The sequence below is a fragment of the Phocaeicola faecicola genome, assembly GCF_013618865.1.
GTDB lineage: Bacteria > Bacteroidota > Bacteroidia > Bacteroidales > Bacteroidaceae > Phocaeicola > Phocaeicola faecicola.
Genome location: NZ_JABSOE010000004.1, coordinates 1 through 57,671, shown reverse-complemented (window position 1 = coordinate 57,671; position 57,671 = coordinate 1). Strand labels below are relative to the sequence as shown.

Below are 57,671 nucleotides of genomic sequence, written 5' to 3'. Positions count from 1 at the left end.
TGTGTCGGGGAGGTGGAACCGGAGATTAAGGCACTTTTGAAAACGACAAAGGAGGCTTTGTATAAAGGGATTGAAAACGCTGTTCACGGAAAGCGTATCGGTGATATCGGATTTGCTATCGAGCAGCATTGTGAATCGCATTCCTACGGAGTAGTCCGGGAGTTTGTCGGTCATGGAATCGGAAAAGATATGCATGAAGATCCGCAAGTTCCCAACTATGGTAGAAGAGGCACTGGAGTGCTGTTGAAAAAAGGAATGTGTATCGCGATAGAACCTATGATTACGTTAGGCAACCGGCAGATTGTAATGGAGAGTGACAATTGGACAATCCGGACAAGAGACCGGAAATGTGCGGCTCACTTCGAACACACAGTCGCAATCGGTTTGGATAAGGCAGATATTTTATCATCGTTTGAATTTATAGAACAAGTTTTAGGAGATAAAGCAATTTAATATGGCGAAGCAATCAGCAATAGAGCAAGATGGAGTAATTGTAGAAGCATTGTCAAACGCAATGTTTCGTGTAGAGCTGGAAAACGGACATGAGATTACCGCTCATATTTCCGGCAAGATGAGAATGCATTACATTAAAATATTACCGGGTGATAAGGTTAGGGTAGAGATGTCACCTTATGACTTGTCCAAAGGAAGAATCGTTTTTAGATACAAATAAAAAGAAATAAGATATGAAAGTAAGAGCATCATTAAAGAAACGTACGCCGGAATGTAAGATCGTAAGACGTAATGGCCGTTTGTATGTTATTAACAAGAAAAATCCTAAGTATAAACAACGTCAAGGATAATTTATTATTTTTGCAAAAAAAATAATTTAGTATATGGCTATAAGAATAGTTGGTGTAGATTTGCCTCAGAACAAGAGAGGTGAGATTGCGTTGACATACGTATATGGTATCGGACGCAGTAGTTCAGCAAAAATTTTGGACAAAGCGGGTGTAGACCGTGATTTGAAAGTAAAGGATTGGACTGATGATCAGGCTGCTAAGATCCGTGAGATTATTGGTGCTGAATATAAAGTAGAAGGTGATCTTCGTTCAGAAATCCAATTGAACATTAAGCGATTAATGGATATTGGTTGCTATCGTGGTGTTCGTCACCGTTTGGGTCTGCCCGTAAGAGGTCAGAGCACAAAGAACAATGCTCGTACACGTAAGGGAAGAAAGAAAACAGTTGCAAATAAGAAAAAAGCTACTAAATAATAATTGTTAATATGGCAAAAAAAACAGTCGCAGCTAAAAAAAGAAATGTAAAGGTTGATGCTAATGGACAGTTGCATGTTCATTCTTCATTCAATAACATTATCGTTTCTTTGGCAAACAGCGAAGGCCAGATTATTTCTTGGTCTTCTGCAGGTAAGATGGGATTTAGAGGTTCTAAGAAGAACACTCCTTATGCAGCTCAGATGGCTGCCCAGGATTGCGCTAAAGTAGCGTACGACCTTGGCCTGAGAAAGGTGAAAGCTTACGTGAAAGGTCCAGGTAACGGACGTGAGTCTGCTATCAGAACAGTACACGGAGCAGGAATTGAAGTTACTGAAATCATCGACGTAACTCCATTGCCTCACAACGGTTGTCGTCCTCCGAAAAGAAGAAGAGTATAATAAAGATAACCTATTTAGATGTAACTTGAATTTGTTAATAAATGGATTGCAATTCCTTTCTGTAATCGCGGCTGCAACAAATTGAGTTCATTAATAACAATTAAATTAGAAAAGAAAATGGCTAGATATACTGGACCAAAAACTAGAATTGCACGTAAATTCGGTGAAGCAATCTTTGGAGCAGATAAAGTTTTGTCTAAGAAAAACTATCCTCCTGGACAGCATGGAAATACTCGTCGCAGAAAAACATCTGAGTACGGTGTCATGCTGGCTGAAAAGCAGAAAGCAAAATATACTTACGGAGTTTTGGAAAAACAGTTCCGTAACTTGTTTGAAAAGGCTGCAAGCATGAACGGTATTACCGGTGAAATCTTGTTGCAGAGCCTTGAATGTCGTCTTGACAACGTAGTGTTCCGTTTGGGTATCGCTCCTACTCGTGCCGCTGCTCGTCAGTTGGTAGGCCACAAACATATTACTGTTGACGGTGAAGTGGTAAACATCCCTTCATACTCAGTAAAGCCGGGTCAGTTGGTAGGTGTTCGTGAAAGATCTAAGTCTTTGGAAGTTGTTGCTAACTCTTTGGCTGGATTCAATCACAGCAAATATCCTTGGTTGGAATGGGATGAAAACTCTAAGACAGGTAAACTGTTGCACAAGCCAGAAAGAGCAGACATTCCTGAAAACATTAAAGAACACTTGATCGTTGAATTGTACTCTAAATAATAATTAATTTCATGGCGATATTAGCATTTCAAAAACCTGATAAAGTATTAATGTTGGAAGCGGATTCCAAATTCGGAAAATTCGAATTCCGTCCGCTTGAACCCGGTTTCGGTATTACCGTAGGTAATGCTTTACGCCGTATTCTTCTCTCTTCTCTGGAAGGCTATGCTATCAATACACTTCATATCGAAGGCGTTGAGCATGAATTTGCAACTGTACCAGGTGTAAAGGAAGATGTCACTAACATTATCTTGAATCTGAAGCAAGTTCGGTTCAAGCAAATAGTTGAGGAATTCGAAAATGAAAAGGTAAGCATTACCGTTGAGAATTCTACTGAATTTAAGGCAGGTGATATTGGTAAGTATTTGACCGGATTTGAAGTGTTAAATCCTGAATTAGTTATTTGCCATTTAGATTCAAAAGCAACTATGCAGATAGATCTTACAATCAACAAAGGACGCGGTTATGTTCCGGCTGACGAAAACCGTGAATACTGCACCGATGTGAATGTAATTCCTATCGATTCTATTTATACTCCGATTCGTAATGTAAAATATGCGGTTGAAAACTACCGTGTAGAACAGAAGACTGACTATGAAAAGTTGGTGCTGGAAATTACGACGGACGGTTCCATTCACCCGAAGGATGCGCTGAAGGAAGCTGCTAAAATATTGATTTATCACTTCATGCTTTTCTCTGATGAAAAGATTACTCTGGAAACTTCTGATGTTGACGGAAATGAAGAATTCGATGAAGAAGTATTGCACATGCGTCAGTTGCTGAAGACCAAGTTGGTTGATATGGATTTGTCAGTACGTGCATTGAACTGCTTGAAAGCTGCAGATGTGGAAACATTGGGCGACTTGGTACAGTTCAACAAAACAGACCTGCTCAAATTCCGTAACTTCGGTAAGAAATCGCTCACTGAGCTTGATGATTTGCTCGAGAGTCTGAATCTGTCGTTTGGAACAGATATTTCTAAATATAAATTAGATAAAGAATAACAAATGAGACATAATAAAAAATTCAACCATTTAGGTCGTACTGCTTCTCACAGAAACGCAATGTTGTCAAACATGGCATGTTCTTTGATCAAGCACAAAAGAATCACTACGACTGTTGCGAAGGCTAAAGCTTTGAAAAAGTTCGTTGAGCCTCTGATTACTAAGTCTAAAGAAGACACAACTAACTCACGTCGTGTTGTATTTAGCAACTTGCAAGACAAATTCGCTGTAACTGAACTGTTCAAAGAAATCTCTGTAAAGGTTGCAGATCGTCCGGGTGGTTACACTCGTATCATCAAGACTGGTCACCGTTTGGGTGATAACGCAGAAATGTGTTTCATCGAACTGGTTGATTACAATGAGAACATGGCTAAGTCAGCTGCTAAGAAAGCTACTCGTACTCGTCGTTCTAAGAAATCTGCTGCTGCAACTGAAGCACCTGCTGAAGCTACAGAAGCTACTACAGAGGAAGCCCCTAAAGCTGAATAATTCTGTAAGATACTATATATTAAAAGCCGGACATTTAGTCCGGCTTTTTTTGTTCCTGTATGCTTACATATCCTTGCCCTTGTGTTTCGGCATGTCTGCTCTAATCAAGTATGGATGGTGAAGCCTGCATTTTGACGGGTGATATGTGGGCTACACCTCTGCATAAAACAATGGCGGCTGCACTATATACACTTTTATAGTGGCAGTCGCCATTGTTTTATGCTAACTGTCGTTTCAGCGGTACTGATATCCGCACTGCCGGTGACGTTTTGTCTGCACACCTTCGCAGCATTGTGATTATTATTGTCTGATGCGACTTATTCGATGGTGATTCCCATCTTTCTCATCAGGAAGCAGGCATTCATGTTCTGCGCGATCCCCTTTCGCAACTTGTAGGAGAAACTCAATTCGTCGTTCCGGATATCCGCCTCAAAGCAGTAGTTGGCGATGTGCTCCGGAAACTGATTGACCAGTTCCCCCAACAACAGGTCGTGCGTGGCTATGATGCCGTTTGCCTTCAGGCCGATTAACTGCTTCATCAAGTCGAATGAACCCTTCTGTTTGTCGGTAGAATTGGTTCCCTTCAAGATCTCATCCAATATGATGAACAGTTCCCTGCCTTCATTCAGCCAGTCAATGATTCTTTTCAACCGCTTCAGTTCCGCGAAGAAATACGATTCATTCTCACTGAGCGAGTCAGAGGTCCGTAGGCTGGTTACCAATTCCGCCGGATACACTTCCATCGATTCACAACACACAGGAAGGCCATTACATGCCAGCAGATAGTTCGTACCTATGGTCCTCAGATACGTACTTTTCCCAGCCATATTTGCCCCTGTAACGATGAGGAAGAAAGGTTTCACCGGAATCTCCACATCATTCTTCACACACTGCGTTTCCTTCATCAGCGGGTGGCCCATGTTCCGTGCCTTCAGGCAGAAGGGCTCCGGCGAGATAACCGGATACTGATATCCGGGATGATTAAAGGCGAAGACCCCCAGTGAACAGAGCGCATCCATCCGTCCCACAGTCTCCAGCCATCCTGCCAGATACCTTCCGTATTTCTGTTTCCATCCCTCGATCCGTACAATCTGATGGAGCTGGAAGAAGACACTGCCTTCCAGGATGACATACAACAACTGATTGTTCCGCAGGTCCATCCGGTCCAGCTCTTTCGAAAGCTCCTGTAATGCCTCAGAAGGCGATTTTCCGTCGATTTTCAGCGCTTTCATCCATTCCCTGATCATTTCCGCCTTCCACTCCTGGCGTTCGCTCAGAGCGATTAATTGCGCGTAACAGCTTAATACCTTCAACTTCCGGTTGTACTCCTCCTGTACCGAAGTCGCACGCCGGATGATACCGAAACTGATGATGACAAATCCCATGAATGAAAATCCCACCCATGTCAGGGAGATGATTCCGGCAACTCCCAGGATGAGCAGCACCAGATTGATGCCCGGAACGGCCCAGCAAACCGCCTTTACCCACGGATACCGTTTCATCCATCCAGCCTGTTCCATCCACTTCCCAATCTCCTGAATATCCGTATCCTTGCATTCATGAATGAGTCCGGTCAGTTGAAACCGCTCGCAGAACTCCCTTCTCTCCGATACATCTTTCACCCCTTCCTGACGACGCTCGATAGCCTCCTTATCCGTAAGATGCTTCATCAGCCACGCTGCCAGCGTACGCTTTCCGATGCTTGTACACGTACGGTTGATAGCCTGAAAAAGCGATTTCTCCCCGAAAAGGTCGATGTCGAAGGCATACGGATGCTCCGGATCGATAAACTCTTTTCCTCCGTCAAATCCCGAGTAATCGTTTTCCAGTCCTTGCCATTCCTTGCGGTTGATGTCCAGCTGCATTTCCAGCCACTCCTTCCGGTTGAACAGCCGGTTATGCACTTTCATCAGCCACAAAAACGGCAGGAAGAACACTCCCGCGCCCAGCACAATCATCCAGTTCTCCTCCTTTCTCAGGTAGACCACCGCTCCGATGAGCAGTAGAAACGCCAGTACCCTCAACCAACTGATGCGGGTGATTTTCTCTTTGATTGCCCGTAACTCCGCTTCCCCCGATGCGATTCTGTTACGGTACCATTCCTTTGCATTTTCCATGTGTTTTCTTTTTAAGTATATGATTCAGCCGATAAACCATTCGGCCCGTCCGAAAGCTTATCAGCGTATCATTCTGTTGCATAAAAACAAAAATCCGCCATCTTGTCCTGTACATTACGAAAAGGCAAGAAGGCGGATTATATCACTTCCGGTTACTCAGTCACCGGTTAGAATTCAGCGTTGCGCGGTGTACGCGGGAACGGGATGACGTCACGGATGTTAGCCATACCGGTAACGAACAGCAGCAGGCGTTCGAATCCCAGTCCGAATCCTGAATGAGGACAAGAACCGTACTTACGGGTATCCAGGTACCACCACATATCCTTCATCGGAATATTCAGTTCCTGAATACGAGTCAGCAGCTTGTCGTAGTCGGCCTCACGCTCTGAACCACCGATGATTTCTCCAATCTTCGGGAACAATACGTCCATGGCGCGAACCGTCTTGCCGTCTTCGTTCTGCTTCATATAGAAAGCCTTGATTTCCTTCGGATAGTCGGTCAGGATTACCGGACGCTTGAAGTGCTCTTCAACCAGGAAGCGTTCGTGTTCTGAAGCCAGGTCAACTCCCCAGTAAACCGGGAATTCGAACTTGTGTCCGTTGGCAACAGCCTCTTCCAGGATCTTGATACCCTCTGTATAAGGCAAGCGTACGAACGATTCCTTCAGTACTCCCTGCAGACGTTCGATCAGTCCCTTGTCGAACATATCGTTCAGGAACTTCACATCGTCATAGCAGTTGTCGAGAGCCCACTGTACACAGAACTTGATGAACTCCTCTGCCAGGTCCATGTTGTCATTGATGTCGTTGAAAGCCACTTCAGGTTCAATCATCCAGAACTCAGCCAGGTGACGCGGAGTATTTGAGTTTTCTGCACGGAAAGTAGGACCGAACGTATAGATGGCTCCCAGTGCCGTTGCAGCCAATTCTCCTTCCAGCTGTCCGGATACCGTCAGACTGGCCTGCTTTCCAAAGAAATCGTTGTCATAAATAATAGAACCGTTTTCATCCTTCTTCAGATCGTACAGGTTCATGGTAGTCACCTGGAACATCTGTCCGGCACCTTCACAGTCGGAAGCTGTGATCAGCGGAGTATGGAAATAGAAGAAGCCACGGTCGTGGAAGAACTTGTGGATGGCGATAGCCATGTTGTGACGGATACGGAACACTGCACCGAAAGTGTTTGTACGCGGACGCAGGTGAGCGATCTCACGCAGGAACTCCATAGAGTGTCCCTTCTTCTGCAGCGGATACGTGTTGTCGCAAGTACCCAGCACCACCATTTCACGTGCCTGAATTTCGGCAGCCTGTCCGGCACCTACCGATTCTACCAGCTCACCGTTTACGCTGATACATGCTCCGGTAGTAATCTGCTTCAGCAGTTCCTCGTCGAAGTTGGCCAGGTCGACTACAATCTGCACATTATTTATAGTAGAACCGTCATTCAGGGCGATAAAGTTTACCTGTTTGCTACCGCGGCGGGTACGTACCCAACCTTTTACATTGACCATCGCACCGAAATCACGGCGTTTCAGCAAGTCAACAATTTTTGTTCTACGAATTGTTTCCATTTTTCTTTCTTTTTATAGTACAAGCACGGTCCACTTTTCCGGTCCGGTCTTCCGCCGTCATCCCTGAAAGGTGTACCGTGCCTGTAACGTTATTGCACAGTATTAAAAATCTATTTATTCAAAAGACCCCATGCGGAGGATGTTTACTTCCTGTTCTGTCAGGTAACGCCAGTCACCGCGGCGAAGTCCCTTCTTGGTCAGTCCCGCAAAATATACACGGTCGAGCTTGATGACACGGTATCCCAGCGATTCGAAGATACGGCGTACGATACGGTTCTTTCCAGAGTGAATTTCAATACCCACCTGCGACTTGTCGGTATCCGATGCATAGCTTACCGCATCTGCGTGGATTTCTCCGTCGTCCAGTGTGATACCCGATACAATCTGGTCCAGGTCCGCTTTCGTCACGTTCTTGTCACAATATACGTGATAGATTTTCTTCTTCAAGAATTTCGGGTGTGTCAGTTTCGAAGCCAGGTCACCGTCGTTGGTCAGCAGCAATACACCTGTAGTGTTTCTGTCCAGACGACCTACCGGGTAGATACGCTCCTTGCAGGCACCTTTTACGTAATCCATTACCGTCTTGCGTTCCTGCGGGTCATCCGATGTCGTTACACAGTCCTTCGGCTTGTTCAGCAACACGTATACCTTACGCTCGATGCTTACCGGCTGATCGTGGAACTTCACTTCATCCGTACGCTTCACCTTGGTTCCCAGTTCTGTTACCACCTCACCGTTTACAGAGATTACCCCTGCGGTGATAAACTCATCCGCCTCACGGCGTGAGCAGATACCGGCATTTGCCAGAAACTTGTTCAGACGAATCGGTTCATCCGGATCAGTAAGCACATCCTTATATTCGATCTGCTTCTTCATGCTGTATTTCGCATTCGGATTATAGTCGGCCGTACGAGGACGATAGCCTCCCTGCTGGCGGTTGCCATAACCACCCTGCTGTCCGCCATTGTTGTAACGGGGACGCTGCTGGCGATATCCTCCTTCACCCTGTCCGCCATTGTTGTTGAAGCGCGGACGGAATCTACGTGCTTCACCGCCTTCTTCGTTGTTGTTGAAGCGCGGAGTGTACGGGCGCTGCGGACGTCCGCCATTGTTATTGTTGAAACGCGGATTATATCCCTGGCGTTCTCCTCCTTCCTGCTTGTTGCCGTATGCAGGACGGTACGGACGCTGCTGACGATAACCTCCTTCACCCTGTCCGCCATTGTTGTTGTTGAAGCGCGGACGATACGGACGCTGTTCACCGTTTCCGCCGTTGTTGAAGTTCGGGTTGTAAGAAGAACGGTACGGACGCTCTCCGCCCTCTGCATTGTTGAAACGCGGACGCCGTCCATAATTGTTTCCTCCCTCATTACGGCTGTATTTGTTGTAAGATTTGTAACCGTCTCGGCCAGACTGGCTGAATTCGCCATTTTGTCTGTTTTCTTTTTCTGTCATAAAATTAAATTTAATGAATTAGTAAATGTACCCTCTCGGGCAGAATTATATCAGTTTTTTTAAAGTTTGTTTCAATTACATACCCGTATAGTTGTGCGGTGTGATGGCACGCAGCTCCTTCTTGATCTCTTCACTCACATTCAATGTCTCAATGAATTCCTTGATAGAACTTTCATTGATGGCCTGGTTGGTGCGGGTCAATGCCTTCAGTGCTTCGTATGGATGCGGATAAGCCTCACGGCGCAGAATTGTCTGGATGGCTTCTGCCACTACGCTCCAGCAGTTGTCAAGATCCTCATAAATCTTGTGCTCGTTCAGCAGGAGCTTGCCCAGTCCCTTGAGTGAGCTCTGGATGGCGATGATGATGTGTCCGAACGGAACACCCACGTTACGCAGCACCGTAGAGTCGGTCAGGTCGCGCTGCAGACGAGAAACCGGCAGTTTGCTTGACAGGTGCTCCAGGATTGCGTTGGCCATACCCAGATTTCCTTCTGCATTCTCAAAGTCAATCGGGTTCACCTTGTGCGGCATGGCACTTGAACCAACCTCACCGGCTTTGATCTTCTGCTTGAAGTATTCCATGGAGATATACTGCCAGAAGTCACGGTTCATGTCAATCATGATGGTATTGATACGCTTCATGGCATCGAAGATAGCTCCCAGGTTGTCGTAGTTGGAAATCTGAGTCGTGTATTCCTCACGCTCCAGTCCCAGTTTCTCAGCTACGAAACGGTTACCGAATGCCTTCCAGTCGAATTCCGGATAAGCCACGTGGTGTGCGTTGTAGTTACCGGTAGCACCACCGAACTTGGCAGTAATCGGACAAGCCTTCAGCGCAGCCAGCTGTCTGTTCAGACGGTAAGCGAATACCATGATTTCTTTTCCCAGACGGGTAGGAGAGGCCGGCTGTCCGTGAGTCTTTGCCAGCATCGGGATATCCTTCCATTCTTCAGCATAGGCTGTCAGCTGGTCAATCAGCTTCTGGATTTGCGGATAATACACCTCTTCCAGCGCTTCCTTGATAGACAAAGGCACTGAAGTGTTGTTGATATCCTGTGATGTCAGTCCGAAGTGGATAAATTCCTTGTAAGCCTCCAGACCTCCCAGTTTGTCGAACTCTTCCTTGATGAAATACTCAACAGCCTTCACGTCGTGGTTAGTAACACTCTCAATTTCTTTGATACGCTGTGCATCCTTCTCTGAAAAATTGCGGTAGATGTTACGCAATGCCTCAAAGCGGCTGGAATCAAAATCCTTTAACTGCGGCAAGGGCAGTTCACACAGGGTAATGAAGTATTCAATTTCTACCTGCACGCGGTATTTAATCAGCGCGTATTCAGAAAAATAAGCAGCCAAAGCTCCTGCTTTGCCTCTGTATCGACCGTCAATCGGTGAGATCGCTGTGAGTAAATCAAGCTCCATCATGTTTTATAAAAATATTTTAGAATCTGAAATTAATGATCATTGATTTAGGAGTGCAAATTTAATTCTTTTTCTTCAGTAAATGGCGCTAGTACAGAAAAGTTTAGCATTTATTTGTCTTTGGCATTGCAAACGGCGACTGTTTTGTGCCCGATTGTGATGATTTTCATTGTTTTTGACCTTCTTTCAGCTTCTGTTTTCCAGGTAACGGGCAGGGCTTGGGTAACCGGCCGTTGTCTTGTGTGTTTTCTTTCATTATGCGTGTGGCATTTCCCTGCGGGCTTTTTCTGAAAGGCCGCCACCTTTTGGGAAAAACCCGCCATGTTTCAGCACTTGCACTTCCGTCTTTTCCGGGATTTTTCTTTTTCTGTGCGCCTCCTTTCCGTAATCTGTTTTTCGGCCGTCAGTATATCCGTCCGATGCCCTCTTTTTGAAGGCTTCTGGCAGTCGTTGACATCCGGCTTTGCGACGGCTGTATTCCGTTAATCAGAGCACTTCCTATCCCTTGTCTTAGTGATAATTACCCTTTCCCCGGACCGGATCTCCGGTATTTTCTGCCTTTTTACAAATATTTTAGCCTGAAACTCTTCAAGTAAGTCGTCCGAAAATATAAAATTCGTATATTTGCAGCCGAAAAAACGATAAAAACAATGGAATTACCAAAAGATCCGATGATGTTGTTCAGTTTTGTAAACATGAAACTGAGAGATTGTTACTCTTCACTCGATGAGTTGTGTGAAGATTTGAATGTTAAAAAAGAGAGTTTGCTGGATACACTGAAAGCAGTGGGATTTGAATACGACCAGTCTCAAAACCGTTTCTGGTAACGCTTTTAGAGAGAATTCTTCTTGTGTTGACACTAAGGCATCAGAATAAAAATAGAAAAAACAAGAATACCATGGTAAAGAAAATTGTAATTAGTTGGCTGTTCATGGCCCTATTGTGCTTACCGGTTCTGGCCCAGATGCAGAATCCGATCAAGTTTAAAACCGAATGGAAGGAAATTTCGTCTACCGAGGCTGAAATTGTCTTTTCCGGAACAATTGACGATGGCTGGCACGTATATTCTACCAATCTGGGAGATGGAGGACCTACCTCAGCCACATTTAATATTGATGAGATCAAAGGTGCTGAAGTCGTAGGAGAACTGAAGGCTGTCGGCAACGAAGTGGAAGTGATGGACCCGGTTTTCGAAATGATGGTCCGTTTCTTCGAAGGCTCAGTGAAATTCGTGCAGAAAGTCAAACTGACCGGCGGTGACTATAAGGTAACCGGTTATCTGCAGTATGGAGCCTGCGACGACCAGAGCTGTCTGCCTCCTACCAGTGTGGACTTCTCCTACAGCGGAACTGTTGCCCAGAAGGGTGGGGCTGCTCCGGTGAAAGCGGCCGGTGCGGTAGCCGAGAAAACAGCGGCTGAAGTAAAGGCCGGTGATGTACAGGAACAGGTGGTTGTAGTAGAAGAACTTCCGGCTCAGACGGATTCAGTGGCTGCTCCTCAGGCTGCAGCCGGTGCCAAGGATTACTGGGCTCCGGTGATCGGTGAGCTGAACAACTTTGGAGAACATGTAGAACAGGATTCTCATTCTTGGATCTATATCTTCTTCACCGGTTTCGTGGGCGGTCTGCTGGCACTGTTTACTCCTTGTGTGTGGCCGATTATCCCGATGACGGTCAGCTTCTTCCTGAAACGTACAAAGGATAAGAAAAAAGGAATCCGTGACGCCTGGACATACGGTGCTTCTATCGTAGTTATTTATGTGGCACTGGGACTGGCTGTGACACTGATTTTCGGTGCAAGTGCCCTGAACGCATTGTCTACCAATGCCATCTTCAACATCTTCTTCTTCCTGATGCTGGTGGTCTTTGCCGCTTCTTTCTTCGGAGCGTTCGAGATTACCCTGCCCTCGAAGTGGAGCAACGCCGTTGACAGCAAGGCCGAACAGACTACCGGTCTGTTGAGTATCTTCCTGATGGCCTTTACCCTGTCACTGGTATCTTTCTCTTGTACCGGTCCGATCATCGGTTTCCTGCTCGTGGAAGTATCGACTACAGGCAGTGTAATTGCTCCGGCTATCGGAATGCTGGGATTTGCCATCGCACTGGCATTGCCGTTTACCCTGTTTGCCATGTTCCCGTCATGGCTGAAGTCAATGCCGAAATCAGGTGGCTGGATGAACGTCATCAAGGTTACCCTGGGCTTCCTGGAACTGGCGTTTGCCCTCAAGTTCCTGTCGGTAGCCGACCTGGCCTATGGTTGGGGTATCCTCGACCGCGAAGCCTTCCTGTCACTCTGGATCATCATCTTCGGTCTGCTCGGACTTTATCTGCTGGGTAAAATCAAATTCGCCCACGACGACGATAATGATAAGGTAGGCGTTACCCGTTTCTTCATGGCCCTGATTTCCCTGGCCTTTGCGGTTTATATGATTCCGGGTCTTTGGGGAGCTCCTCTGAAGGCTGTCAGTGCATTTGCTCCGCCAATGCAGACTCAGGATTTCAACCTTTATAAGAACGAAGTTCACGCCAAGTTTACCGACTACGATGCCGGTATGGAATATGCCCGTCAGAACGGCAAGCCGGTGATGATTGACTTTACCGGATACGGTTGTGTGAACTGCCGTAAGATGGAGCTGGCCGTATGGACCGATCCGAAAGTAGGCAAACTGCTGAATGAAGACTATGTACTGATTACTCTGTATGTAGACGAAAAGACCAAGTTGCCCGAACCGATCAAGATTGTAGAAAACGGTTCGGAACGTACCTTGCGTACCGTAGGCGACAAGTGGAGCTACCTGCAGCGCTCTAAGTTCGGTGCCAACGCACAGCCGTTCTACGTATTGCTCGACAACGAAGGAAAACCGTTGAACAAGTCGTATGCATACGACGAAGACATCGCCAAGTATGTAGACTTCCTTGAAACCGGCTTGAAGAATTACAAGAAATAATCCATCTTCCGGATAGCAGGCGGTTTCTCCGCCTGTATATGACGTGCGGATTTGCCGTGTCGGAGCTTCTTTCCGGCGGCAGGTCCGCACGTCTGCTGTGTAAGACTATCAGTCGTTCAACAGATTATGTCAAAAATCAATAAAATCCTTTGTTGATTAAAAAGAAATGTTGTACCTTTGCAAGCCGATTATTATCAAATAGTGAAAAAAGCCCGAAATTTCCGCGTCTTCTTTGTCCGGGAAGTACGGAAGCTAGGGAATTGTTTTTTAGTAGTTAACATTTTAAAAAAGAATTAAGAGTGGATACTTTAAGTTACAAGACCATTTCTGCAAACAAGGAAACTGCAACAAAAGAATGGGTTGTAGTTGATGCTACCGATCAGGTTGTAGGCCGTCTCGGTGCAAAAGTTGCAAAGTTGTTGAGAGGTAAGTACAAACCAAACTTTACTCCTCACGTAGACTGCGGTGATAATGTGATCATTATCAATGCTGACAAAGTGAAATTTACAGGTAACAAGTGGAATGACAAAGTTTACCTGAGCTACACTGGTTATCCAGGTGGACAGCGTGAAATCACTCCTGCCCGCTTGATGGCAAAACCTAACGGCGCTGAAAAACTGATGAAGAAAGTCGTTAAGGGTATGCTTCCTAAGAACCGTCTGGGAGCAAAATTGCTGGGTAACTTGTATGTTTACGAAGGTGCTGAACACAAACACGAGGCTCAGACTCCGAAAGTAATTGATATTAACACACTTAAATAATAAAGAATGGAAGTAGTAAATGCATTAGGCAGACGTAAAAGCGCTATCGCACGCGTTTTCGTAAGCGAAGGTACAGGAAAGATTACTATTAACAAGAGAGACCTTGCACAGTACTTTCCATCAACTATCCTGCAGTATGTAGTTAAACAGCCGTTGAACAAATTGGAAGTGGCTGAAAAATATGATATTAAAGTTAACTTGTGTGGCGGTGGATTCACTGGTCAGTCTCAGGCTCTGCGTCTGGCTATCGCCCGTGCACTGGTTAAAATCAATCCGGAAGACAAGAAGACTCTTCGTGCTGAAGGTTTCATGACTCGTGACCCACGTACTGTGGAACGTAAGAAACCGGGACGTCCGAAAGCTCGTCGTAGATTCCAGTTCAGTAAACGTTAAGCTTTTGAGTTTGTTAGTTTTTAAGTTGGTAAGTTTGTGTAAAGTAATCGGTCACGCTGAAACTTGCAACTGACTCGAAACTTAGAAACTCAAAAACTTAAAACGAAAAGCGTTTAGTATCTAAACCATCGGGACTTTTTTCTGCCGCGGTTGCAGAATGACTACCTGATAGTTGGTTTAATTAACAAAAAAGAAAGTAAACGATTTAAAGATTAAAACAATGTCAAGAGTAAATTTTGATACATTATTGGAGGCTGGTTGCCACTTCGGACACTTGAAGAGAAAGTGGAACCCTGCAATGGCTCCTTATATTTTTATGGAACGCAACGGTATCCATATCATCGACCTGAACAAAACCGTTGTAAAAGTGGAAGAAGCTGCTGAAGCTTTGAAGCAGATCGCAAAATCAGGAAAGAAAATCCTGTTCGTTGCTACTAAGAAACAAGCTAAGCAGGTAGTAGCTGAGAAAGCTGCTTCTGTAAATATGCCTTATGTAATTGAACGTTGGCCGGGCGGTATGCTGACTAACTTCCCTACTATCCGTAAGGCTGTGAAGAAAATGGCTACTATCGATAAGCTGACTAACGATGGTACTTACTCAAACCTGTCAAAGAGAGAAATCCTTCAGATCTCTCGTCAGCGTGCTAAACTGGAAAAGAACCTCGGTTCTATCGCTGACCTGACTCGTCTGCCGTCTGCATTGTTCGTAATCGACGTATTGAAGGAAAACATCGCAGTTCGCGAAGCTAACCGTCTGGGTATTCCTGTATTTGCAATCGTAGATACTAACTCAGATCCTACAAACGTAGACTACGTAATCCCGGCTAACGATGACGCTACAAAATCTGTAGAAGTTATCCTGGATGCTTGCTGCGCTGCTATGGCAGAAGGTTTGGAAGAAAGAAAGGCTGAAAAAGTAGATATGGAAGCTGCTGGCGAAAACGCTCCTAAGGCTGCCAAGAAAAAAACTACTAAGGCTCGCATGGATAAGGCAGAAGAAGATGCCATCAATGCTGCTAAGGCTGCCGCTTTCATCGACAAGGAAGAAGCTTAATCATTTGGATTAATCGGGCATAATGGAACGCGGATTCATGCAGATTTTCACCGCAGATTTTTTTCGTAAGAATATCTGCTGAAATCTGTAGGAATCTGCGTTTCTTTTGTTATTTTTGAATATTGATTTATTAACCTGATAAAAAAGAAATTTACTATGGCTGTAAGTATGGCTGATATCACCAAGCTTCGTAAAATGACTGGAGCTGGTATGATGGACTGTAAGAATGCTTTGACTGAATCAGAAGGCGATTTCGACAAGGCAGTGGAAATTATCCGTAAAAAAGGACAGGCAGTAGCTGCAAAACGTTCTGACCGTGAAACTTCAGAAGGTTGTGTATTGGCTAAGTCAACAGGTGATTATGCTGCTATGATCGCTTTGAAGTGTGAAACTGACTTCGTTGCTAAGAACGCTGATTTCGTAGCTCTGACTCAGGCTATCCTGGATGCTGCTATCGCTAACAAATGTCAGAACCTGGATGAAGTAAAAGCATTGCCTATGGGTAGCGGTACAATCGCTGATGCTATCGTTGAACGCAGCGGTATCACTGGTGAAAAGACTGAACTCGACGGTTACTTCTTTGTTTCAGGTGCTTGCACTGCAGTTTACAACCACCAGAATAAGAACCAGTTGTGTACAATTGTTGCATTCAACAAGCCTTGCGCTGACCAGGTTGCACACGAAATCTGTATGCAGATCGCTGCTATGAACCCGATCGCTATCGACGAAGCAGGTGTTCCTGAATCTGTAAAGGAAAACGAAATCAACGTAGCTATCGAAAAGACAAAAGCAGAACAGGTACAGAAGGCTGTAGAAGCTGCATTGAAGAAAGCCGGCTTCAACCTGTATATCGCTGAAAACGAAGAACACCTGAACGAAGGTATCATGAAGGGTTCTATCACTGAAGCTCAGGCTGATGAAATCCGCAAGATCAAGGAAACTGTAGCTGCTGAAAAGAGCGCTAACTTGCCGGAACAGATGATCCAGAACATTGCTAAAGGTCGTTTGGGCAAATTCTTCAAGGAAGTTTGTCTGTTGAACCAGGAAAGCATTATGGATCCGAAGAAGACAGTTGCTGAAGTATTGAAGGCTGCTGATGCAGAACTGACTGTAACTGACTTCAAGCGTTTCACTTTGCGTGCTGAATAATCAGATACTCAGAGATACTGATATAGAAACAGGCTGTGCCTTCCGGCGCAGCCTGTTTTGCGTTATTATGGCGGGTATTCCCGACGTTGTCTGACTGGCAGTCATTTATTTGGTCTGGCTGTATCCTTCTTCTTTCAGGAGGTCGATGATCCGCTGGCGGAATTCTCCCTGAATCAGGATGTCTCCGTCTTTTACCGAACCGCCTACTCCGCATTTGGTCTTCAGCAGTTTTCCCAGTTCCTTCAGGTTGTCTTCACTTCCGGTGAAACCGCTCACTACCGTCACGGTTTTTCCTCCTCTTCCTTTCTTCTCGATACTGACTCTCAGTTTCTGCTGCCGTTTCTCGGGCGTTGCCACCTCTTCTTTCTCCTCCTCTTCGTAGCGGAAATCGGGGTTGGTGGAGTATACGATGTTCAGGCGGCTTTTCCAATCATTATTTTTCATTGTTCAGCTTTGTTTATGGTTGAATGAGGCTCAAATTTACGCCATTATTTTGCAATACGCAAATTTCCGCTCTATGATACAGGCCCTTAAATCAGCCCGTAAATATTTCTTCCATCGTTTATTTTTTTCAAATAAATAGATTACTTTTGCATATAAAGAAGAAACAATTATTGGCAGAAATGGCAGGAAAAAACCTTAGAAATACAGATAAAATACCCGAACCCACTTTACGTAGGCTTCCCTGGTATCTCTCGAATGCAAAGCTGATGAGAGAAAGGGGAGAGAAGTATGTTTCTTCTACTCAGATCTCGAAGCAGATTAATATTGACGCGTCGCAGATTGCCAAGGATCTGTCGTATGTAAATATCTCTGGCCGTACGCGTGTGGGATATGAGACGGCGCAACTGGTCCGGGTGCTTGAGGATTTTCTGGGATTTACCAACATTCATCGGGCTTATCTGTTTGGGGTGGGAAGCCTGGGAGGGGCTTTGCTCAGTGACTCCGGACTTTCGCATTTCGGCCTGGAAATCGTGGGGGCTTTCGATGTAAAGCCGGAACTGGTAGGCAAGACTGTCAACGGTATCCCGGTGTATCATACCGACGAATTTGAGGCCCGTATGCAGCAGGATCAGGTCAGAATCGGGGTGCTTACCGTGCCGATTGCCATTGCACAGGAAATCACGGATAAGATGGTGGCCGGAGGAATCCGGGCCGTATGGAACTTTACTCCTTTCCGGATTCGGGTCCCTGAAGGGATTGTGGTGCAGAATACCTCATTGTACGCTCATTTGGCTGTAATGTTTAACCGCTTGAACGAAGCAATCAAGAAATAGTTGTTGTATGAAAATAATTGCGATAGGAATGAATTATCCGTTGCATTGCAAGGAGTTGCATGCAGAAGAGGCACTGCCGCAGGAACCGGTGATTTTCATGAAGCCCGATTCGGCATTGCTGAAGGACGGAAAGCCGTTTTTTATCCCTGATTTCTGTGAGCAGTTGGATTATGAGACGGAACTGGTAGTACGTATTAACCGCTTGGGAAAGAATATTTCCGAGCGCTTCGCACACCGCTATTACGATGCGGTAACGGTGGGTATCGACTTTACGGCGCGTGACCTGCAGCGGAAGTTCCGTGCGGAAGGCAAACCGTGGGAACTGTGCAAGGGCTTTGATAATTCGGCGGCTGTGGGCGACTGGATACCGGTAAGCCGTTTCGAGGATATCCAGCGCGTGGGTTTCCATCTGGACATTGACGGGGTAACCGTACAGCAGGGAAATACCGCGGATATGCTGTTTCACATCGACCGGGTAATCGCCTACGTGAGCCAGTTCTGCACACTGAAAATCGGTGACCTGCTGTTTACCGGAACTCCTGCCGGAGTCGGACCGGTGAAGATCGGCAATCACCTGGAGGGATATTTGGAAAATGAAAAAGTCTTAGATTTTTATATACGATGAAGATACGGGTAGGTTTTGGATTTGACGTTCACCAGCTGGTGGAGGGACGCGAGTTGTGGCTGGGAGGAATCCGCTTGGAACACGAGAAGGGATTGCTCGGCCATTCGGATGCCGACGTGCTGATACATGCGATTTGCGACGCGCTCCTGGGGGCTGCCAATATGCGCGACATCGGTTATCATTTTCCGGACAATGCCGGAGAATACAAGAATATAGACAGCAAGATTCTGCTTGCCAAAACGGTGGATTTGCTGGCAGGCAAAGGTTACCGGATAGGGAATATTGATGCAACGGTCTGTGCCGAGCGTCCGAAGCTGAAAGCACGGATTCCGGAGATGCAGCAGGTGCTGGCCGAAGTGATGGGAATCGATTCAGATGAGGTTTCCATCAAGGCTACCACAACCGAGAAACTGGGTTTCACGGGCAGGGAAGAAGGTATCTCTGCCTATGCGACAGTGCTGATTGAACGGGATTGATTCCGACATTGATAATGGGCTTTTCTGATAGATTTTAGGGTATCAGAAAAGCCTTTTTTGTTCAGGATACTCACATAAATGTAAAAAAATAAGTCGGAACAGCACTCTTTATTAAAATGGTTACCCATTGTATTTCAGCGATATAAGTACACTTTTTAGACTTTTTAGTAGTTTGTACAAAAATGGATAATTTCTGTATGATTTCATACAAAAGGTCTGTGTATTTGCTATATAATTGCACGCTGAAAGGGCATCTCTGGACAACTTTGAAAAACGGATGAAGGCTTTTTTTAGGTGGCAGGATTTGTGTGGAGATGCAGTTCCAAGCTGTGAAGCTCGCTTGATTTAAATTGCTTTTATTCTCATGAAATCTATTTGTGAGACCGGGGTAAGAAAATCCTTAATTACATAAATATTTAAAATTAAAATTTAATAAATCTAGTATGTTTATTGCTTTAAAAACGCACATGCAGTGGAAAAAGAGAGGCATTAGCTTGATGCTGTTTGTCTTGCTTTCTATGACTGTAACATTTGCTCAAGTACTTGTTAAGGGTACGGTTATTGATGAAAGTGGCATGTCGGTTCCTGGTGCCAGCATTCAGGTGAAAGGAACGACACAGGGTACCATCACAGACTTTGATGGTAATTTCTCATTGCAGGTTCCAGACAAGAAATCGGTAATCGTGGTTTCTTTTATTGGTTATGCTACTGCGGAAATGAAGGTGGATGTTTCTAAACCGATGTCTATCGTATTGAAAGAAGATACGAAGGTGTTGGATGAAGTAGTGGTAGTCGGATATCAGGAAGTCCGCAAAAAGGACTTGACTGGAGCCGTGGCTAAAGCTGACATGAAAGAATTGTTGAATACTCCGGTGGGATCGTTCGACCAGACATTGGGAGGTCGTATTGCCGGTGTGAACGTTTCATCCAGTGAAGGTACTCCGGGTGGAACGATGAATATCGTTATCCGTGGTAACAACTCTCTGACCCAGGATAACTCTCCGCTTTATGTAATTGATGGTTTCCCGGTAGAGGATGCAGCGATTGCCAGCACCATTAACCCGGCAGATATTGAATCACTCGATATCTTGAAAGATGCGTCGGCTACGGCCATATACGGTGCCCGTGGTGCCAATGGTGTCGTAATCATTACTACGAAAAAAGGAAAGGTCGGAAAAGCTCAGCTGAGCTATGACGGCAGTGTGACCATGCAGCATGTGACACGTACCATCCCGATGATGGATGCGTATGAGTTCGTGAAGCTGCAGGCTGAAATGTATCCTACAGCCATGACTTCAGATACCGGCGGGTATTTGATGAATTATGATGGAAAGCAATGGACATTGGAAGATTATCGTGATATTCCGCAATACGACTGGCAGGATGAGATTTTCCGTACAGCCTTGCAGCACAGCCATAACTTGCGTCTGACAGGTGGTACTGAGGGAATCCGCTACAATGCGTCTTTGTCCTATTATAATCAGGACGGTGTGTTGCTGAACTCAGGTTACGAACGTTTGCAGAGCCGTATGAATACGGTGGTGCGCCGCGGACGTCTGAACATGAGCCTGACAGCCAACTACTCTCGTTCCATTCAGACTGGATCGACTCCTTCTGAAACTTCATACAGCGGTATGAACAACTTGTTCTATAGTGTTTGGGGTTATCGTCCGGTGACTTTCCCGAACAAATCGTTGAGCTCTTTGATGGACAATGCGATGGATGATGCAGTTGACGGAAGTAACGACTACCGTTTCAACCCGATCATGTCATTGAAGAATGAATATCGTAAGAATTATACCAACAACTTGCAGTTGAACGGTTTCGTAGAATATGAATTCATCAAGGGTCTGAAATTGAAGATTTCAGGCGGTTATACGTATGATGCCCGTAAGCGTGATGTATTCAACAACTCCAAGACCCGTTACGGTGGTCCTACTTCTACCGATAAGGTGAATGCGGAGGTAGTACGTAATGAACGTCTTACCTGGTTGAACGAAAATACGCTGACTTACCAGACCAATATCAAGAAGAAACATTTCTTCAATGCACTGGCCGGTATCACTTTCCAGAATTCGGATTATGAATATTATTCTTTCAAGACGACTCATATTCCTAACGAATCGTTGGGTATGGCGGGTATGTACGAAGGACAGGCCAATACTACCAGCTCTGCCAAGAGCTCATGGTCGATGATGTCTTACCTGGCACGTCTGAACTATAACTATAAGTCGAAGTATTATGCAACGGCTTCTTTCCGTGCCGACGGTTCTTCTAAGTTCAGCAAGGGCAACCGTTACGGTTATTTCCCTTCTGGTTCGTTGGCTTGGAACTTTACGGAAGAAGACTTCATGCAGCCGATTACCAAAGTGCTTTCTGCCGGTAAACTGCGTTTGAGCTGGGGTCTGACCGGTAACAACCGTATCGGTGAGTATGATTACTATGCCTTGCTTTCGGTATTGAAGGCTAAACAGGGAGACTATATCTCTAACGGAAGTATTCCGAGCGGTGTATATCCGATTGGCGGAGATAACACTACAGCGGGTGTGGTACCTATTTCTATCGTAAACGACAACTTGAGATGGGAGACTACCGAACAGTGGAACTTGGGTCTTGACCTGGGATTCTTCAATGACCGTGTGAACATTACTGCGGATATTTACCGTAAGACTACTCGCGACCTGCTGCTGGATGCTTCACTGCCGTTGAGCTCGGGATTCTACAGTGCTACCAAGAACATCGGTAAGGTTCGTAACGACGGTTTGGAATTGAGCTTGAGCACAGTCAATATCAAGACAAAGAACTTTACGTGGACAACCGACTTCAATATCTCATTCAACAAGAATAAGGTACTGGAACTGGCCGAGAACCAGACTTCATTGCTGACTTCGGCTACATTCGACAAGGATTATAACTCTCAGCCGAGTTATATCGCACGTGTAGGTTACCCGATGGGTATGATGTATGGTTATCTGTACGAAGGAACTTATAAGTATGAAGACTTCAACAAATCAGGAAACAGCTATACGCTGAAATCAAATGTACCGCATTATACTTCTGAGAACAATACTCAGCCGGGTATGCCGAAGTATAAGGATTTGAACGGTGACGGAGTCATCGACTCTAACGACCGTACAATCATCGGACGCGGACTTCCAATCCATACCGGTGGTTTCACCAATACTTTCGCATATAAGGGATTTGACCTGAGTGTGTTCTTCCAGTGGTCATACGGTAATGATATCCTGAATGCCAACCGTCTGTTCTTTGAAAGTTCCAACAACAAGTCGCGTGAGTTGAACCAGTATGCCAGCTATGCAGACCGCTGGACTCCGGAAAATCCGAACAGTGACATTCCGGCTGCGCTGATTTCTTCTTCTAACAAGGTGTTCTCTTCTCGCGTAGTGGAAGACGGATCGTTCTTGCGTCTGAAGACAGTGACACTGGGATATACTTTCCCGGTTACCAAGATTGCTAAGGCAAAACTGAGCAGTGCGAGAGTTTATATCGCTGCACAGAACTTGTGGACACTGACAAGTTATTCGGGATACGATCCGGAAGTATCTGTACGTAACAGTGCTTTGACTCCGGGATTGGATTATTCTTCTTATCCGAGAGCTTATTCGGTAAGTTTCGGTGTAAGCCTGGGATTCTGATCTGATTAACCAATATTCAACTAACTGACAATTATGAAAGCATTGAAATATACAATTTTATCTATTTTGCTCGGGGGTGCGGTAAGTTCTTGTAACTTCCTGGACAAGGAACCGGGCAAGCTGGTTATCGACAACTATTTTAATACTCCTGAGGAAGCTAATTCGTTCCTGACAGGAGTGTACGCGGCTTTGGGACAGTCTACCTTCTATGGTGCCGATTATTTGTACCTGGTGGGGGGTGATGACCTGGAACACTATGGAGGTACCAACCGTTCACCGAACTCAACCGGACTGATCTGTAACAACGCAACTTCGAGTGATGCGGCTGTAACGGGATTCTGGTATACGTTGTATTCGGGTATCAACCGTGCCAATATCTTCTTGGAAAATATTGACCGTGTATCGAAGATTGATGCGAAACTGAAGGCGCAGTATACGGCCGAGGCTCGTTTCTTGCGTGCGTTCTATTATTTTAACCTGGTTCAGTGCTGGGGAGATGTGCCTTTCCGTACTTCTTCGACCAGTGATGTCGTAGGATTGGATGCTCCTCGTGTAGACAAGCAGAAGATCTATGATTTCATTGTTTCGGAAATGGATGAGATTTCGAATGAGACAACCGGCGGACTGCTGACTGCGTCTGAATTGAATTATCAGCCGGGACGTATTTCGAAATCGGCTGCATGGGGTATTCTGGCTCGTGTATACTTGTTCCGTGCCGGAGAGTTCCATCGTGAGGGACGTGCTGCGAATGCGGATGAGACAAAGACTTATTACGAACAGGCTGCAAAGTATGCCAAGAAAGTGGTAGAACTTGGAAAGCATACCCTGGCAAAGGATTACTGGGATTTCTTTATCGACCTGTGTGCAGACCGTTACAATTCTACAGCTACCGAAAGTATCTGGGAAATTGAATTTGCCGGAAACAATACATCGGATGTGAAGGCAGAAGGACGTATCGGTAATATTATCGGTCTGGCTGCTCCTGACATGTCTTCCAAGAGTACGGTTACCGGATCGGCTGACCCTGGATTCGGCTATGAGTTCATTTTTGCAACTCCGAAGCTGTATAAGCTGTATGGTACGGACATCAATGCTCCGGAACTGGCTGATCCGGCTGATGAGGCTGCAAAGGCATTGCGTGAAAAAGATGCCCGTTATTACTGGAACATTGCTCCGTTCAAATATGTGGAAGACGGAGGTAAGAACACTGGTGTTACCGGTCGTGAGTTCTACGAACAGGCTGGACTGGATTATGTGCTGGCCAATGACAAGGGCCGTTCTTACAGCTATGGAAGCAAGGACGTGCTGACTACTGCCAAGCAGGTTGACTATGCGAGAGCTTGTTCGAAGTTCCGTCGTGAATATGAAGCCGACAAGAAAGACAAGAACAGTACTGCCATCAACTTCCCGGCTTTGCGCTACTCGGATGTGCTGCTGATGTTGGCCGAGGCTGAGAATGAAGTGAACAATGGTCCGACTGCAGATGCAGAAGCTGCCTTGTATGCAGTGCGTGAACGTGCCGGATTGAAGGAGGCTCTGCCGAAGATGTCAAAGGGACAGTTCCTGAAGGCAGTGAAGGACGAGCGTGCCCGTGAGTTGTGCTTCGAATATACTCGTCACTTCGATCTGATCCGTTGGGGAGAACTGGTTTCCAGCATGAATCCGTTGGCTGAGGAGGCTACAAACGGTGTGAACAGTGGCTGGAAGCAGGGACCTGTCAATGTGCACAACTATTTCCGTATTTCGGAAGCTTATAACTATTTCCCGATTCCTGAAGCTGAAATGGCTGTAAACAAGGCCATCACACAGAACAACCCGGGATGGTAAAAAACGTATTGTATCACTTTAATGTACTAAGTCAATGAAATTATATAAATTATTTTCTCTGGGCTTGCTGGCCGTAGGATTGAGCGCATGCGACAAGGCACTGGAACAGGGGTTGGACGATGCGGATATCTTCGTGGAACTGAATGACCAGGTGGTTTCTGACGGACAGATTATTACGGTTTCCAAGAATACTCCGATCCGGTTTAATATCAATGGTAATCCGGATTATGTGACTTTCTTTAGCGGTGAGACCGGACACCGGTATGTATATCGTAACCGTACGCTGATTGATATGGAACAGATTGAGTCTTCTGAACTTTCGTTCTCGGTATTGGCAGAGTATGGTAACCCGGCCGGAATTTTCCATTTCTATTATTCCGATGAGTTTACCGGATTGTATAAAGATAACTTCAAGGCCGACTCATTGCTGGTGGAGGAAAGCAACTGGACGGACATGGTGCCTCTTGAGGAGCTGCCTCAGAAGTCGGGAGGTACGGCTTCCTTTACCATCGACATGAAGCCTCATTTCGGCAAGAACCTGACACTGGCTGTCCGTTATGAAGGTATAGACAGAACCGCAACTCAGTCGCGTATCACATTCAACGATATGAAAATCACCAATAAGATGAAGAATGGTGAGACTGTGACAGTGGGAGCAGATGAATTCGGGTTTACACCTATCAACATGAGTTATGCCGACCGTACCAAGGCACAGATTGATGACCTGCCGGCTGATTTGAAGGCTAAGGCACAGGAGAACCTGGATGTGCTGCAGTATGCTACCGTAAACAACGGTGCTTCGGGGTTGTGGCGTATGGATCAGGTGGCCAACTATAAGTTGTGGATCAACAGTGCTTCAGCCGACAAGTCGAAGACATACAGCTGGCTGGTTTCTGATTATCTGGTAGTGAACTCTTGTGAACCGGATGCCGGAGTCAGTGTGAAGAACATGGCTACCATGGTAGATTATTACGAACATACCTACACTCAGGTAGGAACTTATACTGCTACTTTCGTGCTGACCAACGGTAATTTCCAGCATGAAGAGGCTAAAGTATGCAACATCATTATTAACGTTAAATAATTTAATACCCGAATAATCGTATGAAAAAATTAAAGTCTTTATTGCCTTTCTTGCTGATGCTGTTTGCGTTGGTAGGATGTAAAACGGATGATCTGGAAAAGGATATTGATAATCTGAAGGATCGTGTTGCCAATCTGGAAGCACAGGTAAGTCTTCTTAACGAAAACCTGAATGCTATCCGTGTGATTCTGGATGCTTCTACCACCATCTTGGAATATTCGGTGGACGAACAGGGTAATTATACGTTGAAACTGAGTAATGGAGAAACTATCTCATTGAACCAGGGTAGTGAAGGTCAGATTGTCATGCCTGAGATTTCCATCAATGAGAAAGGTGAATGGGTATTGAATGGTCAGGTTATCGGTCAGGCAACCGGTAGTCAGGGTATGACTCCGAAGTTTAACATCAGTGCCGACAAGTATTGGCAGGTGAGCTACGACGATGGAGCTACTTATGAGTATGTATTGGATGCATCGGGTAACCGCGTTCCGGCTACTACCGACGGTAATGTAAATGTATCGGATGCATTCTTTAAGGATGTACAGGTAGAAGGAGACATGCTGGTAGTGACACTTCACGACGGGCAGAAATATTCTTTGCCTATCGTAGCCGATCTGGTTGCTGAAATTGTTGATCCGACAGAAGGATACAGCAATGATGTATGGACTTTGGGTTACAATACCGTTGCTACTACAGAAGTGAAGATTACCGGAGAAAACTATTTTGTAACAGTTCCTGCCGGAGGCTGGTCTGCTTCTTTGAGCGAGGTGAAAGACGGTAAGGCTGTGCTGACGGTGACTGCTCCTGCAATGGCTGCAGCAAGTCGTGCTACTGCCGACAACTCTACTGAACTGGTACTGCAGGTGAATAAAGGTGTGAACTGGGCGATTGATAAGATCAAGGTACAGGCCAAGAATGTAGTGGCAAGCTATAAGTCACTGTACGATGCGGGTCAGGTATTGACTATCGGCGGACAGGAAATCAGCAAGGAGAAATTTGGTGAAGCTACTTTGGTAGACAAGGCTGATTTTGAATTCAAAGATAATGGTGTTTACTTCATCGATCCGTCTGTGACTGTAAACTGGACTTCAACTGTGAACTTCAATACATTGGTATTGATCGGTAACAATTCTTCTGTAAAGAGTAAGATTGCTGCCAGCAAGCAGATGAAGGTTTCGGATGCGGATGACAACAATGGATTCCTCTTCTGTGCTAACCTGGAAATTGATGCAACTAATGTAACGGGTGACAAGGGTACTACATATTTGCTTGCACAGAACGGTAATTCGGCTTATAAGTTTGCGAAGTTCTATGATTGTGACTTTACAATTCCTTCTGCTCAGCCGTTGACTTACATTTCTACATCTTCCAGAAGTTTTGCAGAACTGTGCTTTGAAAACTGTGCGTTCGGTTTGCCGGCAGGTACACAGCAGCAGTATCTGATCAGTCTGGGTTCCAGCACTGCAATTTACCAGAAGATGGTATTTAAGAACAATGTATTCTACAGCAAGACTGCTTCTCAGCTGCTGACTAAGTTCAAACTCTTCAACGGTACAAAGGCTGGTATTACCAACTTCGTATTGGAACACAATACATTTGTAAACGTTGCCAGTGAAACAAGCTTTATGGTATACGCCAACACGCTGTCGGATGCAGTTGTTCAGTACAACCTCTTCTACTTCGATGCGGATCTGGCTGCCAATGGAGGTATCTTCCGTCTGCTCGATAGTCAGAAACCGTCGGGATCAGTTTGTGACAAGAACATTGTATACCGTACTGATGCCAACAACTGGCAGGCATTCTATGGTGGTATTAAGAACGGATTCGACGGTGCTCAGGAAATAGAACGGATCAGTGCCAATCCGTTTGAAGGTGGTACATTCGACTTGGCTTCCGGTGCTTTCGTTCCGAATGCAACTTATGCTGAATACGGTGCAAAATTTGAATAAACACCTTGGACTATGAAGAAACTGATATATTTATTTTTAGGTATATTTTCTCTTATCGCACTTCATTCGTGCGATAAGAGAGACGATATCCGCAAGGATATTGATGACTTGAACGCTCGTCTGGACCAGCTCGAAAAGATGCTGCCGCAGATGAACGAGGAAATCGCGGATTTCCAGGGTATGTTGAACAATACGATTCTCATCATGGGTTACCAAATGGCTGAGAACGGAGATTATACAGTGGAACTGAGCAACGGTAACTCGTTTACGGTGCACAGCGGACGCCCTGCCGAAGAATTGCCGCTTCTGTCTATCGGGGAAGACGGATGGTATTATTCGAAGGACGGTGAGATGTATCCGCTGCTCGGACCGGACGGTGAGCAGGCTCCTGCGCTCGGTGAAGAGGGAGTGACTCCTACCATGCAGGTGAATGAACAGGGTATGTGGGAATACTCTCTGGACGGTGGCAAGACTTGGATTGGCAACATCGGTCCTGCCGATCCGGGCAAAGGAAGTGCCGGTGTCTCTATCTTTACCGGTGTAAAGGTGGCTGAGGACGGATCTTCACTGACGTTTACATGGATGAACGGCGAGGAGGAAATGAGCAAGGAAATCTCTCTGTACGGTGGTCTGGAACTGAAAGTGGAATATGGAGAAGGTCCTGTAGCGTTCTTCCTGAGTGAAAAGAAAGAATTTGCGGTCGCACAGAAGGGTGTAGACCAGGTGGTGATTGAAACTAATACCTGGGGTGTACGTCTGGAAGAGGAGAAGCTGATTGTTACGGCTCCTTCACGCAATGTTCAGGGTAAGGAATATGAAGATCATATTATTCTGAAGATATTCTCTAAGGAAGGATATTGCCGCGTTGTGCAAGTACCTGTAAAATTATTAACAACAACTAGTGATGAAAATTCTGCCATTGCATGGCAGAATTTTTTGCTTCATAACGAAAAAAACGTGCTCCTGGACTATTCTTATGCTGGATATAATCATGGGGAAAGTGTCCTGGCGGATGGCTTTGCTTTAGGGTATAAGGTGATCAATGTAAAGGAACGTATGGAGCAGGATAAACTGACTGCCCGTGAGGCCTTGATCAAGATTCTGGATGAGAACAAGCTGGTAAGGGTCAGTAGTTCGAGCGCAACTAATGCGAATGCACGTATCGTGATTTATTTCCCTGCCGGTGATTATGACCTGCAGCCGGAGGGAATGTCCGACAAGTTTCCTGAAATTTACGGAGGTAATTTTGTAATCAAAGGTGAAGGTGCGGCCTCCCGCCTGATCATGAATCATACGATCGGTACCAGCGAGTCTACGGCGGCTCCTCTGCTGACAATCAAGCATACAAACAGCCCGACGAATATCTCCAATTCCAAGCAGCTGGCTACGGTTACCGAGAATGCTCCTAAGGGCAGTTTCAGTGTCAAGGTTTCTTCTACCAGTGGTCTGTATGCCGGAAAATGGGTACAGCTCCGTTTGCGCAGCAGCAACGACGCATTGCTGAAGGAGGAACTCGGTCCGTTGTATGCACAGAAAAAGAGTACCTGGTCGGTGGCACAGCAGCCGGGACTGTCTGGAAGCAATGAAGACGGCAAGGGTATTAATGTGATGGAATTCCACCAGATTAAGGAGGTCAGCGGCAATACGTTGACATTCCATGAACCGATCATGCATGAGGTGAATACGGCCTACAATGACTATGACGGAGGCTGGATCATCCGCGATTATAAATATTTTGAGAATGTGGGAGTAGAGGACCTGACTTTCGTGGGACAGGCGATCGTTCCTTATTATCACCACGGTGAAGGTATGGATGAATCGAAAGCCTGGTTGTATGACAGCGGTTATATGCCGTTGCAGATGGCCCGTGTGGTCAATTCGTGGGTACGTAATGTGACATTCGAAAGTGTAAGTGAGGCGGTGACTTTTGGGGAGTCGGCCAACTGTTCGGCTTACAACATTACCATAAAGGGTAACCGCGGTCATTCGGCAGTCCGTGCACAGGGCTCCAGCCGTGTATTTATCGGCAAGGTCATGGATGAAAGTTCCGACAGCCGCGGTCACGGTCAGTGGCATGGCTGCGGGGTATCAAAGCCGAGTATGGGTACGGTGGTATGGAACTGTACATGGGGACAGGATGCTTGTTTTGAATCTCATGCTACTCAGCCTCGTGCCACTTTGTTTGATAACTGCCGCGGTGGACTGGTTCGCTATCATTCGGGAGGTGCAGAAACAGAGGCACCCAATCACCTGGGAGACCTGACGCTCTGGAACCTGAATGTAACGGGTACGGTGGATGAGAAAGGACAGAATTGGGCTACTGACTTCAGGTGGTGGGATGCATCCAACATCTGGTGGAAGATTTGTCCGCCGGTATTGGTGGGTGTACATGGACAGCAGGTTTCTTTCGCTCAGGAAGAAGGACAGTTCTCTTACGAAGAGAGCACAGGTACCAAGGTATCGCCTGAGTCACTGTACGAGGCTCAGCTCCGGAAACGTCTGGGATATGTGCCTGCCTGGTTGAATGCGCTTAAGTAAAAATTATGGATAGGACTGCTGCAGTGCATGGTTTTCTGTGTGCTGCAGCAGTCTTTTGTTTTTATCAGAAGAATGTATGTGTAAGAGATTTTATCTGGGATGTCTGATGGGCCTTTTCCTGCTCATGGGAGGCACATCGTGCACCGAAAAAGAAGATTTGAATACGGATCCGGGAACGGGAGAGGTGATTGCCGTTGATCAGTGTATAGCAGATTATAATGCCAACATTGAGGTATATCAGCAGTTGGCCGCCGGAAAGTCGAGTATGATAGACTGTCTGCAGGAAGGAGAGAAATACCGTCTGGTCCTGTCCGACCGGTCGTCAGTAACCGCATATGCTGCAGCGGAAGCCCCGGCGGATATACCGGTGTTTGGTATCGATGCTCAGGGATATTGGATTTATTCACTGGAAGGAGAGCGGGAAACGCTGACCGACCTGAAGGGTGAACCGGTTGCTGCTTTGCCGAAAACGGGCAAGGGAGTGATGACTCCCCAGCTGAAACTGTCGGAAGAGGCTTTCTGGATGGTTTCGTTCAATGGACTGCAGTGGAAACCGTTGTCGAAGGCTCCGGTTACCGACCTGAACGGAAAGCGTGCAGCGGATTTTGCTTTTTACCGGAACATTGAACTGAACACGGTGACCGGAGAAATCAATTTGCATCCGCAGTTGGGAGAGTATGCGGTACAAGGCATTTCGGAATACATGAATACCACCCTGGCATGGAGAAAATATGTGATGCAGGCCGAAGATAATGTGTTGCTGGATTTTTCGTATGCGGGTTACAAACATGGAGAAGTAGCTCCTCCCGAGGCGGCTTCCTTAGGTTATAAGGTGATTGATATGCAGGAGGAGATGAACCGCAGAAAGTTGTCGGCAAGGGAAACCTTGATTCAGGTGCTGCAGGAGAATAAACTGAACAGGGATCCGGTTACCGGAAAGAATCAGGGAAATCCGAATGCCAAAATCGTCATTTATTTCCCGGCAGGAGATTATGTCTTGCACGATGATTCCGACAATACCCTGGTAGAAGGCAGCAGTAATACGGACTTGGACTCCAAGGGAAACAATACCAGTTCGTCTATCTTTATCCATGGAGGTAATTTGGTCATCCGGGGAGACGGCAGGGGAAAGACAAGGCTGATTATGGCTACTCCGAATCTGCCGACCAATCCGAATGTGATGTATTCTTCTCCGGACATGCTGTCCATCAAGCACAATTCGGAAATCTCCAAGTTGTGTGATGTGGTGTCCGACGCAGAGAAAGGAAGCTTCAGCGTGGAGGTTTCGGCTCCTGAACTGATTCAGGTGGGCGACTGGGTGTGCCTGCACCTGAAAAACAACAATGCCGAACTGGTGGCACAGGAGTTGAAGCCGTATGCCTGGGAGAGTACTATGGGAAACATTGCCAAAGAGGGGGTACAGGTGCGCGACTTTCACCAGGTAGTGGCGAAGAAGGGAAATACCCTTGTGTTCAAGGAACCTATCATGCACGAAGTGGAGAAAAAATGGGGATGGGAGATCTGTAAATACCCTCATTATGAGAATGTAGGTGTGGAAGATTTGACCTTTGTAGGATATGCTAAACCGGATTTCAGGCATCATGGCAACTGGCGGGATGATGGGGCATACAAACCGATTTCGATGTCACGGCTCACGAATTCTTGGATACGGCGGGTGGATTTTGAGAGTGTAAGCGAGGCGCTTTCCATCATAAGTTCGGCCAATGTTTCGGCATATGATGTGAATATTACAGGAAACAGGGGACACGCTGCCATGCGTTCTGCCGGTTCTTCACGGGTATTTATCGGGGCGGTTACCGACCGTACTCAGGGCCCGCTGGTATCCAACCCTGGCCGGATTGATCCGGAAGCGGGGCAGTATCATGCGTGTGGAGTTTCCAAGCAGAGCATGGGGGCCGTTATCTGGAATGTGAAATGGGGACTGGATGCTTGTTTTGAAGCGCATGCTACGCAGCCGCGGGCTACCTTGATTGACCGGTGCAGCGGAGGATTTCATCAGTCCCGTCAGGGAGGAGATGCCGACCAGGTTCCCAATCATCTGAACGACCTGGTTATCTGGAACATGCATACGGAGCGGGAGCCTGAAATCGCCAGCAACGGAAACAGACCGGCCAACGGAGAATATGACTGGTGGAGGTCGGGATGGAAATACTGGAAAATCCTGCCACCGGTGATTGTGGGCTACCACGGCGAACCGGTTCGTTTTGTACAGGAGCAGGTCCGTCTGGATGAGAGTCACGGAACCAAGGTAGAGCCGGAATCGTTGTACGAGGCACAGTTGAAGTTGAGGCTGGGTTACGTTCCGGCCTGGCTGAATGAACTGAAGTAAACCGGCAGAACGAGTTGAATATAATAGAAGGAGGGAAATACCTGCAGTGTAGAGAGGGCTGCAGGTATTTTCATGTAAAAGGACCTTGTCATTGTTCCAAGTGGAGATTGACAAGGTCCTTTTTTTGTATACCGGGTAAAAATTTCAATTTATAAATCGGAATATCTGTCTGAAAATCAATATGATAAGAATTGTGCCTTATTTTTTTGAAGATTTTGCCGATTTTTTTTGATTTGGCATAGGGGGATTTCATACCGGCTGCGTTATAGGAGTGAATTACTTAAATAGAAAACGAGAGAATTTTTAATTATTTACCTAAAAAACAGAACTGTATGAAATTCAGATTTATTGTATTATCTTTGTGTGTAGTGTTTGGCTTGAATGTAGTAAAGGCACAGAATTCAGGAAAACAGGAAGTATGTTCCGACAACCGTTATGAAATCCGTTTCTCGGTAAGTGACGGACTTACGTTGGGAATTTCCAGTGTACTGGGCGTCGGACTGGCTGATGCAATTCTAGGCAATAAGAGAGTCGATGAGCGTGCCTCCCTGGTATATGGAGTAGGTTATCGTTATGCCTTGAACCGTTTTCGTGTGGGTGGTGATTTTGCCTTTGCTACTGTAGAAAGCAAATTGCAGCCCAATGGAAGTGAGTCGCCTGCAGTAAAAGAACGTGAGTTGAACTTCATGGTGTTGCCGGCTGCCGATTTTGTCTATTACAAGCGGGGACTGCTGGAACTTTATGGCTCAGCTTCTGCCGGAGTTAACCTGTTGCGTCATTCAGAAAAAGGACTGACCGAAGAAGGCAAGTCCCTTGCACGCAAGAAAGCCGATCTGTCATGTGCTTTTGCCTATCAGGTCAATCCGATAGCTGTGCGTGTAGGAAACAACTGCATAGGAGGTTTTGTAGAAGTAGGACTGGGCTATAAAGGCTATCTTACTGCTGGTTTGAGCTTGAAGTTTTAACGTATATCCCGCAGAGGGAGAGACTTTCCGATTTATTTAGTATTGAAGACAATCATGATGACAAGCAGGAAAGACAAATTTGAATCCAGGTTCCGTGAACATTATTCCAGACTCTGCCACCTGGCTTATGGCTATGTGGCAGACAGGGATGAGTGTGAGGATCTGGTGCAGGAGGTGTTTATCAGTGTCTGGAACAGTGGGAAAGACAGTCTGCCGGAGGATGAGTTTGCTGCCTATGTCACGACTGCGTTGCGCAACCGATGCATTTCTTTTCTCCGGAAAAAATGCAATGCGGCGGTTTCTTTCGAGGATTTGTCCGTATTGCCTGCGGTGGAGGATGACGTTTCCGATCATGAAGGGGAGCAACGGTCTATGACGGATTTCCTGCAGGAGGTCTTGTCTGTGCTGCCTCCCAAATGCCGGGAAGTCTTCCTGCTTGCTAAACAGCAGGACATGAAATACCGGGAAATTGCCCAGGCGCTGGACATCTCGGAAAAAACGGTCGAGAATCAGATGACCAAGGCCATCCGCCTCTTGAGGCAGTATGTAAAGGAAAACCCCTATCTTTGGTTGTGTATAGGTTGGATATGTTCAATGATTGCTAATATCACATGGAAATGAGGAAGGAAGATTTGATAGATGAATTGTTGGCCCGCCATTTTGCAGGTGAATCAGTAGGAATGGAAGAGGAGAGGATACTCCAGGAATGGATAGCTTCTCATGAGGAGGAGTACCGGCGTATGAAGGCACTGATTCAGACTCCTTTGGCACCCGAACGGGACTTTGATGCTTCGCAGGCCTGGAAGAGGCTCGAACCCAGACTGGAAAAGAGAGGTGTTCGGTCCATGAAGTTTCGCCCCTATGTGTACGGGATTGCCGCAGTGCTGGTTTCTTTGCTGGTAATGGCACCCTTCTTTCTGTGGAAAGGACAGCAATCTGAGGAACTGTTGAAATATGCCAACAATGGCAGCGTGGAACAGCGTATCTGGTTGCCCGACAGTTCAGAGGTGGTATTGTTTCCGGGAGCCTCATTGGCTTATCAGTCGCCGGAGTCGTCTGGAAAGCGGAAGACAGACCTGAAAGGCAAGGCATTTTTCAGTGTACGCCGCATCCCGGAGCAGCCCTTTGTCGTGAAGAGTGGCCGGTTGGAAGTGGAGGTACTGGGAACGTCCTTCCTGGTGGATGCGCTGCACGAGAACCGTTCCGGAGTCTACGTAGAGACAGGGAAGGTAAGGGTTTCTCTGGACGACCAGCAAGTGGTGTTGAAAGAAAATGAGCGGGTGGAATGTGACGGCCTGAGCATGAACAAAGCTACCATCACTCGTCCGTCCGACGTCTTTGCCAATCGTGGCCGGATATTGTATTTCAGTCAGACGCCTTTGCTGGAAGCCGTACAGCTGATTGAATCGCGTGAGGGAATTGAAATCCGGGTGGCAGAAGGACTGGAGTCGAATCAGATTACTTCCCGCATGGAGCTCGGCCGGCCCGAGGAAATACTTTCGGAACTGGCTTTCTTATGCCGCTGTCAATGGCAGACGGTTATCCCCGGGAAAAAATATATGCTTACTTTGTCGTCTGAAAAATGAGGTTTCTCTGGATGAAAATAATATTATGCAGTTTCCTGTGTCTGGATATGCTCCAGGCACAGGAAACTGTGTCGTATGGGCGGATGGCAGACTGTGAGCTTACGGTGCAGTCCCGGAAACAGCCGTTGATGGCCTGGTTTGAGTGGATTGAAAAGGAAGCAGGCATCCGACTGGCGTATAATCCTGCTCAGATAGCGCTTTCCCGTGAAGTGGAAGTCCGGTCGGCCGGAACGGTTACGGTCGGTGAGCTCCTGAAGCAGTTGCTGAGTGGCTATCGTTTTCAGACCATGGAAGTTCCTTCCCGTAAATTGCTGATCCAGGTTCTTCCTCCCGAGGAATATGAACTGTCGGGGATGGTACGGGAAGAAGAAAGTGGTGAGAAACTGTATGGGGCTGTTCTGTGGCTGGAAGGAGCCGATGGAAAGACGTATTCTGCCGTGACCTCTGAGAACGGTTTTTACCGGCTGGCCTTGCCACAGGGAAAATACCATCTGAAGGTCTCGTATATGGGATACCGGACCCATGAATCGGAGGTATATGTGCATGCCAACCGGTGGACGGATGTCCGCCTGAAACCGCAGTGGTATGAGTTGGGCGAGGTGACCGTGCGTCCGTTGCGGCAACTGGAGGAAATGGGGGAGTGTACACCCTCCAATTCCTTGTCGTTCAGCAGCAGCAACCTGTTCTCACAAATATGGGTGCTGCCTGGGGTAATCGGTGGGGTAGCCGGGGGAAATTTTCAGGTTGATGGCGGAAACGAAGATGAAAACCTGATTCTGCTGGATGGGGTACCGGTTTACCATCCTGGTCATATCAACTCGGCTTTGCCCGTATTCAACGGGGATGCAGTGAAGCGTGTGACCTTTCACAAAGGCTTCTTTCCGACCCGTTTTGAGGGAAGGATTTCTTCCGTTACCGAGGTGGCGCTGAAAGATGGAAACAAACAGGAGTTCCGGCATACGGTTTCGATGGATATGCCGGCGGTGTCTGCGTTTATAGAAGGACCTCTGATCAAGAACAAACTGTCGTATGCCATTGGGGGAAGACGGAGCTGGATGGATCTTTTCGACGAACTGCTTTCGCAGGAGTTCCGCATGAACCATTCTTTTTATGATTTCAACCTGAAACTCTCATATGATTTTTCTCCAAAGAGTTCGTTGGATTTTCTGATGTACCGGGCACGCGATGAGTTTCATATTCCGACCGATGATGACCCTGAGACACCCATCCTGAAATGGAACAGCCAGATTTATCAGTTGCGGTTACGGACCAATTGGAGAAAGATGGAAAATACAACGGCTGTTTCCTGGACAGACCGTACCGACTGGGCAGATGGCTCTTACCTGGGACTGGATCTGGAAACGGCTATCGTGAATCGGGTAAGCACATGGAACGTCTCATCCGAATTCTATTTCCATGCAGATGAGATGTACGAGGCGCGCTGGGGGGTACGTGCGTCTCTTGAAAAATTCCGTTTGCCTTCGTTCGGTTCCGGCACGGAGGAGGAGCGGGACGAATGGATCGGGCAGTACTCCCTGTTCTATGAGAACCAGCTTCGTCTGACTTCCCGTTTTTTCCTGCGCATCGGTATCAATGGAGTGGGATATGATCCCCGGAACAGCAAAAACTATTTCAGTATACAGCCCCGTTTGTCCTTGAAATATACTTTGGGAGAAAAGGATTTGATTTATGCCGACTTCTCGCGGATGGAACAGTTCTATCATACGGTCCGTCTGGACAATACGGCTTTGCCGACCGATTTCCGTATGCCAAGTATTGACGGGTATCGGCCCCGTACTTCCGAACACTATGAGATGGGCTGGAAGCATTTGGGAGAGAGTGGGCAACTGGAATGTGCTGTGTACTACAAGACCCGGAGGAATGTGGTGGCGCTGAAACCTGAAGTATATCCTTCGGACAACCGCTGGGAGGAGTATGTGATGGTTGGTGATGGAGAGAGTTATGGGGTCAGACTGTACGGTTACCGGAACTGGCCGCACTGGATGCTTCAGGCATCCTATGCCTATGGAAGAAGTCGGGAATGGTTCCCGAATTTGAAAGAACGGGGGAAAATGCCTTCGCTGTACGATATTCCTCATTCGCTGACCCTGGCTTTGTCTTATAAGTATAATGAGGTATCTTCCTGGTCGCTTGGAGGTATCTGCCGGTCGGGACGGGTCAGAAATACCGATGCTCCCGATTTTGAATCCCTTCCTTCCGAAACATTCCGTACGGAGAGGATGCCTTTCTCTTATCGTCTGGATGCCAGTTATTCTTTCCGGAAGTCATTTGGCGGGAAACTCTTTCTTTTCCGCCTGGGCTTGTATAATATCGTAGGAAATCCGACCGAAGAAGACGTCATTAATTTTTATTCCATCTATCTGGACCGTCATTGCCTTCCGTATGGCAGCTTCAGTTTAAGATTTTAAACGTACTCATTGTCTTGTCTGATTAGTGATTTTACCGTATTCTTTTTTACAAAATATCCGGTAATAAGATGCCGGACCTTTATTTTATTTCATAAACTCCTTATCTTTAAATTGGATGACTGATGTGGTTTTATTAATCAGCGACGCTGATTAATAAAACTGAGGTGCTGAGCCGATGATTTCCGTTGCTGACTGATGTTGCCTTCTTTGTTTTTCTCTTTTTATTTATTGGTCGGTTGACATATTTGTTTTTTGGGGATATTTTTACTGTCTTTGTTTCTTCTGATGTGGTAATCTATAATCTGACGATGAGCGGTTGACTGTTTTTATGTCTCTTGTCAGCTGAATGAATATTAGAATTAGATATGTGTATAATTTTTTTCTTTTTTGTGTAAATATTTCTTATTAATGATATATTTACACTTAATTTATACTCTATATCATTGAATCAACAATTTTATATTTTATGATGACAATAATTTGTATTACGATTTTGGCCTATATGATTATGGGTAAAAACATTGATTCCTTGCTGGAGAAAGTAAAAGATGTAGATTGGAAAGAAAAATGTAACGAGTTATTCGAGAAACTGAAACCTTATGCCAGGAAGGCAGGCAGAACTGCGGCTAAACCCTTATTACAGTTCTATTTTGTATTAACGGATGATAAGACGAGTACCCTGGATAGAGTATTGATTTATGCCGCTATCATATATACAATCTCTCCGGTCAGTTTAATTCCCAGTGTGGTGTATAAGTTCCTGGGAGTGCTTGACGAAGGTGCTGCGGTATTGTTCGTATACAATAAGGTGAAAAGTAAAATAACGCCTGAAATTAATAGGAAAGTCAATCAAACCTTGGATGAGTGGTTCGGTTGTGAATATGAGATCATCAACCAATAATTAATTGTTTGAGAAGCAGAAATAGAGCCTTATGAAAGTGTTTATGTCCTATCCTGAAATACAGGATATTGTCTTTTCAAAAACAGGGAAAAAGATAACTTTATGTAGCCTGCAATAATTATGCAGACTTACTCGGACTGTTTTTACATAATATTGAAAAGGAAGAATAAATAGAAATATGGAAGCAAATGCATATTTATTGGAAGACTATGTCCAGGGACTTTTTTCAAACTTGAAGCAAAAAATGACATCGGAAGATATGGAGTGCATAGTCGCTGCATATATGTTGGCAAAAGAAGCCCATCAAGGACAAATGCGGAAAAGTGGGGAACCGTATATTATTCATCCCATAGCAGTTGCACGCATTGTGGCTGAGGAGTTTGAATTAGGTGCCAATCCTATAATGGCTGCTTTTTTACATGATGTGGTTGAAGATACACCTTATACATTGGATGACATTAAAGAACGGTTTGGCGAAGATGTGGCTTTCCTGGTAGGTGTTGTAACCAAGCAGAAGAAATCCGAGTATAATCAGTCCAAGCAGATTGATAATTACAGACAAATTCTGGCTTCCGTACAATTCGATGTCAGGGCAATTCTTATTAAACTTGCCGACCGCCTGCATAATATGCGTACGCTGGAAAGCATGAAGCCGGACAAACAGATGAAAATAGCGGGAGAAACAGATTATTTCTATGCGCCACTAGCCAACCGGCTCGGAATGTATCATGTGAAGACGGAACTTGAAAACCTCTCTTTCCGCTTCCGGTGTCCAAGGGAATATTATTTTCTTGAAAACCTTATGGAAAAGGAGAAAGCTGCCTGTCAAAGCCGTATTGATGCCTTTCTGACTAAAATTGAAAGTCTTCTGAAAGAAAATAATATTCGTGCCAGAACGGAGATAAGATACCGTATGCCCTATAGTATCTGGAGGAAGATGAATAGTGTAGAGTGTGATTTCCAGCATGTGGATGGCAAACACTATGTGCGAATTGTATATGAAGCAGCGAATATTAAGGAGGAGAAGTATATCAGCTTAAAGATATATTCGGTTCTTACCGATTATTTTAAGGAAAAGCCGGGAAGTGTATCCAATTATATTAATGCTCCTAAAGAAAACGGGTATCAGAGTTTTCATCTGAAACTGCTGTGCGAGAATGGAAATTGGGAAGAGATACATATCTCGTCTGAAAGAATGGTCCGTAACTCAAGATTGGGATGTGCTGCAGAGCGTACGGAATCGAATTTGAAGGCATGGCTGGATAAGTTTAAGGCTGTACTTGAGGATGTGGCATATCATAGCGAGATGGATTACATGGATGGTGTGACATCTTCTTTTTACAATGATGATATTATGGTTTTTACTCCCGCGGGCAGAGGAATCATTCTTCCTAAAGGTGCATCGGCTATAGATTTTGCATATGAGATTCATAGTAAAATTGGAGAAAAGGCTGTATATGCCAGGATTAACGGGAAATTATCGTCCGTAAAGACGGAGTTACACCGTGGCGATTGTGTAGAGATTGGAACAAATGAGCAATCTGTGCCGGATAAGGATTGGTTTGACTGTGTCAAGACCTATAAAGCTAAGAGATATTTGCGCCAGTTTTTTCATAATCAGCCGGCTCTGGAATATAATAGATGTAATTGTTGCCATCCCTTACCCGGTGATGAGGTCATTGGATTTAAGGATGACAGCGGAAGGATTACCTTGCACACACGGAACTGTTCTGCTGCCATAAGAATGGCTTCAAGGCAGGGAGATTCTATTGTGGCTGTAAATTTTGAATCAGATAATCGGTTCCTGTATCCTGTAAGGATTCAGATCAGGGGTGTGGACAGGTATCATATGCTCAGTGATGTAGTGGGGTGTATTGCCGATAAGCTACAGTTGTCAATAGACCGTCTGCATACAGAAAACAGGGACCGCATAGTAGAATGCTATGTTGATTTTAAGGTGCATTCAAGAGAAGAACTGGATAATGTCATTACTTTGATAAGCGGCATTGACGGTGTGGATGAGGCTTATGGTGTAAATATTGGATGAAAGTGGGATAAAGTAAATTTATTTGTATGATGGAACAGAATGAAATAAAATTTGTTTTAGATAATGAGAATGAGAAGGTTAGGGTAATGGGTTTTCCTGAACTGGCAGGACGTGAAGGAAGATATGTGGGGGATGGTATGGCTATGTTCTGGGGAGAAGAATGGCGTAATTATGAACTGTTTATAGCCAATATAAAGATATGCAAGATCAGAAAACTGTCAACTGAAGATGGTTTTATGCTTGTTGATGACAGAGAGATTGATTTCGAATTGATAGAAAAGAAATGTCGTTATGGTTATGATAATGCCAGGAATAAGTGTATCAGATACGGAGCCTTGAACCGTTACGATGGCTTTGAGAATGGGATTTCTGCCATTTCATGGGTGATATATCCTGAAGGAAGATATTTTGAGGATTCAGACGGATTTGGCGGAGAAGATAATGATGAAGAAGTTATTTATGCAATTATGGATACCAACCTTGATATAATTGAGCCTTTTCGTCCGGTGGATGATATAAGAAGATACCTGCGGGAACTGAGAGCTGAGAGGAAATAATTCTACTTCGTAACGAAGAAAATGTATAACGTAGCGATTGTTCATAGTTTTTAATATTAATGTGCTTAAATCAAGATTGTTATGTTGGTTATACCTCCGAAAGATAAGACGACGAATATGCTTTCTGTCCTTTATGAAGGGGTTGAACATACTTATGTCGATCAAAGTTACAGTAAAGCCGAAATCAGTCACGTATTGAATCATATCCCATCTAATGAGCGCATAATGATTTTGGGACATGGTTCTGATAAAGGGCTTTTCTCCCGTGTCGATGATAGTTGTGACATTTTTGATCGTCTGATGGTATATCATCCTCATGCTTATTATCTCCGAAAGCATGGTTGCAATATTGTGGCAATATGGTGTAATGCCAATCTTTTTGCTGAAGCTGAAAAACTTCATGGCTTGTTTACGGGAATGATTATTACTGAAATGAGTGAGGCTTTACTGTATGGTATTGAAACCTCGCAGGAGGAACTGGACAGAGAAAATGTAAAACTGGCAAAACGCCTCCGCTTTCTGTTGGATGAAGATACTGCATTGTATGAGATTCCATCCAGGATATTGGCTTTGGACGATGTTCACTCGCCGCTGACTGATTTCAATTATCATAATTTTCATTATGTATGACAGGATGCTTCCATGAGAATTATTAAAATTATAGATGCTGTCTGCAGTATGTTATAATAATCAGTAAACATGTAAATCCTCTTGATATTAAGATGGTTATATCCCAGTCTTCAGTCAAGGGGATTTATTATTTGCTGATATTGTGAAAACAGATGATAGAAAACAATAATTTTTTACTCTATTATCATAAAGGAACAAAGAAAACGTGTTGTTGATAAGAAAATAGCATTGTAAAGATAGTTTTACAGAGTGAAGCCACTCTATATAAAAAAACAGAAAAACATAACATTTATCATGGGAGCATTTAAAAGTAATAAAATTATATATGGCAATCCGTCCAGGATTCCATATATCGCAGAAGAAATTCGTAAATCCTTTATTGCAGACGGATTTGAGGTTCGTATCGTAGATCCCGCGAAAGGTAATGAAATATATATTACTAAAGGAGGGGTTTTCAAGGCTGCTATTGGATTACGTTCTGCATTAAAAGTGATAATGAAGCCTAACAGTAAAGGTTACATTGATTTTGAAGCAGGTGTAAGTATTGTAAAACAGCAACTTATTCCGACTCTTCTTACAGTATGTGTGTTTTCACCAGTGGTGGTGGCACAAATATGGGGTATGATCAGACAGTCGAAATTGGATGAGAAGGCTGTAGCCATAGCTGAAAGTGTAGTTTATGGTAATAATTGATGTGCTGTTGGCCATTTTTAGTTTGAAAATTGTATAACCAAAAGTAGAATATGAAAAAAAGAATTTTTAATCTTATCATTCTCGATGAGAGTGGTTCGATGCAGAGTATCAAGAAAGAGGCTGTTGATAGTGTGAATGAGACCGTACAGACCATTCGTGCTGCGGAAAGGAAAAACGCTGATCAGGAGCATTTTGTATCGCTTGTAACATTCAATGATAATGTCAAGACGGTATATGATTGCGTTCCGGCTGTTGAAGTCAAGGAACTTACATCTGAGGATTATTGTCCGGATTGTTGCACAGCCTTATATGATGCGATGGGGCTGTCACTCAATGTTCTCCGTCCGAAAGTGGCTGAAAATGACCGTATACTCGTAACTGTGGTTACTGATGGCTATGAAAATGCATCAAAGGAATATGATGGAAAGGCCATCAAGGCATTGATAGACGAATTGAAAGGCAAGGGATGGGTATTTGCATATATTGGGGCCAATCAGGATGTGGAACAGGTGGCTGCGACAATTTCCATTACCAATACGATGACATTTCGCACTACTCCAAAGGATACAATGGACATGTGCGTGCGTGTTAATAAGAGTAGGGACAGATTTTACTCTCGTATGTCTAAACCGGACTTTGATGCTGTGGCTGAAAACGAACATTTTTTTGATAATGAGGATTAATCATGATTAAAGTGTTGTGAGGAAGTAATCTGATTAAATTAAAGGTAGAGAGTTATTTCTGACGAAAGACATATGTGTTGAAACCGATAAGGCATCAACGGGGTATTTATCAATGATAATTTAATAATAGAAACAATGAAAAAAGTAACTTTTAGGGAGTATTTCGCTACATTGTTTGGCGGGCTGTGGCAAGCTGTGATGTGGGTGTTGGGGTTGTTCGGCTATAAGGACGAGACTCCATTTGGCAAAATCGTGAAACGGATTTTTGCATCGTGCGTGACCATCCTGATGGTACTGTTTACTGGGTGTATCTTGTATGCTTTTGCAGAGGGTGTTGTATATGAGAAACTTATAAGACCACGCACTAGTGAGAGGGTTTGGGAAGAGAGGTATATCAGTAATCATATAGTACTTCAGGAAATGTACTATTCCGAAAAAAACAGAGTGTATGATAAAGAAAAAGAAAAGGTATTTCTTGAAGATGTAGACTGGCTTGTAATATCCGAAGATAAGGATTCATTGGCTGTATATGCAAGAAATGGTAAACGTGGATATATCAATCGTTTTACCGGTGAAGTTGCTGTTCCTGAAATATATACCCGTGCATGGGTATTTTCGGAAGGATTGGCCGCTGTAGAGAAAGATGGAGAGTTGCTGTTCATTGATCATACTGGAAAGGTAGTGATTGATAAGGACTTTCAGGTATATTTTGATAATCCTAAGTATGCTTTCAAGAATGGATACTGTATGATAAAAAATCCGGTTGACGGTAAAATGGGATTAATTGACCGGGCTGGTAACTGGGTATTGAATGCAGAATATGACAACCTGTTTAATAATGAAGGCTTTTGGCAAGTTGAAAGAGATGGATATGTCGGGTTATATACGGCTGAAATGGAGCTCATGTTCCCTGTTGAGAATACTGCAATTTCTATAAATGACAGTATTATTGAGGTCCGCTGTGCCGATCATATTGCCAGACAATATGACTATGCAGGTAATGTAGTAAGTGATTTTGTGATTGATGAGATAAGCAACATGCAGTATGAAACAGCGGAGCTTCGCAATGATCCGAAGTCTGATGATGGCGAGTTTGCAGATAATAAAATTTATGGGGTTGCCAACTGTCAGCAATATTTGGTTAAAAGTGAGAATTATAACAAGCCTGATTATTATGGATTGTTGAATCGAAATGGAAAGATAGTAACTTTGCCAATATATACCTCAATTATGGCTATTGATAAAAATCTGTATCTTTGTCAACCTGGTGGAGTAATTATTAATGATCAGGGTAAGGTTGTACATTAGGAGTTAGGGAAGGTATAAAATTTGGAATAATGGACTTGAAAGAATATATCTTTTAGTTGGTTTTGTAAAATGGAGTGTCTTGACAGATTTCTCCATTTTTACATTGATTCGTTTTTACGTTGATTTTTCGGAGCTTTTTCGGTGTTGACCACGTTGACCTCCGGTGTTGACTGAAGTAGTATCGGGTGGGGTGAAATGGGGCAGTAGAAATTCGGAGGGGATTTTTTATATTTCATAAACTTTTCTTTATTACTTTTAATCTTTCGCTTATTTGTAATATCTTATAATATGTTTTTAAATAATGTTTACTTATATCAAGGATGATTTCAAGATGGCATAGTATTGTTTTGTTTTGGATTTTGATGTTTTTTTGTCTAAATGTAAAGTCTTCACTGCCTATGTGATTTTTTTTTCTTTATAATTGTTTAATGAAATTATATTTATTATCTTTATTGACGATTATCCTAATTAATAAATATAAAATGACAGAAATAGAATGTTACTTGAAAAAAATAGAAAAAGTGGTGGTGGAGGAATGGGGGTAAGCAATATTTCTCATGGCATAAAGTGTTTTTCTAAAAGTGAAACAAATCAACGTGATAAAGCATTGGTTGATCGGATTTGTAATGACGAACAGTTTGCTTATCATTTTATTCATGATAAGTGCCGTCCGCTTTTGAGCAAGATAATATGGATTATATATGATAATAGTGCAGACTATGATGAATTAGTCAATGAACTATATATTCATTTGAAGAAACCAAATGCTGCTGGAGATTATTGGCATGTTCTTAAATCTTTTGATTACAGAACCAGTTTGTTTGATTATATAAAAACAATCGCAGTCAGGTTGTTTTATACACCGTGTGAAAATGTTTTTTCCATACCTGAATATTTAATTGAAAATGGTCTGGCTCAAGAAATGTTTTTGCGTGTTGATGTTGCAATATGCCGAAAATATTTATGGTATCGCTATATAGATAAATTGGATACTGAATCTATTGCAAATCACCTTGGAACAGAAAGAGATAAACTTGTTCCTTTATCTCGAAGATCAATAAAACGTTTAAACAGAATTGTCCAAAACGAATTTTCTGATTACTATGATGATATATTTCGTGTTGAATCAAAAGAAAAAGTTGGTTTAGAAGTTGCGACTAAAATTGTTGCTGACAAAAATAGTCATCAGAAAAGTGAAGTACGAATAGATGTTTTATCGTATCTTGATAGAATGCCAAATGAAAAATACCGTATCGTGCTTAGTTTACTTTTTTTAGAAGATAAAGATTATGAAGAGGTTGCAGAAGCCTTAAATACATCTGTTTCTAATATTTATAATATTAAGCTTCGTGCTATAGAACAGCTAAGAGACTTAGTCTTATATTTCAAAGATGTTGATAATATAGATTATTACATAAAGAAAGTAAACTGTGATAGATTTCGCGAAATACTTCTTTCTATATTCATAAGGAAAGAAGATTATGATACTGTTCGTTCTCGCTACGCTCTAACGGAAACAGATTTCAAGAAGATGAAGAAGAACGCATTAAAGGAACTTAAAAGTCTAATTTTCAAAAAGTAGATATATGGGAATTACAAATAACATATTGTCGGCATATTTTGCCGGGAAAACAACTATTGATGAGGACCGTATGATTTTAGACAGTATGTCTGAAAGTGAAGAGTTTTCTGATATGATGAATTTGATGACAGAAATTGATTCAATGGACGAAATTAAAGAAATGCGACATGAGTTCAATGAAAATATAGACTTCAATACAAATTATAACGATTATAACATTAATATTAAATAAATATGGAACAGCAAACTTTATTAGGGCTTTTTGAAAAGCAAGAGCATGACTTCTATTCTGAATTATCTACAATGATTCTGCCTAGAGATAAAGAAAAACTTCAGACTTTCATGAAAAACTTCTTTGTTAACAAAGTAAGTGTAGAAGAATACAAAAAGGAACTTACAATGGGCGAAGTTGCCATGTTGAACTCTGTTCTTAAAATGATACCTTTCCAGATGCCAATGTTCAAGAGTTGTACTTTGGCCTTGGGAGATGATGTAAAAGAGGTCAATCATAAATCGGGGGCTTCAATTTTGAAAGACAAAGAAACCATTTCTACCATTGGATTTACTGCAGTTGGAGGTGCGATTGGTAGTCTGTTGTTTAAAGAAACATGGGGAGGTGTCCTTCTCACTATTGCAGCATGTGCTCTCGGATTATATATGAATAAAGGACAGAGGTCTAATAGAAAGAAACAATCCCAAGTTCGTATTGATGCAACAAAATACATAGCAACACTGAAAAATATTTGTGCTACTATTGATGAAATAATTGGTAATTATCGAGCAGGTCTCAACCAAGTGAAACAGTCATACGAGGGTCTTCCTACAGTTACATTGGCAACAGAGTACCGTCCATTGCTCGATAGATTTGCTTCAATGTTTGTTGCACTCAAAGGATTGTCGGTTCCAACTGATGTTCAACTGGAGATTGACAAACTATATAGAACATTGAAAAACCATCATTACGAAATTGTTGATTATACAGAAGCAACAGCAGGTTATTATGTAGAGACAGAAAGTGAGCACGTCTCAGAGTGCACTCTTGTTAAAGCCGCCATACTTGAGAATGGAAATCTTCTTATAAAAGGTGAATGTTTAATCCCAATAAACAAATAACAATATGAGTAATTTTATTACACCAAATAAAGATACACACAAGTACATTATCGGAATTGATTTTGGCCACGGGGAAACTTCAGCAGATATATGTAACATACAATGGGATGACAACTTTCTTAATTTGGCTTCTCCTGAAACTATAGAAATTTTCAATGGTGAGAAAGCCACAAAATCAGTTTTGCTTGTTGAATATGGAACAGACATAAACAACGAACCAACATCAACTTATTATATTGGACAACAAGCAATAGAAAGATATGGAAACAAACATCGTCAGAAAGGTGTAAGTCCGTCAAACAAGTCTTGCTATTATAGTTATTTTAAACAGATACCAACTTTAATGGAAAAGGATGGTTCTGTTGAAGTCATGAAGCAGTTCATGCGTGGTATATATTTGCAGATACGTAAGCAAAGAAGCGAATTGACGGATAATAATCATATTGTTTACATCGCATGTCCTTCAAATGCGAAAAAGTGGACAAACGAAGAGTTGAAGAAATATGCAGAAATTGCATTAGACGCAGGCTTACTGCTAGCTAAAATTGACGAACGGAATATAGGTATAATAAGAGAATCTAGAGCAGCTTTTATAAAAGCACGCTATAATCCAAACAGCAAGTCTTCGATAAAAGACGGTATCTTGTTGATTGATTTTGGGTCTAGCACTGTAGATATTACTTATTATTCACAATATGTCCAAAAGCCGGAAGATGGCGGAGATGATTGCGGTGCATATCATGTTGAGGATGAGATTTACAACAATTTAATACAAGATGATGTGTTGGCAAAGCAATGTTGTGAAGATTCGGAATCTACAAGTTCTGCCCTGAAGCTTGGGATTAGGGAAGCTAAAGAGAAGTTCTATAAATTCAATGCGGAAGAACTCGAGATTTCTTTAAGTGCTACTAAACTTTCAGGGGGTAAAGTATCGGGCGGAATAGAAAAGTATTATTCGGATGATGATATTAATAAAATGCTTATTTCTTATAAAAGTAGCATAAAAAAATGTTTTGAGGATTATAGAGACAATCATTTAAACAACCATCCAATAAAATTGGTTTTTCTTACGGGAGGTGCTTCTCGTATGGATTTCATAAATGATATTGTTTGTGAAGTCTTTAATTATCAAGGTGAATTCTATCGTGAGCAAGATCCTTCTGTAAGCATATCCAATGGAATTGCACTTGCAGGTAGAGCAGATTTGCGTTCTTCTGCAATGTTAAAAAAAATGGAGGCGGATAGTTCATTGTCTAAGGATATATCAACATGTGTAATTGACGCTGCAGCTAGTCAGATGGCCTCAGAATTAGTGAATAAAATAGAAGAAAAATATAAATCTTTCTCTACCCAGCTATCAAATGTAAACATTTCCGTTTTGGAGTCTCGAATCGGGCTTGCTATTAAAAGCGTATCATTTTCATCGATTTTATCAGATAAATTCAAAGAAGTATTAAGAAGTGAGGTAAATTCAAATATACTACCTACTTTGAATAAAACTGTCGGGGAATATTTCCCAGACGGAACAATTGAGGACATTTCAAGTTCGAGATACATTTCTGTCAGTTTATCTGTAAATGATAGCCATTACGGGAATATCGTTTCGGATAGTGTTGATTCCATTACCGAAGGTTTTTTTGAAGGCACGGCGAAAGTGGTAGGAACAATAGCTGGTGGAGTAGGTTCATTAGTCATAGGTACAATAGCAAAAGTCGCAGGTGAAATCCATGATGTCTTCACACAAAAAGAATCTGATAAATGGAGTGTTGATTTCGGGGATGTTGTTAATGAGGTGTCTGAAGATCTAATGCCAAGTTGGCGAGACAAAGATACGAAATTGTCACAGGAAAGGCGTCAGGCTGTTTATTCGAAATTTATAGAGAATAAATCGGCATATAAAAATGGAATTGAAAGTAAAATAAAGGAGGAACTTAAAAATGATTCGTCTTTAAAATCTCAAATAAATAAGACCTTTAAAGACGAAGCTATTCGTTATATACGTGAACAAGTGGATAAGGTACGATTAATGCTAAATTGATTTTATATGTGCGAAATAGCTATACAAAGAATAACCGTTCCTAAGGTATGGGTTGCGGAGAATCTTGTTGCTGGTGTCCAGTATCTTTCAAAGCGGGACATCTTGGCGGATGTGTCTAATGGTGACTCGCTGGTCGCATTGTCATGTAAAGAAGCAAGATATTTGGATTTTCCTATCGAATGGATAAAGATTGGTCAAGTAGGAGTATGCCATGAATTTTCAAGTCATCAATATTATAATGCTATTCAGAAAGCACTTTTCTCCTGTCATAATCCGGAAACATTCCAAATTATCTTTATGGTTCGAGGTGATGGGGGAAAAAGATCTCTGTATTTAGGTGTACGTCAATTAGACATGAATGGCAATTATGGAGAAATCTTCACAGAATCCCTGTCTTCGTTTATTAGTAACATATTGCCCGGTACTAAGGCTGAATACATTGGCAATGATAATGATGCTGTAGAAGAAGTAAAAAATGACATCAAAGGGAAAAAGTTGAGGCATTTGTCTGTTTTTACAGGCATTCCATCTTTCTTGGGTAAGGAGGGCGAAGAATCTATATCAGCAATTGACACTTTAGTCGGACCCTTGAGCAGTAAGAGGTTTGTATATTATGTTGTTGCTGATCCACTTGACGAAAATGCAGCCAATCGTATAATGACAAAATGTATTGAGATGGCCGGCAAGCTTGAGTCAATAAAAACGAAAAATCTTACTGAAACATACAATGCGTCCACTACGATTGGTGAAAGCGACGGTTTTTCACAATCCGTTACAGAAAGTCAATCCACTGCGGTTAATCGTAAGGGTAAAAAGCACCATTTTTGGTCAAAATTAATGTGTACTATTGGACTGGGTGATTTTGTTGACCAATCCACCAAGACTATTAGCCAAGGAAATACAATAGGTACTAACCATAATGAAAATAGATCTGACACATTAGGAAATTCTGCAAGCGCTTCCATGACCATGGTTAATAAAAACGCGGAACATGCAGCTGGCATAATGAGCAAGCATGCATCGCGTTTTGAAAAAGGATTGGGAACTGGAATTTGGGAAACAGGAGTGTACTTATTAACAGAAGACGCTTATGTCTGTCAAAGCGCAGCTATGCAGCTAAAGGCAGTTGTCAGTGGAAAGGATACTTCTTTGGAGCCAATGAGAATTCACAATCTATCTTCATTGATAAACAAAAAAGATGATGAAACTGCAACCGCAATCAAAACTGCAGTAGCTGATTTATGTGCTCCAAATTTCCAATTAGTTGCTAATAGTGGCGAAATCATTAAGAACAATTTTGAAGAAAAGGCTGAAAGCCTAACCACTTACTTGACTACAGAAGAGCTTTCGTGTTTTATTAATCTACCACAAAGAAGTGTTCCTGGTATTTCTGTGGTTGATTATTCAACAAACTTTAGTTTGACCCCGCAAAGAATAAAAGAAGGAACTAAAACGCTTGAAATCGGACATCTTGTATATAGTGGCTCTACCTCTAACATTGATGTTAAATTACCAATTGATACTCTTTCTCGCCATGCATTAGTATGTGGCGTGAACGGCAGTGGAAAGACCAATACGATCCTTAGCGTATTGGAAGGATTTATGAAGAACGATAGACCTTTCTTTGTGATAGAACCTGCCAAGACAGAATATGTCGATTGGGCTATTGGGTATAATAAATCAATCACAGATCCTAAGAAAAAAATAAAGATATTTATACCTGGCTGTGAGTACTATTCAAAGGGTAGGAGGTATCCTGATCAGTTACGTTTTAATCCTTTTGAAATCATTTCATTAGAAGGGAATGAACCGAGGGTATTATCCCATATAGATAGATTAAAGGCAACATTTGCTAGTGCTTTTCCGATGCAGGATATACTTCCTGTAATAATGGAACACTTGTTATATGATTTATACACGAATAAACGTCCTTGGATTGATAAGTCAGATCCAGGATATGAAATGACAATACGAAAGAAAATATTTCCTAGATTATCAGATGTAAATGACGAGTTTATCGATCGTTTAATGACTAATTTAGGATATGCAAGGGAAAACACACAAAATATATCAGCAGCTCTCAGAACCCGATTCCGTAGTTTGATGTATGGATGGAAGAAAGAATTATTAGATAATTCTGGTATTTCAGGACTTATATGGGATGAACAGGATAAGAAATGGAAAGACAGCAAATTGACATGGGAAGAATTGTTTGATTCTCCATGTGTGATGAACTTGTCGTATGCGGGAGATGATCAGGACCGGGCATTTATTATGTCTTTGCTGCTTCAATTCCTTTATGAATATCGTATAGCGGAGGCAGAAGCTAAGAATTATTCATTCAATGACAATGTGTGTCGTCATCTGGTTGTCGTAGAAGAAGCTCATAGAGTTATGGCACAATGTCTGAATCCGGAATTGCCCCAATATAAATCCGGATTGATGTTCAGTAACTTTTTGTCTGAGGTTCGGGCATATGGCCAGGGAATGATGATAGTAGATCAGGTTCCGACAAGGCTCATTGAAGATGCAATTAAGAATACTAACGTAAAAATTATACATAAGTTGGTAGCGGCAGATGATTCACAGCGAATGGCCGAATGTATTGGTCTTACTTCAGTTCAACAGAAGGTGATAGCTAAATTGTCTATAGGTCAAGCTGTTTTAGCTGGTTTGAATAGTGCAAATGTGGCATCCAGTGATTGTGCGGACATCTATCTGGCTCAAATAAATAAAATGAAGTGATAATGATAGAAAATAACCGAGAAGAAAGTCTATACTAATAAATAGTGATAATATGGAAGAAAAACAGAAATTTACAGGAAAGGCCATTCATACATTTAGTGATGGCTCAGAATATTCAGGAGAGTTTGTCAATGGAAAACAGGAAGGTTATGGCATAATGACCTTTGCAAACCGTGATAAATATGATGGAGATTGGATGAACGGTTTGATGGATGGGCAAGGTAAATATTATTTTTATGATAATGGGAAAAAAACATATAACGCTTTCTACAAAGGTCAATTCGTTAAAGGATGTCGTGAAGGTGTAGGGCGGATGGAATATAAGAACCGGGATGTTTATGAAGGCCAATGGCAAAATAATTTCCGTACTGGAAACGGCGTTTGCTGGTATGCGAATGGGGATTGTTATCATGGTCTTTGGAGATTCGACAAAAAACTTCGCGGGGTATTTCATAAAGAAAACGGTGAAAAGTATGATGGAGAATTTGTTGATGGAAGAATTGAAGGATATGGTAAATACTATTGGCCAGACGGTAAGTGGTACGAGGGAACCTTTAAAGATGGGAAACTTTATAATGGTATTGTCATATCACCAGATGGAAAAATCTCTGAATATGTAAACGGAATTCAAATGTAGTTACTATGATCAAGCGTAAAAGCATAATGTTGCTGATAATATATAAATGCAATTTACATTGTAGTTATTGTTATGAACCTAAAACCCAGAACTTTAAAATGTCTGTATCAAAAGCCAAGCAACTGATATCAGAATATTTAAATAGTTTTGGTAAAACATCTCCTGTAGAAATACAATTTATGGGAGGAGAACCGCTATTGGAGTTCTCCTTAATAAGGGAAGTTTCTGAATGGCTTTGGGATAATGGTTTTGATAAAGGTGATAATATGCTGTTTGCTCCTACAAATGGAACTTTGCTGAATGATGAAATGAAAGAGTGGTTTGACTCAAATAAAAAGCGATTCACATTAGGATTAAGTTTTGATGGTGACCAGGTAATGCAAAATACCAATAGGTCGGATTCGTATCATAAAGTTGACCTGAAGTTTTTTGCTGCTACATGGCCGGAACAAAGCGTAAAAATGACTATATCGCCTTCTACTGTAGGTCATTTGGCAGAAGGCGTGAAATTTTTACATTCTACAGGATTCAGATATATTACTTCAGATTTGGCTATGGGACCATCTGTTCACTGGAATAAAGATTCATTGTTGGAATATAAATATGCTTTAAGGAAGTTGGCAGATTATTATCTTGAAAATTCTGATATCATTCCTTTCTCAATGCTGAGACTGAACTTATCTGATGTAGGAACTGCAAAACCAGCTAAAACTTGTGGATGTGGTGAAGATTTAATATGTATTGATTGGACAGGCAAGGAATATGCGTGTCATTTATTCTCTCCAGTGTCATTACCTGTTGATAAAGCAAATGAGAGTAATCTTCTTTATGATTTTCACAATCATCAGCAATTTGTCTCATCCATTTGTGGAAAGTGTTTGTTATACAATCTTTGTTCGCACTGCTACGGTATGAATTATTTGTGTACAGGAGATGTAACTCAATCCTCAGCTTTTCACTGCAAGGCATTTAAGATCTTATTTGTAGCAAATGTTCATTTCCAAATGCGTAAAGCTATGAATAATAACGATGTAAGAACTTTGAATAGAATTAATCAAATTGTCAATTTAATAAAATAAGAATAGTTATGGATAATAATTATGAAAATTATGAAAATCTCGAGAAGTTGGAACAAATAGAGGCTTCAGCTTTAGAGGATAACAATGAAATTAAGCCAATAGAACAAAACGAAGATGTTTCAGAAACTATAGATGACATTGAAGAACCTCAAATGGAAATGAGCAGATGCCCCTGTATGACCGGTTGTGGTAGTAACTATAGTATTATCAACGAATGTAGATGTATGGGAGGTTGTGGCAGTAATTATCATAAATAATTTATTAGGAAATGGGACTTGAAGATTTTGAAAGTATAGAGAAAACACCGGAATGGGCGGAAACAGAGAACATATCAAAACCTATAGAAGCTGTAGAACCTGACTTAAATGATTTTAAATCAGATTCACAAGAATCTGTAGAATCCTTTAAATCAGGTTTAGAAAAAACGGAATTTGTTACAGATTTGGAAATGACTGAAGGAATAGCTGATTATCTTGAAACAGTCAGTGAATTTCGATATGAAAACTGGACAAACTTATCACTTGAAGAAAGAACTGAGGTTCTTAATCGAGTTGAACAGAAAATAGCAGAGATAGAACATCGTCCTGCCTTGTCTGTTGGTATTGAAGAAATGGGAGGAGGAGATCTTGGATATCAATGTGCTCCAGAAAGAAGGATTGCGTTGAATTCTAAAATTGTAGGCCTGAATACTCCTGAAGCACATCGTTTGGTAATTGAAACTATTATACATGAAGGAAGGCATGCATATCAGCATTATAATGTAGATGTAAAATGTATTCATGAGTCTGCCAGTGAAGTAAAAACATGGGAGAAAAATTTCTATGATCCTGTGTGGGGGTATTATCAATATCATGGACAAAAAATATATGCTCCCAATAATAAGGGACAATTACGTGATATAGGTTTTATATTATATGAACAGCAGCCGGTAGAGGTTGATGCGCGTAATTTTACATCTGAGACTACTTCCAAGTTGGAAGATAAGGGTATAATTAAGTCTGAGTCAGAGATTCGCGCTTCTCGTCAGTATGAACCTTCTTTGGAGAATATGAAGGGTGCATCATTGAATGATAAGGAGATGTCCGTAAATATGAAATTACCCCCATTAGAGACTCATTTTACAGACGAAGAAATACGTTCACTTCATTATGGTGCAAAGATGGGTATGTTAGGTGAAATCGAGTTAGAAGATAAATTTTTAGGTTATGAGAAAAGTTATAAGATATTAGATTGGAAAGATACAAAAACATTTGATCCGATTCCAATGAAGAATATACAGATTTATAAAGATCATTGGACAGATAATTTGTTTGTACATGATTCTATTAGTGGATTTAATGCCAAACTTCATGAAACAACCACAGAACAAAGGAGAGCAACAGGTTTTAAGTATACTTACACGGATTTGCTTTCCGGGTATACTATGGCTATAAAAGATATTAAATAAACCTGATTTGTAATTAAAAATGAAATACCCTATTTGTAATCAATTAATTGATAAAGGGGTGCAGAATAAAGCCGTTATTAAAAAGTCAATGTAATAATTGTAATAGGATTTTTGCATAGACAACACCTCTTTTTACACATGACGGATATCTCTATGATGATATAATCAGACCTTCTTAGGTAATAAAATAAATCTTTATATTATTGCTTTAATGGTTTCTCAAAATTAACCCTTAAAAGCAAAAATTATAGTAAATGTGAAAGTCGGCATAGGGTAAAATATGCCTTTGTGGGTTTATCATGGATTACTTTATTAACAGAAACAAAGGCATAATAAGGTTTTAAACCTGATTGATTAGATATAGTAAAAATGGATGGCAAATTTATATTCAATGAAATAGCTCAAAGTGTCAAGCAACGTCTTATTGCATGGCATGGTAGAACGTATATATTACCATATGAATGGATATCTCTAAAAGATAATGGTTTTCCTTTTGAGGTTCCTGCACAAAAGATGTTGGTAGGACTTGCTTTTCGTATAGAAATGACAGACTTGGATGTTTCGCCATTGATTTATATATTGGAACAACGATTTAATTGTCTTGAAACTGTAGAAAAAAGTGTTGCAGAAGAATATGCTTGGAAAATTGTGATGGATTCTGTTTCATGTGTATGGGGTGGATAAGAAAAAAATGACATAAACAAGTTTTTTATGACAACAATTATTTGCATTACGATTTTAGCCTATTTGATTATGGGCAAAAACATTGATTCTTTATTGGAAAAAGTAAAGGATGTAGATTGGAAAGAAAAAGGTCATGATTTGTATGAAAAATTAAAACCTTATGCTAAAAAGGTAGGTCGAACAGCTGCTAAGCCTTTATTACAGTTTTATTTCGTATTATCGGATGATAAGACTACAACATTGGATAGAGTTTTGATTTATACGGCCATTATATATATAGTCTCTCCGGTAAGTCTGATTCCAAGTGCTGTATATAAGTTATTGGGTATTCTTGATGAAGGTGCCGCAATGCTATTTGTATATAATAAAATAAAAAGTAGTATCACAGCTGATATTGAAATGAAAGTCAATCAGACTTTGGATGAATGGTTCGGATGTGAATATGAGATAATAAACCAATAATTAGTAGATTAAAAAGTTAATAGTAGAATTTTATGAAAGCATTTATCTCTTATCCTGAAATCCAGGATATTGTCTTTACGAAGACCGGTAAAAATATAATTTTATCATTTAAAGATGAACGAACCGTGACCGTAAAACATACTTTGTCTGTCAGAATACCTCTATTGGGACAAATAGAAAAAGATATTAAAGTCAATATAACAATAGAGGAAATACAAGGAATGGATATTAAGTTGAAATATACCATGTCTTTAGGTATGGAAATGTTATTCTCTGGTGTTAGAAAATTTTTAGGAAATATTATCGACAACTCCCAATTACTCTCGTGGAACGAAGAAACTAAAATCATTATACTTCATCTTGACAAAATAGCTGAGAATATGGATATCCATAATTTTAATCAGTTGATAAACCACTGTAGTGATATCTCATTTAAGGCTGAGGAAGAGGGAATATTAGTATCGTTTAAGCTACAAAATCTATAATCTTATGTATAGTGAAAGATGTGAGCCATATATTGAGGAGATGACTGAAGATATTAGTGCTGTGGCAAAATCTTTAGCGTTGGAAGCGGAAAGAGATGTTCCCGAAACAGGATTGTTCCCAAAAAAATCGGTAGAGTTTAAGGATAAATCCGGAGTACTTGATATAACATATTGGCAATTGAATGTCTGCAGTATCTATATTGAGGGCGGGAATAATGATAAAAGATATCTTGAAGTCTCTGGAACATTAAAAAGCGGATATAAGATTTCATGCTTGAATTTCGCCGGAACAAAATCTGAGTGCATAGAAATGTTACGTAATCCTTCTTATGTCGAAAAAGTAAAGCAGACAATGAGAGTAAATCTTAACGCTATGGATGATTAATTTCTGAAGATATTATATTTTTTATCTTCCTTTATGAATAGATGAGTGATGTGGTGGAATGTATTACGGATAAACTTAAACTGTTTATAGATTGTCTGCACACTGAAACTGTAGATAGGATAGTAGAATGTTACATTGATTTTAAAGCACATTCAAAAGGGAAATTAGATAATATTGTTGCCCTTATAGATAGTATTGATGGAGTAGATGAAGCTCATAGTGTGAATATTGAGTAAATAATATCAAGAAAATAATCCAGCGTGAATGTGTTTTTGAATCACAAGGATTATAGATATATGTTTGTGATTTGATTCATATATTGTAGATGAAAGTCAGTATGATGGATGAAGTGGATTATACATTTGAAGATTCTATATTATATTCCGGTGACAGGCAAAAAATAATTATGTGTTCAAAAGTAGTTAATGGAGTTGTAAGAATTCCGGACCGTGTGAAATATATATCCGATTTTGCTTTTTACTGGTGTAGAAATATTGAAGAGATTATTTTACCTGATACTATAGAATATATAGGTAGATATGCTTTTTATGGATGTAAGAATCTGAAAAAGATAAAAATGTCCGGTATTAATATCAGATATATGTAAGCTTCCAAAATTGGCGTATTGACTAGCATGTTTCTTTCCCATACCTTCGTGCTAAACTTAAAACTTGAAAGATTATGTTTAGCGAAAAAGATTTTGAAAGACTGTGGTTCCTCTACAAGACCG

54 protein-coding genes (1 of these 54 running past the window's edge) are annotated in these 57,671 nt (G+C 42.6%); 49 read left to right on the top strand and 5 right to left on the bottom strand.

Going from position 1 to position 57,671, the window contains the following annotated elements:
* The 8 genes from map to rplQ form a co-directional block, all read left to right on the top strand.
* Positions 1-453 carry the 3' portion of a type I methionyl aminopeptidase gene (gene map / locus H3001_RS02090; RefSeq protein ID WP_181213959.1) on the top strand. Its footprint begins 345 nt before the window's first position, so 453 of the gene's 798 nt are visible here — the last part of the coding sequence; the start codon falls outside the window, past its left edge; its stop codon occupies positions 451-453.
* Position 454: 1 nt separating this feature from the next.
* The gene (infA, locus tag H3001_RS02085) at positions 455-673 is read left to right on the top strand and encodes a translation initiation factor IF-1 (RefSeq protein WP_002558052.1); all 219 of its coding nucleotides are present in this window, start codon (positions 455-457) and stop codon (positions 671-673) included.
* 13 nt (positions 674-686) lie between these two features.
* Positions 687-803 carry a type B 50S ribosomal protein L36 gene (ykgO, locus tag H3001_RS02080; RefSeq protein WP_002558051.1) on the top strand — a complete coding sequence of 39 codons (117 nt, stop codon included), beginning with the start codon at positions 687-689 and terminating at the stop codon, positions 801-803.
* 33 nt (positions 804-836) lie between these two features.
* Positions 837-1,217, top strand: a complete 381-nt coding sequence (gene rpsM, locus H3001_RS02075) for a 30S ribosomal protein S13 (protein ID WP_007559362.1) — start codon at positions 837-839, stop codon at positions 1,215-1,217.
* Positions 1,218-1,228: 11 nt separating this feature from the next.
* Positions 1,229-1,618 carry a 30S ribosomal protein S11 gene (rpsK, locus tag H3001_RS02070; RefSeq protein ID WP_007567382.1) on the top strand — a complete coding sequence of 130 codons (390 nt, stop codon included), beginning with the start codon at positions 1,229-1,231 and terminating at the stop codon, positions 1,616-1,618.
* Between the two features lie 117 nt (positions 1,619-1,735).
* The gene (gene rpsD, locus H3001_RS02065; protein ID WP_181213958.1) at positions 1,736-2,341 is read left to right on the top strand and encodes a 30S ribosomal protein S4; all 606 of its coding nucleotides are present in this window, start codon (positions 1,736-1,738) and stop codon (positions 2,339-2,341) included.
* 11 nt (positions 2,342-2,352) lie between these two features.
* Positions 2,353-3,345: a DNA-directed RNA polymerase subunit alpha gene (locus H3001_RS02060; protein ID WP_178245140.1), complete on the top strand. Its 993-nt coding sequence runs from the start codon at positions 2,353-2,355 to the stop codon at positions 3,343-3,345.
* 3 nt (positions 3,346-3,348) lie between these two features.
* A complete protein-coding gene (rplQ, locus tag H3001_RS02055; RefSeq protein WP_178245141.1) occupies positions 3,349-3,834 on the top strand; it encodes a 50S ribosomal protein L17 in 486 nt (161 codons plus the stop codon).
* 317 nt (positions 3,835-4,151) lie between these two features.
* Here the strand turns inward: rplQ and H3001_RS02050 are convergent, their stop codons facing one another.
* The 4 genes from H3001_RS02050 to purB form a co-directional block, all read right to left on the bottom strand.
* Positions 4,152-5,951 (bottom strand): MutS family DNA mismatch repair protein, encoded by a 1,800-nt coding sequence (locus H3001_RS02050; protein WP_181213957.1) that lies wholly within the window; start codon positions 5,949-5,951, stop codon positions 4,152-4,154.
* 167 nt (positions 5,952-6,118) lie between these two features.
* Entirely contained in the window at positions 6,119-7,522 is a 1,404-nt protein-coding gene (gene asnS / locus H3001_RS02045) for an asparagine--tRNA ligase (RefSeq protein WP_181213956.1), read from the bottom strand.
* Positions 7,523-7,636: 114 nt separating this feature from the next.
* A complete protein-coding gene (locus tag H3001_RS02040) occupies positions 7,637-8,977 on the bottom strand; it encodes a pseudouridine synthase (RefSeq protein ID WP_178245147.1) in 1,341 nt (446 codons plus the stop codon).
* Between the two features lie 75 nt (positions 8,978-9,052).
* The gene (purB, locus tag H3001_RS02035) at positions 9,053-10,399 is read right to left on the bottom strand and encodes an adenylosuccinate lyase (RefSeq protein ID WP_181213987.1); all 1,347 of its coding nucleotides are present in this window, start codon (positions 10,397-10,399) and stop codon (positions 9,053-9,055) included.
* 650 nt (positions 10,400-11,049) lie between these two features.
* Here purB and H3001_RS02030 point away from each other — a divergent pair.
* The 6 genes from H3001_RS02030 (at position 11,050) to tsf (ending at position 16,703) form a co-directional block, all read left to right on the top strand.
* Positions 11,050-11,226 carry a DUF4250 domain-containing protein gene (locus tag H3001_RS02030; RefSeq protein ID WP_178245149.1) on the top strand — a complete coding sequence of 59 codons (177 nt, stop codon included), beginning with the start codon at positions 11,050-11,052 and terminating at the stop codon, positions 11,224-11,226.
* A 71-nt stretch (positions 11,227-11,297) separates the two neighbouring features.
* A complete protein-coding gene (locus H3001_RS02025; RefSeq protein ID WP_181213955.1) occupies positions 11,298-13,346 on the top strand; it encodes a protein-disulfide reductase DsbD family protein in 2,049 nt (682 codons plus the stop codon).
* 299 nt (positions 13,347-13,645) lie between these two features.
* Entirely contained in the window at positions 13,646-14,107 is a 462-nt protein-coding gene (gene rplM, locus H3001_RS02020) for a 50S ribosomal protein L13 (RefSeq protein WP_154043086.1), read from the top strand.
* A 6-nt stretch (positions 14,108-14,113) separates the two neighbouring features.
* Positions 14,114-14,500: a 30S ribosomal protein S9 gene (gene rpsI / locus H3001_RS02015; RefSeq protein WP_178245153.1), complete on the top strand. Its 387-nt coding sequence runs from the start codon at positions 14,114-14,116 to the stop codon at positions 14,498-14,500.
* A gap of 220 nt (positions 14,501-14,720) precedes the next feature.
* Complete coding sequence (gene rpsB, locus H3001_RS02010; RefSeq protein ID WP_178245155.1) at positions 14,721-15,554, top strand: 30S ribosomal protein S2; 834 nt, start codon at positions 14,721-14,723, stop codon at positions 15,552-15,554.
* A gap of 156 nt (positions 15,555-15,710) precedes the next feature.
* On the top strand, positions 15,711-16,703 hold the full coding sequence (tsf, locus tag H3001_RS02005; RefSeq protein WP_178245157.1) for a translation elongation factor Ts: 993 nt from the start codon (positions 15,711-15,713) through the stop codon (positions 16,701-16,703).
* Positions 16,704-16,808: 105 nt separating this feature from the next.
* On the opposite strand, the gene H3001_RS02000 is transcribed toward tsf, so the two are convergent.
* Positions 16,809-17,147, bottom strand: a complete 339-nt coding sequence (locus H3001_RS02000; protein WP_178245159.1) for a translation initiation factor — start codon at positions 17,145-17,147, stop codon at positions 16,809-16,811.
* Between the two features lie 179 nt (positions 17,148-17,326).
* Here H3001_RS02000 and H3001_RS01995 point away from each other — a divergent pair, with 179 nt between their 5' ends.
* From H3001_RS01995 to H3001_RS01825, 35 genes are all read left to right on the top strand, one after another.
* Positions 17,327-17,980, top strand: coding sequence for a redox-sensing transcriptional repressor Rex (locus tag H3001_RS01995; protein ID WP_178245161.1), 654 nt, complete (start codon positions 17,327-17,329; stop codon positions 17,978-17,980).
* Between the two features lie 7 nt (positions 17,981-17,987).
* Complete coding sequence (locus H3001_RS01990) at positions 17,988-18,605, top strand: fumarylacetoacetate hydrolase family protein (RefSeq protein ID WP_178245163.1); 618 nt, start codon at positions 17,988-17,990, stop codon at positions 18,603-18,605.
* A complete protein-coding gene (gene ispF, locus H3001_RS01985) occupies positions 18,602-19,081 on the top strand; it encodes a 2-C-methyl-D-erythritol 2,4-cyclodiphosphate synthase (protein WP_181213954.1) in 480 nt (159 codons plus the stop codon). Before H3001_RS01990 ends, ispF begins: the two co-directional genes overlap by 4 nt.
* A gap of 497 nt (positions 19,082-19,578) precedes the next feature.
* The gene (locus H3001_RS01980; protein ID WP_394367782.1) at positions 19,579-22,737 is read left to right on the top strand and encodes a SusC/RagA family TonB-linked outer membrane protein; all 3,159 of its coding nucleotides are present in this window, start codon (positions 19,579-19,581) and stop codon (positions 22,735-22,737) included.
* A gap of 33 nt (positions 22,738-22,770) precedes the next feature.
* Entirely contained in the window at positions 22,771-24,564 is a 1,794-nt protein-coding gene (locus tag H3001_RS01975) for a RagB/SusD family nutrient uptake outer membrane protein (protein ID WP_178245167.1), read from the top strand.
* Positions 24,565-24,598: 34 nt separating this feature from the next.
* Entirely contained in the window at positions 24,599-25,648 is a 1,050-nt protein-coding gene (locus H3001_RS01970; RefSeq protein WP_178245169.1) for a DUF5017 domain-containing protein, read from the top strand.
* 20 nt (positions 25,649-25,668) lie between these two features.
* A complete protein-coding gene (locus H3001_RS01965) occupies positions 25,669-27,597 on the top strand; it encodes a PL29 family lyase N-terminal domain-containing protein (protein ID WP_181213953.1) in 1,929 nt (642 codons plus the stop codon).
* Positions 27,598-27,609: 12 nt separating this feature from the next.
* Positions 27,610-30,135, top strand: coding sequence for a DUF4955 domain-containing protein (locus tag H3001_RS01960; RefSeq protein WP_181213952.1), 2,526 nt, complete (start codon positions 27,610-27,612; stop codon positions 30,133-30,135).
* Positions 30,136-30,211: 76 nt separating this feature from the next.
* Complete coding sequence (locus tag H3001_RS01955; protein WP_181213951.1) at positions 30,212-32,485, top strand: DUF4955 domain-containing protein; 2,274 nt, start codon at positions 30,212-30,214, stop codon at positions 32,483-32,485.
* 332 nt (positions 32,486-32,817) lie between these two features.
* A complete protein-coding gene (locus tag H3001_RS01950; protein ID WP_181213950.1) occupies positions 32,818-33,450 on the top strand; it encodes a hypothetical protein in 633 nt (210 codons plus the stop codon).
* A gap of 54 nt (positions 33,451-33,504) precedes the next feature.
* Entirely contained in the window at positions 33,505-34,071 is a 567-nt protein-coding gene (locus H3001_RS01945) for an RNA polymerase sigma factor (RefSeq protein WP_181213949.1), read from the top strand.
* Positions 34,068-35,036 (top strand): FecR family protein, encoded by a 969-nt coding sequence (locus tag H3001_RS01940; protein WP_178245181.1) that lies wholly within the window; start codon positions 34,068-34,070, stop codon positions 35,034-35,036. The genes H3001_RS01945 and H3001_RS01940 overlap by 4 nt, the downstream gene beginning before the upstream one ends.
* 11 nt (positions 35,037-35,047) lie before the next feature.
* A complete protein-coding gene (locus tag H3001_RS01935; RefSeq protein ID WP_181213948.1) occupies positions 35,048-37,465 on the top strand; it encodes a TonB-dependent receptor in 2,418 nt (805 codons plus the stop codon).
* A gap of 466 nt (positions 37,466-37,931) precedes the next feature.
* Positions 37,932-38,366 (top strand): YkvA family protein, encoded by a 435-nt coding sequence (locus tag H3001_RS01930; protein WP_181213947.1) that lies wholly within the window; start codon positions 37,932-37,934, stop codon positions 38,364-38,366.
* 178 nt (positions 38,367-38,544) lie between these two features.
* On the top strand, positions 38,545-40,413 hold the full coding sequence (locus tag H3001_RS01925) for a RelA/SpoT family protein (protein WP_181213946.1): 1,869 nt from the start codon (positions 38,545-38,547) through the stop codon (positions 40,411-40,413).
* Positions 40,414-40,439: 26 nt separating this feature from the next.
* Positions 40,440-40,970: a hypothetical protein gene (locus H3001_RS01920; protein ID WP_181213945.1), complete on the top strand. Its 531-nt coding sequence runs from the start codon at positions 40,440-40,442 to the stop codon at positions 40,968-40,970.
* Between the two features lie 81 nt (positions 40,971-41,051).
* Positions 41,052-41,600: a hypothetical protein gene (locus H3001_RS01915; protein ID WP_181213944.1), complete on the top strand. Its 549-nt coding sequence runs from the start codon at positions 41,052-41,054 to the stop codon at positions 41,598-41,600.
* A 294-nt stretch (positions 41,601-41,894) separates the two neighbouring features.
* Positions 41,895-42,293 carry a zinc ribbon domain-containing protein gene (locus H3001_RS01910; RefSeq protein WP_181213943.1) on the top strand — a complete coding sequence of 133 codons (399 nt, stop codon included), beginning with the start codon at positions 41,895-41,897 and terminating at the stop codon, positions 42,291-42,293.
* 50 nt (positions 42,294-42,343) lie between these two features.
* Positions 42,344-42,976 (top strand): vWA domain-containing protein, encoded by a 633-nt coding sequence (locus H3001_RS01905; protein ID WP_181213942.1) that lies wholly within the window; start codon positions 42,344-42,346, stop codon positions 42,974-42,976.
* Positions 42,977-43,111: 135 nt separating this feature from the next.
* Complete coding sequence (locus H3001_RS01900) at positions 43,112-44,284, top strand: WG repeat-containing protein (RefSeq protein ID WP_181213941.1); 1,173 nt, start codon at positions 43,112-43,114, stop codon at positions 44,282-44,284.
* Positions 44,285-44,780: 496 nt separating this feature from the next.
* Entirely contained in the window at positions 44,781-45,866 is a 1,086-nt protein-coding gene (locus H3001_RS01895) for an RNA polymerase sigma factor (RefSeq protein ID WP_181213940.1), read from the top strand.
* A gap of 4 nt (positions 45,867-45,870) precedes the next feature.
* Entirely contained in the window at positions 45,871-46,098 is a 228-nt protein-coding gene (locus H3001_RS01890) for a hypothetical protein (protein ID WP_181213939.1), read from the top strand.
* Between the two features lie 2 nt (positions 46,099-46,100).
* The gene (locus tag H3001_RS01885; protein WP_181213938.1) at positions 46,101-46,979 is read left to right on the top strand and encodes a hypothetical protein; all 879 of its coding nucleotides are present in this window, start codon (positions 46,101-46,103) and stop codon (positions 46,977-46,979) included.
* A 4-nt stretch (positions 46,980-46,983) separates the two neighbouring features.
* On the top strand, positions 46,984-49,017 hold the full coding sequence (locus H3001_RS01880; protein ID WP_181213937.1) for an Hsp70 family protein: 2,034 nt from the start codon (positions 46,984-46,986) through the stop codon (positions 49,015-49,017).
* Positions 49,018-49,023: 6 nt separating this feature from the next.
* Complete coding sequence (locus H3001_RS01875; protein ID WP_181213936.1) at positions 49,024-51,762, top strand: ATP-binding protein; 2,739 nt, start codon at positions 49,024-49,026, stop codon at positions 51,760-51,762.
* A gap of 52 nt (positions 51,763-51,814) precedes the next feature.
* Positions 51,815-52,399 carry an MORN repeat-containing protein gene (locus H3001_RS01870; protein WP_181213935.1) on the top strand — a complete coding sequence of 195 codons (585 nt, stop codon included), beginning with the start codon at positions 51,815-51,817 and terminating at the stop codon, positions 52,397-52,399.
* A 5-nt stretch (positions 52,400-52,404) separates the two neighbouring features.
* On the top strand, positions 52,405-53,478 hold the full coding sequence (locus H3001_RS01865) for a radical SAM protein (protein WP_181213934.1): 1,074 nt from the start codon (positions 52,405-52,407) through the stop codon (positions 53,476-53,478).
* 8 nt (positions 53,479-53,486) lie between these two features.
* Positions 53,487-53,735 (top strand): hypothetical protein, encoded by a 249-nt coding sequence (locus tag H3001_RS01860; protein ID WP_181213933.1) that lies wholly within the window; start codon positions 53,487-53,489, stop codon positions 53,733-53,735.
* Between the two features lie 11 nt (positions 53,736-53,746).
* Positions 53,747-54,925: a hypothetical protein gene (locus tag H3001_RS01855; protein WP_181213932.1), complete on the top strand. Its 1,179-nt coding sequence runs from the start codon at positions 53,747-53,749 to the stop codon at positions 54,923-54,925.
* Positions 54,926-55,294: 369 nt separating this feature from the next.
* Positions 55,295-55,609: a hypothetical protein gene (locus H3001_RS01850; protein WP_181213931.1), complete on the top strand. Its 315-nt coding sequence runs from the start codon at positions 55,295-55,297 to the stop codon at positions 55,607-55,609.
* A gap of 27 nt (positions 55,610-55,636) precedes the next feature.
* On the top strand, positions 55,637-56,071 hold the full coding sequence (locus tag H3001_RS01845) for a YkvA family protein (protein WP_181213930.1): 435 nt from the start codon (positions 55,637-55,639) through the stop codon (positions 56,069-56,071).
* 32 nt (positions 56,072-56,103) lie between these two features.
* The gene (locus tag H3001_RS01840) at positions 56,104-56,556 is read left to right on the top strand and encodes a hypothetical protein (protein ID WP_181213929.1); all 453 of its coding nucleotides are present in this window, start codon (positions 56,104-56,106) and stop codon (positions 56,554-56,556) included.
* A 4-nt stretch (positions 56,557-56,560) separates the two neighbouring features.
* On the top strand, positions 56,561-56,941 hold the full coding sequence (locus H3001_RS01835) for a hypothetical protein (RefSeq protein ID WP_181213928.1): 381 nt from the start codon (positions 56,561-56,563) through the stop codon (positions 56,939-56,941).
* Between the two features lie 41 nt (positions 56,942-56,982).
* Positions 56,983-57,177 carry a hypothetical protein gene (locus H3001_RS01830; RefSeq protein ID WP_181213927.1) on the top strand — a complete coding sequence of 65 codons (195 nt, stop codon included), beginning with the start codon at positions 56,983-56,985 and terminating at the stop codon, positions 57,175-57,177.
* A 101-nt stretch (positions 57,178-57,278) separates the two neighbouring features.
* On the top strand, positions 57,279-57,548 hold the full coding sequence (locus H3001_RS01825; RefSeq protein WP_181213926.1) for a leucine-rich repeat protein: 270 nt from the start codon (positions 57,279-57,281) through the stop codon (positions 57,546-57,548).
* Positions 57,549-57,671: the final 123 nt, after the last annotated feature.

Coding starts and splice junctions, on each gene's coding strand:
- H3001_RS01955 (WP_181213951.1), top strand. CDS start 30,212: ATGTGTAAGAGATTTTATCTGGGATGTCTGATGGGCCTTTTCCTGCTC.
- H3001_RS01905 (WP_181213942.1), top strand. CDS start 42,344: ATGAAAAAAAGAATTTTTAATCTTATCATTCTCGATGAGAGTGGTTCG.
- H3001_RS02030 (WP_178245149.1), top strand. CDS start 11,050: ATGGAATTACCAAAAGATCCGATGATGTTGTTCAGTTTTGTAAACATG.
- H3001_RS01925 (WP_181213946.1), top strand. CDS start 38,545: ATGGAAGCAAATGCATATTTATTGGAAGACTATGTCCAGGGACTTTTT.
- H3001_RS01895 (WP_181213940.1), top strand. CDS start 44,781: ATGTTACTTGAAAAAAATAGAAAAAGTGGTGGTGGAGGAATGGGGGTA.
- H3001_RS01950 (WP_181213950.1), top strand. CDS start 32,818: ATGAAATTCAGATTTATTGTATTATCTTTGTGTGTAGTGTTTGGCTTG.
- H3001_RS01975 (WP_178245167.1), top strand. CDS start 22,771: ATGAAAGCATTGAAATATACAATTTTATCTATTTTGCTCGGGGGTGCG.
- H3001_RS01980 (WP_394367782.1), top strand. CDS start 19,579: ATGCTGTTTGTCTTGCTTTCTATGACTGTAACATTTGCTCAAGTACTT.
- H3001_RS01825 (WP_181213926.1), top strand. CDS start 57,279: ATGATGGATGAAGTGGATTATACATTTGAAGATTCTATATTATATTCC.
- H3001_RS01940 (WP_178245181.1), top strand. CDS start 34,068: ATGAGGAAGGAAGATTTGATAGATGAATTGTTGGCCCGCCATTTTGCA.
- H3001_RS01930 (WP_181213947.1), top strand. CDS start 37,932: ATGATGACAATAATTTGTATTACGATTTTGGCCTATATGATTATGGGT.
- H3001_RS01870 (WP_181213935.1), top strand. CDS start 51,815: ATGGAAGAAAAACAGAAATTTACAGGAAAGGCCATTCATACATTTAGT.
- purB (WP_181213987.1), bottom strand. CDS start 10,399: ATGGAGCTTGATTTACTCACAGCGATCTCACCGATTGACGGTCGATAC.
- H3001_RS01970 (WP_178245169.1), top strand. CDS start 24,599: ATGAAATTATATAAATTATTTTCTCTGGGCTTGCTGGCCGTAGGATTG.
- H3001_RS01965 (WP_181213953.1), top strand. CDS start 25,669: ATGAAAAAATTAAAGTCTTTATTGCCTTTCTTGCTGATGCTGTTTGCG.
- H3001_RS01850 (WP_181213931.1), top strand. CDS start 55,295: ATGGATGGCAAATTTATATTCAATGAAATAGCTCAAAGTGTCAAGCAA.
- rpsD (WP_181213958.1), top strand. CDS start 1,736: ATGGCTAGATATACTGGACCAAAAACTAGAATTGCACGTAAATTCGGT.
- H3001_RS02060 (WP_178245140.1), top strand. CDS start 2,353: ATGGCGATATTAGCATTTCAAAAACCTGATAAAGTATTAATGTTGGAA.
- rpsB (WP_178245155.1), top strand. CDS start 14,721: ATGTCAAGAGTAAATTTTGATACATTATTGGAGGCTGGTTGCCACTTC.
- H3001_RS01995 (WP_178245161.1), top strand. CDS start 17,327: ATGGCAGGAAAAAACCTTAGAAATACAGATAAAATACCCGAACCCACT.
- H3001_RS01915 (WP_181213944.1), top strand. CDS start 41,052: ATGTTGGTTATACCTCCGAAAGATAAGACGACGAATATGCTTTCTGTC.
- rpsM (WP_007559362.1), top strand. CDS start 837: ATGGCTATAAGAATAGTTGGTGTAGATTTGCCTCAGAACAAGAGAGGT.
- rpsI (WP_178245153.1), top strand. CDS start 14,114: ATGGAAGTAGTAAATGCATTAGGCAGACGTAAAAGCGCTATCGCACGC.
- rplQ (WP_178245141.1), top strand. CDS start 3,349: ATGAGACATAATAAAAAATTCAACCATTTAGGTCGTACTGCTTCTCAC.
- ispF (WP_181213954.1), top strand. CDS start 18,602: ATGAAGATACGGGTAGGTTTTGGATTTGACGTTCACCAGCTGGTGGAG.
- H3001_RS01945 (WP_181213949.1), top strand. CDS start 33,505: ATGATGACAAGCAGGAAAGACAAATTTGAATCCAGGTTCCGTGAACAT.
- H3001_RS01900 (WP_181213941.1), top strand. CDS start 43,112: ATGAAAAAAGTAACTTTTAGGGAGTATTTCGCTACATTGTTTGGCGGG.
- H3001_RS01860 (WP_181213933.1), top strand. CDS start 53,487: ATGGATAATAATTATGAAAATTATGAAAATCTCGAGAAGTTGGAACAA.
- H3001_RS01845 (WP_181213930.1), top strand. CDS start 55,637: ATGACAACAATTATTTGCATTACGATTTTAGCCTATTTGATTATGGGC.
- H3001_RS01840 (WP_181213929.1), top strand. CDS start 56,104: ATGAAAGCATTTATCTCTTATCCTGAAATCCAGGATATTGTCTTTACG.
- H3001_RS01865 (WP_181213934.1), top strand. CDS start 52,405: ATGATCAAGCGTAAAAGCATAATGTTGCTGATAATATATAAATGCAAT.
- ykgO (WP_002558051.1), top strand. CDS start 687: ATGAAAGTAAGAGCATCATTAAAGAAACGTACGCCGGAATGTAAGATC.
- H3001_RS01960 (WP_181213952.1), top strand. CDS start 27,610: ATGAAGAAACTGATATATTTATTTTTAGGTATATTTTCTCTTATCGCA.
- H3001_RS02040 (WP_178245147.1), bottom strand. CDS start 8,977: ATGACAGAAAAAGAAAACAGACAAAATGGCGAATTCAGCCAGTCTGGC.
- asnS (WP_181213956.1), bottom strand. CDS start 7,522: ATGGAAACAATTCGTAGAACAAAAATTGTTGACTTGCTGAAACGCCGT.
- H3001_RS01855 (WP_181213932.1), top strand. CDS start 53,747: ATGGGACTTGAAGATTTTGAAAGTATAGAGAAAACACCGGAATGGGCG.
- H3001_RS01890 (WP_181213939.1), top strand. CDS start 45,871: ATGGGAATTACAAATAACATATTGTCGGCATATTTTGCCGGGAAAACA.
- rpsK (WP_007567382.1), top strand. CDS start 1,229: ATGGCAAAAAAAACAGTCGCAGCTAAAAAAAGAAATGTAAAGGTTGAT.
- H3001_RS02000 (WP_178245159.1), bottom strand. CDS start 17,147: ATGAAAAATAATGATTGGAAAAGCCGCCTGAACATCGTATACTCCACC.
- H3001_RS01835 (WP_181213928.1), top strand. CDS start 56,561: ATGTATAGTGAAAGATGTGAGCCATATATTGAGGAGATGACTGAAGAT.
- H3001_RS01880 (WP_181213937.1), top strand. CDS start 46,984: ATGAGTAATTTTATTACACCAAATAAAGATACACACAAGTACATTATC.
- H3001_RS01875 (WP_181213936.1), top strand. CDS start 49,024: ATGTGCGAAATAGCTATACAAAGAATAACCGTTCCTAAGGTATGGGTT.
- H3001_RS01990 (WP_178245163.1), top strand. CDS start 17,988: ATGAAAATAATTGCGATAGGAATGAATTATCCGTTGCATTGCAAGGAG.
- H3001_RS02025 (WP_181213955.1), top strand. CDS start 11,298: ATGGTAAAGAAAATTGTAATTAGTTGGCTGTTCATGGCCCTATTGTGC.
- H3001_RS01935 (WP_181213948.1), top strand. CDS start 35,048: ATGAAAATAATATTATGCAGTTTCCTGTGTCTGGATATGCTCCAGGCA.
- H3001_RS01910 (WP_181213943.1), top strand. CDS start 41,895: ATGGGAGCATTTAAAAGTAATAAAATTATATATGGCAATCCGTCCAGG.
- H3001_RS01830 (WP_181213927.1), top strand. CDS start 56,983: ATGAGTGATGTGGTGGAATGTATTACGGATAAACTTAAACTGTTTATA.
- H3001_RS01920 (WP_181213945.1), top strand. CDS start 40,440: ATGATGGAACAGAATGAAATAAAATTTGTTTTAGATAATGAGAATGAG.
- H3001_RS01885 (WP_181213938.1), top strand. CDS start 46,101: ATGGAACAGCAAACTTTATTAGGGCTTTTTGAAAAGCAAGAGCATGAC.
- H3001_RS02050 (WP_181213957.1), bottom strand. CDS start 5,951: ATGGAAAATGCAAAGGAATGGTACCGTAACAGAATCGCATCGGGGGAA.
- infA (WP_002558052.1), top strand. CDS start 455: ATGGCGAAGCAATCAGCAATAGAGCAAGATGGAGTAATTGTAGAAGCA.
- tsf (WP_178245157.1), top strand. CDS start 15,711: ATGGCTGTAAGTATGGCTGATATCACCAAGCTTCGTAAAATGACTGGA.